We start from the raw sequence: 57,671 nt of genomic DNA, 5'->3' as shown, positions 1-57,671 counted from the left end.
AAATGAAGAATCCATTATATTATTTAGTCCGAAAGCCAACTATAATATCAATTGCAACTGTGCTGTTTTTTATTTACATCACTTTTTTAATGATATACAAACTTTTTAATCCACCAAAGATAGGCTCCGGATATAATATGATTCTTGAAATGCTATTAATTTTCAGCATCGTACCTGTTGTATTATTTATAATTGACAGATTACTGGTTATTAAAATTAATAATATCAAGTTAACAATCATTGAAACAATAGTGATTGGGAGTATTCTCTCATATTATTTTATGTTTGTCAATCCATTTTAAAAGATAGAAATAAAGTAAATTATAAAAAGTAAAAATGAAAACTAAGCTTATTGCTCCTTCCCTTTTATCTGCAGACTTCGGGAATCTGCAAAGAGACATTGAAATGCTGAATAATTCTCAAGCCGACTGGTTGCATATTGATGTGATGGACGGAAGATTTGTTCCAAACATTTCGTTCGGTTTTCCGGTAATGAAAACAATTCAGCAACATGCAAAGAAATTTGTAGATGTGCATTTAATGATTGTAGAACCCGAAAAATATGTTGAAGAATTTATCGATTATGGTGCCAATCTGGTCTCTGTACATTACGAAGCATGCACGCATCTTCACAGAACAATTAACCTTATTCAAAGTAAAGGAGCAAAGGCGGGTGTAGTTCTCAATCCTTCTACTCCGGTTTTGATGTTGGAAGATATTATTGCAGATGTCGATTTGGTATTATTAATGAGTGTAAACCCAGGTTTTGGCGGACAAAAATTCATTGAAAACACGTATAAGAAAATCGCTGAAACGAAAGATCTTATTTTGAGCAATAATTCCACAGCTCTTATTGAAGTTGACGGTGGAGTTAATTTAGACAACGCTTCAAAATTGTTTGAGGCCGGTGCAGATGTTTTGGTTGCCGGGAATGCGGTTTTCTCTACTGAAAATCCTGAGAGAACTATTGAGCTTTTGAAAATTTAAATAAAAAAAAGGCAGTCTTATCAACTGCCCTTTCTTCTCATTAATGAGAGATTATATGGTTATTAGTTTTCTTTTTCTTCTGATGACAGCTAATCTGATGAGCTGTTTTAATATGATATAAAGGTGGTAAAATAAATTACATCAACCTATCCGTAAAAACACGGAATTTTTAACTAATAATATTTATCTTAATATTTACTCTTAGAATAATTCAAAATTGATTATCATAAATTGAATAATCATATATTTATTTAAAATCAATCTAAATAGTTGTTTTTATAAAAATGTAATTTAAATTATGTTTTTTTAGGACTAAATGGCAGATAAAATGATTGTCAAAACATGAGCATAAAAAAAATCCGGAAATTATTCCGGATTTCTTATTTAGTAGATTTTACTTAGAAAATCTCTCTTCCTGAGAAATGAAATTGAGCTTCAATTAACGCATTTTCGTTAGAGTCTGAACCGTGCACAGCATTCTCTCCGATGCTTCTGGCAAACATTTTTCTGATAGTTCCTTCAGCTGCTTCAGCAGGATTTGTAGCCCCAATTAAAGTTCTGAAATCTTCAACTGCATTGTCTTTTTCTAAAACTGCAGCAACAATAGGACCTGAACTCATAAAGTCAACTAATTCTCCGTAAAAAGGTCTTTCTGCGTGTACTTCGTAGAATTTTTTAGCATCAGCAACAGTAAGTTGAGTTAATTTTAATGCTTTAATTTTGAATCCTCCTTCTGAAATTTTTCCTAAAATAGCACCGATATGACCGTCAGCAACTGCATCTGGCTTAATCATTGTAAATGTAATGTTTGACATAACTGAATATTTTTTTTAATGGCGCAAAATTACGAAAAATATCCAAAATATAATTTTAATTTAATTTTAACACTAAATAACTTTTATTAACAAATTTCAAAAACATTTTTGGCACAGTAATTGTTATTATTAATTCGATTCTCATGTTTAATTTGAGTTTTCATGGTTATTAGTTTTTACCCAGCTTCGGCTGGGTTTTTTTATTTATAACAATAGGTGTTTAAAATTGTAAAATTCGTAAGTTTATAATAAGAATAAACGTAATAAAATAATTAATTGCTTCAAAATCAATCAAAGAAATAAATTACAGTTGAAAAAAACGGTGAAAATTATTTATTGTGGGAGTTTTCTTCTGCCTCATCCATGAGCTTTACATAGGTAGAATATCGCGTAGGCTGAATTTCTCCGGTTTCCAGAGATTCTAAAACAGCACACTTTGGCTCATTCACATGCATGCAATTGTGATATTTACACTCCTCCCTTTTCTTGAATATTTCGGGGAAATAATGCTGAACTTCCTCTTTTTCAATATCAATCATCGCAAACTCACGTACACCAGGAGTGTCGATCACGTTTCCACCAAAGTCCCAAAAATGCATCTGAGCAAAAGTTGTGGTATGTTTTCCTTTGAGATGAGTGTCAGAAATTTCTGAAGTTCGCAAATTAAGGTTTGGCTGCATTGCATTTACCAATGTAGATTTACCGCAACCCGAGTGACCAAAAAATACAGAAGTTTTATCTTTGAGTATGTCAACAAGATCATCCAAATTAAGTTTAGAATAAGAAGATATTTCCAAAGTTTGATACCCAATTTCGTTATATAGAAATTCAATATCTTTTACAATTTCAGATTCTTCTTCTGATAAAACATCCATTTTGTTAAACAAAATGAGCGGTTTTATATTATAAGCCTCGCAGCAAGCGAGAAATCGGTCAAGAAAACCGAGAGATGTTTCGGGATGTTTTAATGTAAAAATAAAACAGGCCAAGTCTATATTTGAAGCAATAATATGTGCTTCTTTTGAAAGATTTACAGATTTTCGAATCAGATAGTTTTTTCGGGGCTCTATTTTTGTGATCCATGCAACATCATCCTGTTCAAGCTGAAATTCAACAAAATCACCAACGGCTAAGGGATTTGTAAGTCTGGTTTTTATCAGTTTAAATTTTCCACGAATTCTCGCTTCAAAAATTCTTCCGGTTTCTGTTTCCAAAACCTGATACCAACTTCCTGTAGATTTAATGATTTTTCCTTTCATACGATAACTGCAAATATAAGGAATTAGGTTTTAGATATAGGATTTAGTTTATATCACATTTGTTGAGTTATAAATTCTAAATCCTAATATCTTTTTTAAAACCAATCTTATTTATTAATCATAATATTGTTTTGAACCTCAATAGATTCTTCGTGAATTGCTTTGAATACTTTTTCAATAAAATCTTGTGACATTCCTGTTTCTGAAGCTTTTTGTGCAGCATATTCGGTAATTACTTTCCAACGATCCGGCTGGAAAATAGCAATATCATTCTCTTTTTTCAGTTTTCCGATTTTCTCAGAAATTCTCATTCTTTGGGAAAGCAACTCGATAACCTGAAAATCAAGATCAGAAATTAAGGTTCTGTGTCTGCCCATTTCATCATCGAAGCCAGCCAATCCTGTGCTTCTCACTTTAAGATTAGAAATCATCTCACCCAAAACTTCCGGAGTAATCTGTTGTGAAGCATCACTCCATGCTTCATCAGGATTACAATGTGATTCAATAATAGCGCCCTGGTAACCTACATTCAAAGCTTCCTGAGTGATTCCTGCCAATCCTGTACGGTTTCCACAAATGTGTGAAGGATCAATTAAAATAGGAATATTGGGAAACTGACTTTTAAAGTCTAATGCAATCTGCCAGTTTGGGTTGTTTCTGTATTTTGTTTTTTGGTATGTAGAAAAACCTCTGTGAATAGCTCCCAGATTTTTAATATTCTGCCCCAAAAGCCTTTCTAAAGCACCAATCCATAAAGCTAAATCAGGATTTACAGGATTTTTTACCAAAACTATTTTTTCAGTTCCTTTTAATGCTTCTGCAATTTCCTGAACGGTAAAAGGGTTCACTGTAGAACGTGCACCGATCCATAAAATATCAACATCTGCTTTCAATGCAGCATCTACGTGATGAGCATTGGCAACTTCAGTTGCGGTTTTAAAACCATATTCTTCCTTTACTTTTTTTAGCCAGTTTAGACCAATTACGCCAACACCTTCAAAGCCATTCGGTTTTGTTCTCGGTTTCCAGATTCCTGCACGGAAAATAGGAACTTGTGCATGGGTTGCTTTAATTCTTTTGGCTGTTTCCAGCATTTGCTGCTCGCTTTCTGCGCTACATGGCCCTGCGATGATGAGTGGCTGCTGAAACTGATTAATCCAGCTGTTTTCCAAATCTGTTAAATTCATATTGTTGTAAATTTATATTTTTAAATTAAAGTCAATAGTATATGTATTATAAAATTTATTTTTATAATTCTTTCAAAAAAATGTCGTTCAAAAATTGTTGTGAAATCAGGAATCTAAAATTGAGTCCTTATATTTTTTTTAAGAAAGAAATTAAATTAGCTATACCAATAAAATCGATAATAACTTCTAAAATTTCTATAATAAAAAGAGGCAAAAGAAAGATAACTGCTTAAGAAATAAGCAGGTGTAGTATTGATTTTTGTAGCAAAATCAGAGGTATATGGAATTTTGGAATGTTCCACTTTTATACTATAATTTATCTTTTGTTTTGTAAATATTTAGCAAATATATAAAAAATTATGACAAATCGAACTTCATCAGATCATCAAGATCTTTTAATAATGGATTCATCTCTACAAATTTCTCGAAGATTTTCTTTTTGGTAACAATTTCTATCTTAAGATTTTCGTGATCTTTTTTAAATTCAAAAACTATAGAATGGTTGTTAACTTTGTGTTTAAAATGATTAAAAAACTCTATACTTATCTTGTCAAACTCTCCTTTTGCAGAATCTGAAGGGTAAGAAATCTGGATTACTTTTTCGTCTATTTTATGGAGTTTAAAAGCTTTTATGGCATTAAAAACTACCGGATCTTTGGTACGAAGTTGCTTTAGAAGTTCTGCCCATTCATTTTGAAGATCAGTTTCCGTAAAGTGGTGTTCCGGCAGATTATCAGTGTTAACAATAACTGATTTCTCGGTTTCATCAGTTTTTTCTTCTTTGTTTATAAAAGAATTGATACTAAATCCTGAAGAGATGTTAGGCTTTGATAGTGGTTTTGAAGCTTTTTTAATAACTTCTAAAGGTGGCTGTTCAGGTGTAGGCTGAGGCTGAACTTTTATTTCAACTTCCTGTTTTTTCTCCAGAGTTTGGGTAGGCAACTTAACTTCCTGTTTCTCGCTGAGGAAAGGAGCTAATATTATAAACTTTTTTTTTTAGCTGTTTCGCCACCGGCTGAAAGAGACGATAATTGCATTAAGGCAATTTCTACGGTAAGTCTGGGGTTTTTTGAGTTTTTATAATTGATATCTGCGTGATTGCAAATTTCTATTCCGTCGATTAAATTTTGCGGACTCCATTTTTGCCCCTGCTCTACGAATTTTACTTTAGTCTGCTCACCGACTTCAATTAAATCTATTGTTGAAGAATTTTGAGCCATCATCAGATCTCGGAAATGGTTTCCAAGTCCGGCAATAAATAAATGTGGATCAAAACCTCTTTTTACAATTTCGTTAAAAGCAAAAAGTATTTCCGGAATTTTATTTTCTTTAGCAAGATCAACAATTTTCAAATATTGATCATAATCTAAAATATTGAGTACTTCAGCAGCTTTTGCGAGAGTAATATTTTTTTGAGAAAAAGTAGAAAGCCTGTCAAAAATTGAAAGAGCATCTCTCAATGCACCATCAGCCTTTTGTGCGATCAGATACAATGCATCATCTTCGTACTTTACGTTTTCTTTTTCTGCAATACCTCGTAAATGTTGCTGGATATCAAGAATCGTAATTCTCTTAAAATCATAAATCTGACAACGCGATAAAATAGTTGGAATAATTTTATGCTTTTCGGTTGTTGCCAAGATGAATATAGCATGAGCTGGAGGTTCTTCTAATGTCTTAAGGAATGCATTAAATGCAGCGGAAGACAACATGTGAACCTCATCAATGATATACACTTTGTATTGCCCAACTTGAGGCGCAAAACGTACCTGATCAATCAGTTCACGAATATCATCAACAGAGTTATTGGATGCCGCATCAAGCTCATAAATATTATAAGCAAAACCATCCTCGGAAACAGAACCATCTTTTTCGTTGATTTTTCTTGCCAGAATTCTGGCGCATGTAGTTTTACCAACGCCACGCGGCCCACAGAACAAAAGAGCCTGAGCCAACTGGTTTTCTTCAATAGCGTGTTCTAAAGTATCTGTGATATGAGATTGCCCAACAACGGTATCAAACTGTTGAGGGCGGTATTTTCTTGCAGATACGATAAAATTTTCCATTGCCCAAAAGTAAGAAATATAGTTTTAATTTAAAAGTTTTAGTTTTCAAAATTTAGTAAACTCATTTTTACTTTTGGGTAACAGAATGTTATTTACTGTAAGCGTAGTCTATAATATCTACCAGTGCTTTTTCGATCTTCTTTCTACCTTCCTCAGTTTTCATCTCAATTCCGCAGAAAGTATTTCCGTTGTAACCGGTGTAAAGATTCAAATGATAAATACCAGCTACCAGGATTGCTGTAATAGCTCTGTACTCTTCAGCTTTATCACCAAAATGAGGATCTGTAATGTTTTTGAAGAGCTCTTCTCCTACTTCTTCTCTCTGATCCAGAAGTTTTTTAAGAACAGGTCTGCTCTCAGACATTTCCCAAACTAAAATCTTCTGTAGTTCTTTGTTTTTCTTTAAGCTTTCAAACTGGTTTAGAATCGCCTGTTTAGACATTTCTTTTCCACCGTCAGATAAATCAATATCACTTGCTGGCTCAAATTTGCTCCAGTAATCTTGTGATTTAATGTATTCATCAATTAATTTGTCTGTGCTTCCGAAATATTCATAGATTAGTTTTTTATCAAAACCGGCAACAGCAGCAATTTTGCTCACCATTAATCCTGAATATCCTTTAGTTTTCAAAATCTTTCCTACTGCATTCAGTAGTTTTTGTTTTGTTTTTTCTTTGTCTCTAATCGGACCTTGTACAACTTTTCTGGGCATCGTTTCAATTTATTTGCTAAAAAGCAATTATTTAATATTTAAAAATCTTACACAACATCTAATCTTTTGTTTATAAAAGTTTTAGAAGGTTTCTTTAGTTATAAATATACATCTCTTGAGGGAGAATTGTATAAGACATATTTCTATTAACTACGATTTTTTTCATCATCCGGTTTTACTCTGTAAGAAACAAACAAATTATTTTTTTATATTTCAGTTTTTTGTCAAATAAAGATTGCAAAAATAATGCATCTAAATTAAATAATGATTATAAAATAATATCAATTATTCAATAAATTTAAAATATGGATATAATATAATCATAATTTATACTAATTAAAAATTACAATCATAATAAAAACATTTTACTGTAAATGATATAGTGAATTAAAATAATTCACAATTCTTAATTAAAATTACGTTTTTTTTCAATATCAAATTAAAATTTAAAGTAGATGTTTTATTGTTTTTTTAAAGCACCTCTGTACTGTTGCATGTTTAGTGCCATTCTCACTTTTTATTGTAACTTCTTTTAATTGTTTTACTGTTTCACGAATGTATCTTTGCGACCTGCAATTCAATTTAAATGAAAATTATTCCTATAAAAGAAGGTAATTTTATTGCCGATCAATCTAAAAATTTTAAAATTCTCGAAGGAAATCAGGATTCCAAAGGAATTAAAATGTCTATTCAGCCTTTTTTAATCATAACCGAAAATGATTATATCCTTTTGGATACAGGCGTAGGCTGGAAAAATAATGAAGGTGAATTGATAATAAATGAAGTTTTAGAAAAAGAAAATATTCAGAATACCCAAATCACGAAGGTTCTTCTTTCTCACTTACACAAAGATCATATTAACGGAACTTTAGTGAGAACAGATTCGGGTTTTGAATCTAATTTTCCTAATTCTCAAATTTATATTCAAAAAAGAGAACTAAGCTTTGCTTTTGAGAGCCGTGTAAATCCATCATTCGATTTTGAAATTTTAGAAGCACTCGTTCAACAACCGAATATTGTCTGGATGGATGATGATCAGGGAAAAATAAATAATGAGATTTATTATGAAGTAGTAGGCGGTCATACCCCTTTTTTGCAGGTTTTCAAAATTGTTGAGAATAATGAAATTGCTTTTTATGGTGCCGATAATCTGCCACAAGAATCTTATTTAAAATATCATGTTGCTTACAAAAGTGATTTTGGTGGTAAAAAAGCAATGCAGCTCCGCATAAAATGGCAAAAAGAAGCCATTGAAAATAACTGGAAAATTCTTCTCTATCATGATCTTGAAAAGAGCATTTTGCAATTATAATTCATAAAACTCCTGCAAAAAATATCTACAGGAGTTTTATTGTAAATTTTAATATTGACTCACTTTATTTAAAAGCTCAACATCTTCAGAACTTAATTTTAACTCAGGAGCAGCAAATAAAGTTTTCAGTTGAGATTCGCTGGTTGCGCTTACAATTGGAGCTGTTACTAAAGGATTTGCTAAAAGCCAAGCTAATGCAACAGAAGCCTTAGTAGTTTCTAATCTAGTACTGATTTCATCCAATGCTTTTAAAACATTCAAACCTTTGTCATCTAAATATTTTCTAACGCCCTCTCCTCTTGCGCTTTTATTCAGATCATCTTCACTACGATATTTTCCGGTAAGAAAACCTGCCGCCAAAGACCAGTAAGTAAACACACTCAAGTCATATTCTTTGACCAGATCAGCATATTGAGATTCAAATTTTTCTCTTTCAAGTAAATTATAATGTGGCTGTAATGCAACATATTTAGGAAGGTTATTTTTATCTGCAACTTCAAAAGATTCTTTCAGTCTTTCAGGTGAAAGGTTTGATGCAGCAATATATCTCACTTTTCCAGCTTTAATAATTTCATCATATGCCTCTAAAGTTTCTTCAATGGGAGTTTTCTGATCGTCAAAATGTGTATAATAAAGATCAATATGATCGGTCTGAAGTCGAGCAAGAGATTCATCAACCGACTTTAGAATATGTTTTTTACTGATATCAAAACCATGTTCTTTGGTTTCTGAACCTACTTTCGTTGCAATTACAAGATCATTTCGATTGTTTCTTTCTTTCATCCATTTTCCGATAATTTCTTCCGACTGACCGCCTTTTCCATTTACCCACCATGAATACGTATCGGCTGTATCAATAAAATTAAAACCTCCTGCTGTAAACTGATCCAGAATATCAAAAGACTCTTTTTCATTTAAAGTCCATCCAAAAACATTTCCGCCAAAATTGACAGGTGCTACCAAAAGATCAGTATTCTTTATTTGTCTTTTTTCCATAAACAGATTATTTTATTAAAGTAGGCTAATTTAAGAACAACGTTTTGAAAAGTCGCTTCACAATTCAGTTTTAATAAAAATGCAGTCAATAGAAAATTTCGATAAAACAATAAACTAAATCTTGAGGTAAAAAAAATATTTATGAATAAGAAAATTTGTTTTAAATTTGTTTTTTCGAACAAAGGAAATGGTGTCTTCCTTACCCAACCGCATTAAAAAAGCTGATGGCGCCTGATTAGTTGAATGTTTTACCATTTAATCAGGCTATTATGTTTAAAAAAGATAAAAAATCGGTTTTCAGAATTCTTCTTATTTTAATTCGTCTATTTTTCAGAAAGCATCCTTCTGTATTTTTTGTAGTGAAATGGCTTTTCATTACTGCACTTATCGGATTTTTAATAGGAGGTGCATCTGCTTTTTTCTTACAAACTTTAGAATGGGCAACGCAGTTCAGAGAGAATCATGTTTGGATAATTGTTTTTTTACCTTTGGGTGGATTTTTGGTCGGCTTACTCTATTATTATTTTGGAAAAGATGTTGAAGCGGGCAACAATTTATTATTAGAAACCATTCAGCAGCCTGCAAAAACAATTCCTTTTAAAATGGCACCAATGGTGTATTTGGGAACAATAATTACGCATTTTTTCGGTGGTTCTGCAGGACGCGAAGGAACAGCTTTGCAGATGGCAGCAGCAATTGCCGATCAGTTTTCAAAGCCATTAAGACTTTCAACAGACGATCGGAAAATTTTAATTATATCTGCGATTGCAGCAGGATTTGGATCAGTTTTCGGAACACCATTTGCCGGAGCGATTTTCGGACTGGAAGTTTCTCTTACAGGAAGAATAAAGTTCAAAGCTTTATTGCCGGCTATCTTTGCCTCAGTTATTGCTGATTGGGTTACCAAATCATTAAACACTCATCACACCGAATATTTCATCAGTTTCGTACCTGAAATTTCATTGTTAAATATTCTATATGCTGTTATTGCCGGTATATTTTTCGGTATTTGTGCTGCACTTTTTGGTAAGACAATTCATAAAACAGGAGATTTTTTTAAATCTAAAATTTCTTATCCGCCACTACGACCATTTATAGGAGGAATCATTATATTATTATCAGTCTGGTTAATCGGAACGACAAAATATCTTGGTTTAGGAATTCCAACGATTTTAGATTCTTTTTCACAACAACTTCCGGCTTATGATTTTGCATTAAAAATCATTTTTACAATTATTACACTCGCATCCGGTTTTAAAGGCGGTGAAGTGACTCCGTTATTTTTCATTGGTGCAACATTAGGAAATGCTCTGGGGTATTTTATCCCTTTGCCTTTAGCGCTTTTAGCAGGAATGGGGTTTGTAGCAGTCTTTGCGGGAGCAACCAATACGCCGATTGCATGCAGTATAATGGCTATTGAATTGTTTGGAATTGAATGCGGAGTTTATGTTGTTATCGCATGCGTTGTTTCGTATTTACTATCCGGGCAAAACAGTATTTACAAAAGCCAGATTATCGGTACACCTAAACACAAAAGATATTGGAAAAGAGATGAATATCTTTAAATAAACTAAGACCGAAGATTATGAGTTCGGTCTTAGATATAAGATTTATTTTTACAATTCCGGGATTATAATTTGTTGTAAGCCAGATTTAAAATTTTCTAACTGTTTTTTTATCTTTTCTTTTTGTGAGGAAAAGAAAGATGTCTTCTCAAAAAGGTCTTCGTAATAATGTATTCCTTCTAAAAGATTAGATTTAAAAGTTTTCCATTTTTTAATTTGAGAATTATTGAGTTCTGCCGAAAAATTTAAAATTTCATTCCTTAAATGATCAACATACATTTTCAATTCATTAATAAACATATTCGGTCGCTCGGTTTCAGGAAGAATATTTCCATTTCCATAAATATGCTGAATCATTTCCGAGAGAGAAACTTCTTTATCAAAATAAGCCAGATTCGGTCCCGGACAAACAACAACACCTTGTTTTTCACCTTTTATTTCAATTCCATTTTCTAAATATGCTGAATTTACTAAACCTACACAAAGACATGCTTTATCGGTGATTTCTCTTTTTTTAGACTCAAATTGTTTCGGAGTAATTTCACTTTTTAAGGTTTCAAGATCCTTAAGTTTAATATCCTGATATTTTTTTGAAGCTGTACAAATACCTTTTGGAGAATATTCTTTGCTTAATGCCAATAATTTTTTAGGACATGAGCTGCCAAATTTATTTTTGGCTTCTCTGTAGTGTTTTAATATTTCATTTGAAGTTCCTTTTACCGTATTAAAAGGAACTCCCAAAGGAGAAATATTACTCAGATAATAATCATCTTTCTTCGATTGTGCCAAAAGATCGCGCGTTTCACGATCTACTGAAGTCGCTTCGGGAACCAATAAAAAGGGTGAGCCCCAACCAATACTGTCAACCTTGTAATTTTCAATAAGAAAATCATGTTCCTCAGAAGTTCCTACTCCACCCTGAACGGTAATTTTCATTTCTAAAGGCTCAGCCGGAATATATTTTTCTTTCTGCTCCAGCGCTTTAATCATCAGAGAATGTGCTGAAGAAATCAATTCATTTTTCTTTAATCTAAATTCTTCCATGATTGGGCCAAGCAATAAACCTTCTGTTGCAAAAGCATGTCCGCCACAATTAAGTCCGGATTCAACTCTGTATTCTGAAACCCAAAGTCCTTTTTTAGCCAAAAAATTCCCCTGAATCATTGCAGAACGAAAGTCGCTTACTTTAAGAATAATTTTCTTTTTTATATAATTATCAGAATCAGGAAAAAAGTCATTAAATTCTTCAATATAACTGTACAATCGGGGATTCATTCCGGCAGAAAGCACCATTGACGAAGCTATTTTACTTCGGGCAAACCCTCTGAGAGAAGCATGTGCATCATTGTAAATCACAGGAAGCTGTTTGTTGTTGAGATAATTATCTTTATCAACTTTGGTCATAATATTGACATCAATACTTCCGGGAGTAAGATTTTTCTCAATAAAATTTTTAATATTTGAAGTAATAGAATCTTTTTGATTCAATATATTCTGTAAACCACTTTTAATCTCGGATGTATTTGGCAGCATGACCATGAAATTTTTCAGGGCATCGGTATTTTTAGAAATTTCATCTTTAAAAGATTCGAATTTTTCTGTAACAATATCATCCATCATATCCAGATAATCTGTAATTCTTTTGGCTCTGTAATCTTCGGTTTTTGAAGAAATTCCAAAATAATTAAGATTAAATTTTTTACTGTAGAAATTTTTCATCTTCTCTACAATTTCGTCATCGATGATTGATATAACTGAAGAAATTCCGTACTGTGCAACACGAATTGGGCTGTCAATCGTGTAAGATAATCCCATGACAGGGATATGAAAACTGTGTAAAGGCTTATTAATCATTATTTTAAACAATAATATTTTACTTTCATGTTGATGAAAGCGATAATGATCTGAAAACCTGTATTCTCTACAAAAGTATATAATTAAGATAAGCTATGCAAAAAATAGTGAAGATGATATGAAGATGCAAGTGCAGACTATTGATTGAATATAATTTTTTTTATAAAATCAATCAAAGATTAGGTACCACATAAGTAATGTGAGGCATAGTATTTGCAATTTGTAGTTTATACATAATTAATACCAGCACCCAATAATATGAAAGTTACAGACCTAAAAATTAAAAATCTTGTTGAATACAGAAATGAGATTTTTACAATAACAGAGATTTTTCAGAATGAAAGTGATTATTTTGTTAAGATTGAAAATGAAAATCACTCTCTTTCTGTACCTGCAGAGCAAATCAGCCCTATTCAGATTACAGAATATTGGCTAGAGAAATTTGGCTTCTTGAAAACATATGCTTCAGATGACCATATTATTCGTTACGAAAGACCAGAATCTTTCATTAAGTATGATATTGACTTAAACTCTAAGAAGATTTTTGAAGGTTTAAAAATTTATGGAAATTCGATAAGATGTAAATATATACACGAATTCCAAAATATCTTCTCTTGTCTTTTTGGTAAAGAAACTACAGTTTTTATGAAGAGCTCTTTTCACAAAGCTGCTGTTTAAGAACTGTTTGATTAAATTCAGATATTCAAAAATCCCCGGCTAATTGTCGGGGATTTTTTTATGTTATTCTTATTTTATTAGAAGCTTCTACCCAATTGATCTTGCTGCAATTTTTACAGATTCCTGCATTTCCTTCTTCTTTTTTTTCGGTAAAGCCACAAAATGTACAAGAAAAATAACCTTCTTTTTTGATATACCTTGTCGGATGATCCAAAGAATTCAACATAATCGGAAGTCCGTATTTCACATCTTTATCTTCATAAAAGAAAACGCTGATCTCCCCGGAAACTTCTTCAATAGCAAACTCAATTTGACCTAAATGTGAAATTCCTTTCACTCTCAATTCTGCAAAAAACTCATCGCTGCCCAGGTTTTCTTTTTTAAAGTTATCAATGGCAAAAACGCCGTGCTCAATAAGGCATAATGCTTTACCTTCAAATAAATTTTCTATTTTTTTGAATCTCCCTATTAATGCTGTAATTGTAGAATATAAAATGATGATTACCAAAAAAACAAGCATTGATGAAACAATTCCTACTTCTTTATAAAACATAGGATCTCCGGCTGCAGAACCTAAACCAATAATTACCACTAACTCGAAAATAGAAAGCTGTTTCACTCCTCTTTTTCCTAAAACACGGAGACTTACAATGATGGTAAGAAACATAATGATGGTTCTGAGAACTATTTCCAGGAGAAATCCCCAGTCTTCGGTACCTAAAAACAATTCTTTCCAGGTAAAGTTTAATAAAGTAGCTATAAGCATGATTTAATTTTAGATTCAGAGATTCAAAAAATACGCCACGGAAAAATTGAGATAAGCAAAACGCAAACAGGATTCTTTTAGATATTACCTTTTCGAAAAAAGCTCAACAATATAATTTTGTTGAGCATTATAATAAAGAATTATGCTTTAAAACGTAATTCTGAGAATCTTCAGGGTTTGTGGATTTCTCCGGACAGAAAAAACAGCTTAAAATCACTTAACAAGATAAAAACATCTAAAGCTGAAATCGAAATGGAAGGTACATTGAAAAAAGCCAATCCCAGTACTAACGATTGCTGATTTTAGTGATGTCTTGTTCCTTTTTGATGATATGAAACCTGTTGACTTGCATTGTAATTATTATTAAGATGTTGATCATTAAAACCAGGTTCCACATGATTCTGAACAGGTACATTATTTTCTGGAGTTTCTAAACGTAATTTTCTTCCGTTTTTATAAACATCCCCTTCAGCAGTGCGATACATTTGATTTTCTTTATATTTATTTCCATCAGGTGCAGTAAACATTTGATTTTTGTTTGCTCTGTTTTTTCTTTTGTGGTTTAAAAAAACTAAAACTCCACCCGCTACAACTCCTAAAGCAATTTTTACTGAATTTTTCATAAAATTAATATTTCTTCACATAAAACAAAAGCATTGCCAATAATAACTGATGTGGTATCTCTAAATTTTTATTTTACAAAAAAAGACTGTCAACTAAACATTGACAGTCTTAAAAAACTTGAGTTAAAAACATAGATACAAATATTGGATTGATACATCTATACTTCAAAAATATAAATATTGGTTTTATTTTTTTATGATCTAACGCATAAAAGCAATATGATGATATTAATCAACAATTAAAGGTCAAATTTTTACATAGATTTCTTTTCAACTCCGATAGGAAACACTAATTTTGCGTCTCATATTTAGAATAAATAAAAATAACAATGAAAAAGATACTTTATTCTGCTTTATTACTTTTTTCTGTAATAATCAGTGCTCAAAAAAACACATTATTACAAGCAGATTTCTGGAAATCTAAACCCAATGTTGAAAAAGTAAAGCAGGAAATTGCCAACGGAAACAATCCGTCTGAGTTCAACGGAAGTACTTTTGATGCAGTTTCTCTTTCACTTACCAATAAAGCTCCTCTGGAAACTGTAAAATTTCTTCTTGAACAAAAAGGAAATTCTGTAGATAAACTGACGCATGACGGTAGAATTTATCTTCACTGGGCTGCAATGGCTGGAAATCCGGAAATCATTGAATATTTTATTTCTAAAGGTTCTGATGTAAACAAATTAGATACGAAAGGTTTAACGCCGCTTGCATTTGCTGCTATGTTTGGTCTAAATGATCCTAAAGTTTATGAAACATTTTTCAAGGCTGGCGTAGATCCCAAACATCAATATAAAAACGGAGCCAATATTTTACTTTTGGCTATAGGAAATGACAAAGACGGATCGTTACAAAAACTATTCACCTCAAAAGGTCTTTCTATTAAAGATACAGATGAAACCGGAGCAACTGCTTTTGACTATGCCGCAAGTTTCGGGAATATAGAACTGTTAAAATCATTAAAGAATCAGGGAGTAAAGGCTTCAGATAAATCTTTGATTAATGCCGCTCAGGGAACAAGAGCCGTTACAAATCCGCTTTCTGTTTATCAATATTTAATTGATGAAATAAAATTGAATCCTTCTGCAACAAACGCAAACGGAGCAACCTCTTTACAGATTATTGCTAAAAAAAATAATCAAAAAGAAATCATCGATTATTTAATTAGCAAAGGAGTTGATGCCAATAAAGCCGACAGTGAAGGAAATAATGCATTAATCATCGCTTCAGGAGGGCGAGATCTTGAAAATGTAAAAGCAATTGCAGCAAAAACTAAAAACATTAATGCTATAAATTCTAATGGAGAATCTGCTTTAACACAGGCTGTCCAAAGTGGTTCTGCAGAAATCATTAACTTTTTAATTTCGAATAAAGCAGATGCAAAAATTGTTGATGCGAAAGGGAATAATTTAGCTTATTATTTAATTCAGTCTTACAGACCCGGACCACAAAAAGGAGCAGATGAATTTTCAGAAAAATTAAATATTCTTAAATCAAATAATGTAAATGTTACTGCTTCGCAAAAAGACGGTAATACACTACTCCATTTAGCGATTGCAAAAAACGATCTTGATCTTTTGAAAAAATTGAGCGATCTCAAAATAGATGTTAATTCTGCTAATAAAGAAAACATGACTTCACTTCACAAAGCGGCTTTGGTGGCAAAAGATGATCAGGTTTTGAAATATTTGGTTTCATTGGGTGCTAATAAGAGCATCAAAACAGAATTTGACGAAACTGCTTACGATCTTGCTTCAGAGAATGAAAGCTTAAAAAATAATAATGTATCAATCGACTTTTTAAAATAATATTATATGAAATATTTTAAAATTCAGGCTTTAGGAATTTTAATGGCACTATTTTGTTCAAGTTTTGCCAATGCTCAAGCTTCAAAATATAAATGTATGCTTCAGTTGACCAGTTATGGCGGTGAAGGAGCTTATGTTGTTGTGTCTCTCATCAATCCAAAAGGAGGTTACGAAAAGACACTTTACATGATGGGACCCGATGCAAAATGGCACGATACATTGAAGGAATGGCATAAGTTTCAGAGCAAAAAGCCTGTAAAATTAAATGCAATTACCGGAGCTTCTGTAGCAGATGGAGACAGAAGTATTACTACGTTTTCTATCGAAGATAAATATCTGAACAAAGGGTACAAAGTGCGTTTTGAAACCGCCGTAGAAGATAAAAAATACAATGTAGCCGATTTAGAAATTCCTTTCACAACAGATGCAATTATCAAAAAAACAGAAGGAAAAGGCGGATACATCAGATATGTAAAACTCAATAAGCTTTAAAAAAAACCTGCAAATGACCTTATCAATTTGGAGGTATGCCCACTTAACTTTAGCAATACTGACTTTTTTATTCTTAATAGTAGCTTCTACCACGGGAATAATTTTAGCATATGATGCAGCACAGGAAAAAACACAGCCTTATCGCGTTGATGATTTCAGTAATATAAACCTTGCACAGTCTTTACCGGAGCTGCGCAAGGTTTTTCCGGAAATTACAGAGATTATCGTTGATCATAATCAGTTTGTAACCCTTGAAGGAATAGATGATAATGGTGAAAATATCAAAGCATACATCGATCCTTTAACCGGAAAAATCCTGGGAAAACCGGTTGAGAAAAGTAAATTTATCAATTGGATAACCTCACTGCACCGATCTTTATTTCTAAAAGAAACGGGAAGATTTGCGGTGGGAGTTGTTTCTTTTTTATTAATGATCATCAGTATTTCAGGGCTTATTTTGATTATCAAGAGGCAAAATGGAATCAGGCATTTTTTTGACAATATCAAGAAAGACTTTTTCTCGCAATATCTGCATGTCGTTTCCGGAAGGGTTTTATTAATTCCAATTTTAATAGTTTCTCTTACAGGTACTTATCTTTTTATGCATCGTTTTGAATTGATACCAAAAGGAAAAAATGAAAAGATTGCTCATAAAATCACCAATTCTGAAACTCAGATAAAGTTAGCTGACTTCCCTATTTTTAAAGAAACAAAACTCAGTAAAGTCAAGAAAATTGAATTTCCTTTTATTGAAGATGATTCCGAAGAATTTTTTGTTTTAAAACTGAAAGACAGAGAAATTACCGTTAATCAAATTAATGGCGAAATTGTAAAAGAAGAAAAATATCCGCTGACTATTATTTATGAAAATCTAAGTCTTACGCTTCATACAGGTCGTGGAAGCGTTGTTTGGTCAATCGTTTTAGCGCTTTCTTCCGTTGGAATTTTACTGTTTATCTATTCAGGTTTTGTCATTACTTTTAAGCGAACCAAAAATAAAATCAAAAATAAATACAAATCTGAAAATGCGGAAATTGTCATTTTTGTAGGTTCAGAAAATGGTTCGACTTTAGGTTTTGCCAATAAAATTCATACTCAACTCTTATCAGACGGGAAAAAATCATTTATTACAGAGCTTAATCAATACAAATTTTATCCTAAAGCAGAGCAGTTTATCATTTTTACTTCAACTTATGGTTTGGGTGATGCTCCGACTAACGCTTCCAACTTTAAAAAACTTTTAAAAGAATTCCCTCAAAATCAAAGTGTAAAATATTCTGTAGTTGGTTTTGGATCAAAATCTTACGAAGGTTTTTGTGGTTTTGCGATTGAAGTTGACCAGTTATTATCCGAACAAAACTGGGCAGAACCTCAACTTGAAATTTTTACAGTCAACGATAAATCAGCAGCAGAATTTACAGAATGGGCAAAGCAATGGAGCTATAAAACAATGATTCCTTTGGCAACTGCACCTTCTTTATACAGCGAAAAAATTCCTTCTTTAAAGAAAATGAAAGTCATTGGAAAAAGTGAAATTGTTGATGAAGTAACTACTTTTAAAGTGATTTTAAAACCTAATTCTTTAGTGAAATTTAAGTCTGGAGATTTGCTGGCAATTTATCCTGAGAATGATCATAAAGAAAGATTTTATTCTATCGGAAAAGTGAATGGAGCCATTCAGTTGGTTGTAAAACTTCATGAAAATGGTATCGGTTCAGGATTTTTACATCGCTTACAAGAAAATCAGGAAATAAAAGCCAGGATTATTAAAAATTCAGAATTCCATTTTCCGAAAAAGGCTTCTGAAGTGATTATGATTGCCAACGGAACCGGAATTGCACCTTTTTTAGGAATGATCGATGAACAAACCGGGAAAATGAAAACTCATTTGTATTGTGGTTTCAGAAAATCAAGCGAGCTGACTGTTAATTACGAATATTTTGCTCATGAAAACATTAAAAAAGGAAAATTATCGTCTTTTAATTTAGCATTTTCCCGTGAAGAGAAATCTCAATATGTAATGGATTTGGTTGAAAGAGATGCTGAATTATTTACCAATTCATTGGAAAACGGAGGTTTTATCATGATTTGCGGAGCATTAAAAATGCAGCATGATGTAGAGGACACTTTAAGAAAGTTGTGCACCTTAAAAAATAAGGATTACGAGACTTACAAACTAAACGGACAGATTTTAACCGACTGTTATTAATTTTAAAGCACATGAAAAGTCTGAAAAGTTTTTCTCATTTATTTTTGGTCCTGGTTTCTTCATCAGTATTTTCTCAGGTTCAAAGAAGCAGATTGGTTACTTTAATGGGAAGTAAATTTGAAATTACTTTGGTAGATAAAGATTCTCTTTCAGCAGAAAAAAATATTGATAAATCTGTAAGCGAAATCCGAAGAATTGAAAATTTAATTTCAGAATGGAATCCGGAAACTCAAATTTCGGAGGTCAATGGAAATGCAGGAATAAAGCCTGTGAAAGTTGACGCAGAAGTTTTTGCTTTAACTGAAAAGGGAATTTATTTTTCTCAATTGACTGACGGAGCTTTTGACATCAGCATTGTCGCAATGGATAAAATCTGGAAATTTGATGATTCTATGAACGAATTACCCTCTGAAGAATCCATCAGAAATTCGGTAAAAAATGTGGGATATCAAAATATTATTTTAGATAAAAGCAATTCGACTATTTTTCTTAAAAATAAAGGAATGAAAATAGGTTTTGGGTCGATAGGAAAAGGCTATGCAGCTGATAAAACCAGAGAATTGATGAAAAGTTTTGGAGTAAAAGCAGGCATCATCAATGCTTCAGGAGATATTTCAACGTGGGGCATGCAGCCTGACGGAACACCTTGGGCAATTGGAATTAATAATCCGTTTAAAGATGATACAATTGCAGCAGTTCTTTATTTAAAAGAGAATGCTGTAACCACATCGGGAAGTTATGAAAAGTATGCCGAGATTAATGGAAAAAGATATTCTCACATCATGAATCCCAAAACGGGATATCCTTCAACCGGACTGACAAATGTTACCGTTGTAGGTCCGAATGCAACAATGGCAAACGGCTTCAGTACTTCAATAATGGTTTTAGGAAGAAAGAAAGGTTTAAAACTAATAAAAAAGTTCCCCGATTACCAATATTTACTGATCACTGACACAGGGAAAATTATAAAAAAGCTCAATGAATAGATATAAATTATGCCATTCTGAATTCCAGAATGGCATATTTATTTTTCTCAGTGTAAAGTGTCAATTTTTATTTTTGTAAATAAAATAACTAATTAATAGCGTAAGGTTAACGAGTACAGCAAAAGAATTCGACAAAATAATGGGTAGCTCGTTTTGCTCAAAACCATACCAAACCCACAGCGAGAGCCCTGTAATAAGAATAACAAGCATTAACCAGGAAATATCTTCTACGTTTTTTGTTTTGAGAACTTTAATCAGCTGCGGCATTGATGCGATGGCAGTTAAAGCGCCGGCAATTAGCCCTAAAATTTCTACATCCATTTTTTTAGTTTATCCGTTAACGATAATTCCACCATTAGGATGTAAGACTTGTCCGGTCATTTGCGCAGAAGCATTGGTTGCCAGAAAAAGGTACGACGGCGCAATTTCTTCAGTGCTCGCATTTCTCTGCAAAGGCGGTTTATTTTGATCTTCCTCTTCTTCGCCAAATGTCTCTTTGGTAAGCGGTGTTGCAACTGGTCCGGGAGCCACGGCATTTACTCTTATTCCTTTCGGTTTTGCCTGTAACGCCAAAGATCTTGTAAAAGAAACAATAGCTCCTTTTGTCGCTGAGTAATCTAATAATTCTTCATGCCCCTGATAAGCGACTGCAGAGGTTGTGTTAATAATAGAACTTCCCTCTTTCAGGTATGGGAAAACAGCTTTTGTAAGAAGAATCATCCCGATAATATTTGAGTTAAAAGTAGTGCGAATATCCTCTTCCTTTAGCTTTGTAATATCATCATTTGGAAATTGAATTCCTGCGTTATTGACTAAAATATCAATACCACCCCACTTTTCTACTACTTTTGATGTTGTCTCCTGACAAAAACTATTATCATTAACATCTCCTTTAAAAATCATGCATTGGCGACCCAAATACTCAATTTCACTCTTTGTTTTTTCAGCATCTTCAACATCTGAGTGAAAAATAATAGCAATATGAGCGCCTTCTTCAGCAAAAAGTAAAGCTACTGATTTTCCTATCCCGCTATCTGCTCCGGTAATTAAAACTGTTTTACCATTAAGTTGTAATCTGTTCATATTTTTGTGGTTATGGTTTAAAATAAAATTCAGCATAAAATTATACACTGAATTTTTTTATTTCTTAACCACAGTAAAGCAAATTGTATGCTTTTATGATAGAAAACGATGATAAAATGAAAGATGTGGTATTTTATCTTAAATTGACCATCCCGTCTGAGAGCTGCTTCCATTGTATTTTTGATGCGCCAACCATTCCACCAAAAGCTATAAACATATTTTTTATACTGCTGATGATATCTGTATTTTGATTAGGTTTCTCATTTCTCCCGTAAATCGCCATTTTTATATAATCGGTACCTTTTGAAATTACAAAAGTAGAAGTAGTGCACAGCGAATGGTAATGTACCGTTTTACCTGCAAATTCATTTCCGGGTAATTTTGAAGGACGGCATTGCATCATTAGGCGATTGGGATTACTTTTATCGATCATATCAATGCGTACCCATTGATAATCGTCTGATTCAGTTTTATTGCTTTCTGACAATAGAATTTTAATATAATCTCCTATTATAGGTGATCTTTGTACTGGGTTTCCCGAAGAATCACATAGCGTAAATGCTACATTAATTTCTTTACAATAAGATCCCCATTTGTTTATTTCAAAGAAACGTTCTTTAAGTGCGTTATATTTTACTTCGGCTTCCTGTGCGTTTTGAATTTTTTGGATACTTTCAGTATCATGGAAACTGCCTTTTATCTGCAAAGGAATTCCAGGAACCTTCTTTGCCTTCATTGATTTTACCTGCATTAATTTATTATAGTATAATTTGTTGAAATTTTTTTTCTCTTTATAGCTTTTAGTGATTATTAAATTCACTAAAAGCTATAGCATAATATTCTTCTGTAAGTTTGATACAAAAATAATATATATCACATTGAAATGAAAATATTTGTGTTTTTTAATTGTCTTTAAATAGATAATGATTACTAATTTCTGAGAATCAATATATTAAATTAATAATATGCAATATTTTAAACTGATGTTATTTATTATAAAATAATTTTAAAATAGTAGGTTTTATTGAGATTAAAAACATTTCTAAACTGCTTAATTGATTAATGTTTAATTATTTTGTGTTTTTTAAGTTTATTTAATAATTTGAAAACTATTGAAAATGAAGAATAAAAAATAATAAGTGAAAATTTTTACAATTAATTCATGCATATATTATTATTTTGAGTATATTTGAAATGAAAATTTTTTTTTCATCATTTGTGTTTTTATTAAACCCTCCAACTCGGAGGGTTTAATTTTTTCCTACACTCCGTTTCTATTCGTCAAACTTATTTTTTAAGCTTTATACATTTTATAGTGTATACAAATAGCTGTTTTTGAAATTCTCAAAAAAATATTTTCATAACTTACAGATTAAATTACCAACACTACAAATTTTTAATTATGAGAATAGGTTTAATAGGATTTGGAAAAGCCGGAAAAGCAGTGGCAAACGTAATATTGCAAAACCCTGAATTTAGTCTTAAATGGGTTTTAAGGAGCAGCAGGAATATGGAAAATACATCTGTAAAAGAATTACTTGATGTAAAATCCAATGATAAGGCTCTTGTATTTTCTGAACAAAGTATAGAGATCAATGAACATTTTAGTAAACATCCGGTAGATGCAATTATAGATTTTTCTTCTGCAGAAAGTATTTATAAATATGGAAAAGCTGCATCTGAACATAAAATAAAAATTATTTCTGCAATTTCTCATTATGGAGATGAGGAAATAAAACTTTTAAAGGAACTTTCCAAAATAAATACGGTTTTCTGGTCACCAAATATAACTTTAGGTGTCAATTATCTTTTATTTGCAGCAAGCCTTCTTAAAAATATCGCTCCAGATGTAGATATAGAAGTTGTTGAAGAGCATTTTAAAGCAAAAAGCGGTGTCTCAGGAACTGCAATTAAAATAGCAGAAACTTTAGATATAGAGAAAGATAGTATCAGCTCAGTCCGTGCGGGAGGAATTGTAGGAAAACATGAGGTAATTTTTGGATTTCCTTATCAAACAGTGCGTTTGGTTCATGAATCGATTTCCAGAGAAGCATTCGGAAGCGGGGCACTCTTTGTGGCAAAACAACTTAAAAACTACTCAAAAGGACTTTATAATTTTGAAGACATCCTCAGACCTTTCTTCTTTGGTGATGCCAAAAATAATCTGTCATAGAACTATTTTATTATGAAAATATAGTTAATTTTTCATTTTATATAGAGTTTTAATTGTTAGATTCCGTAATTATAAAATATAGACTTCAATTAAAAATATTCGCATTTTTATAAAAAGGCACACAATATGCTTATAACAACATATAAACCTTAAAAAAATATTATTATGAAAAGCTTATTATGGTTAGTAGCCGTTATCTGTATTATTGTTTGGCTTTTAGGAATGCTGAACGTTATACCCGGAATGAGTACCAATTATTTAATTCATGTACTATTAGTAATTGCAGTAATTGTAGTTCTTTACAATATTATCTCTGGTAGAAAACCTTTAGATTAGAAAAAATAATTAATAAAATTAGAAAAGCTGAATAGTAATATTCAGCTTTTTTTATGCTAATTATAGAATTTTATTATTAAAAATTTTCGAGCTTCTAGCAAAATATATTCAATTTAAGTTTTAATTCGCCATCGAAATCTTTACGAGACAAAATATAAACTTAATAATAAACCAAGTCATTCAAAACTTAAACTAATTAATATTCAATTAATTAAAATTATTGTTTTTGATATTCTATCCTAATTATTACGTCACGATTTATAAATAGCCCCCACAATAAGTTGTTGATGAAATTTTATGATGATATATTTGTTACAGATAAAACAAGACACTTAAATCATTCATATATAATAACTTTTCATCATTCAGTTTTCATGTAGAACATCAGGGTTCTGACAATCTAGGAAAAAGAACCCTGTTCTCTACAATTCTAAATTAGACACCAGTATCACATTCTATTAATAGAAAAACCGAATCTTCTTTGAAGGTTCGGTTTTCATTTGAATACGTTTAACGTTTACAGTTAAGAATTATTTTGATCTTCGAGTTCTTTAATTCTCTTTTTAATAAAATCAGCTGGTCTTATCCCATTTTGTTCAAGGAAAATATTTGAGAAACTTTGTCTGTTGCTAAAACCGGCAGCTGAAGCAATAGACTCAATAGAATACTTTCTCCACTCTTTATCATGATAAATCTTCTGGGTTGCGTAGTTGATTCTTAAAGCATTAATATAAGTGTTGAAATTGCTTCCTTTATATTCGTTGATAACTTGTGAAAGATAAGATGTATTTGTTTTAAACTGCTCTGCGAGCTTCTTCAGCGTTATTCCCTGTTCTAAGTATCCTTGTTTATTTTCGAATGTATGAATATCATTGAGAAGCTTTTCTACAATACTGCTATCAAACTTTATATTTTTGTCCCCCGAATCAATTACTTCAGATTTTACAACAGCATCAACTACTTCATTCTGATTGCTTTCTTCAAGCTTTATTAATAATTCATCATAGTTTTTCTGGATATTCCTTTGTTTTCGGATTCTGAAGTACATTACAATTCCTAATGCTATAATAATTGCTAAACAAATAAATATGAGTAATTTACTATAAGAATTAGTTTTCTCTAAATTTTCTTTTGTCTCTAAAAGCTTCTTTGTATCATATTCTTTATAAACGCGCGTAGAAAGATGTTTAAAATCTGACGAAATTACACTATCTACCTTAAGAAGCTGATTGGTATAATACAATTCTTCTTTATGATTATTACCTTTACGATAATATTCGATTAATTCTTCATAATTGCTTCGTAATTCTGGAAGAATAAATTTATTTTTATTGAATATAGAGTCTACTTTTCTGTAATTTTCCACTTCAAGATTTTGATCACCTAGAAGCTCATAACTTTTACCCTTGTAAAAATAAATATATGAAGCCCATGTAAAATCATTAACCTTTAATAGTTCAGGTAGAGCTTTATCAAAATAATAAATTGCTTTTTTGTAATTTTTATTTTTAAATTCCGAAACGCCTAAACTTTTTGTAAAATAACTTTTTTCTAAGTAAAATTCTTTTGTCTTTGGAGTTTTTTCTGCTGCTTTTTTTAATAGACTAGCGGCTTCTGCATTCTTACCGAGCATTTGATAACAGATAATTGCCTGATGTAAAGAATTTAAATAACCTTTTGTATTATTAAACACCAAATTAACATCTATATCTCCATCAATTTTAGTTTCAAAGAAATTGATGCATTGTTGAAATATCTCTAAAGCTTCTTCATAGTAGCCTAAATAGCTTTTAACAACACCAATATGATAAATATTTCTATATTTTAAGTATTCATCCTTTGAATCTTTTAAATATTCATAAGCTTTTAGATATTCTTCTAAAGCAAACTGGAATTTTCTTTGGTTGAAATAATAAACAGATCCTTTTGTTAAATAACCGTTACCGATCAGATCATTATCTTTAGAATTTTGTGCAACAGCCAATGCACTGTCTGCATAAATCATTTTTTGATTTTCAGAGTATAAAATTGCATCTTTATATGCCTGAAAAAGCTCTGGATAATTTTTTTCTGATTTCGCTTTTTTAATATATTGATTTACAAATACAAGTGCCTTAGGATCATTTTCCTCGTAAGCCCAGTACTTTTCTCTAAGCTTTGAGTAATAATCCTGCGAATACATTATACTTATAATGAAGAAGCAGCTAAACGTAAAAATTCTTTTAAGCATCAGATATTTCTAAGAAATTTCATTCAAAAATACATAAAAACTATTTATTATAAGCTATTACAAGGCTATCAGTTTGATTATTTAACATACCATTTATTTAAATTTTTGTATTTTTGTAGGGTAAAAATTTATAAATCGTACCTGGATATATTTGCAACTAAATATATATTTAACTATTTTCGAAGAGCTTATTAAGACCAAATATAATCATTAATCCTAGAATAAAATGAAAACAAAATTTATTGCACTCAGCCTTATAGTAGCTGGAATTTGCATAGCAAGTTGTAGGCAAGACGACGAAAACCCAGCAGAAGAAACTATTCAGTCTTCATTAAAACAAGATTCTACTGAAGAGCTTCAAAAAAATGGAAATGACTCTATGGTAGTAGAAAATTCGGAAACTGATCCTCCAAGAGATGGAGCGCATTGGAAAGTGGATGAAATTAAAACTGAAAATGTAAAAGTAGATTCTACATTATTACCAAAGTTTAATCTCGACAACTCAACAGATCCTCCAAGAGATGGAGCACATTGGAAAGGAAAAGAAAACTAAAATTTTTGACAATACAAAAAAGCCGGCTGAATACTTCAGTCGGCTTTTTTTTATCAGATATCAAGGACATATTAAATTCATAATTCGTCACTAAAACATATCAGTTTTAAAGCATTTTAAGATTATTCACTTCCAATTCTGTAAGAATCCTCCAGTGACCTCTTTTGATGTTTTTCTTTGTAAGTCCTGCAAACATTACTCTGTCCAGAGCTTCTACTTCGTATCCTAATCTTTGGAAAATTCTTCTGATGACACGATTCCAACCGATATGAATTTCGATTCCGATTTCATTTTTAGGCTTTCCTTCAATAAACGAAATTTGATCAACTTCTGCAATACCTTCATCCAAACGAATTCCTTCTGCAATAAGTTTCATGTCTTCATTCGTTAATTTTTTGTCTAAGGTAACGTGATAAATTTTCTTAGAATCAAAAGATGGATGCGTCAGTTTTTTAGTCATGTGTCCGTCATTGGTCAAAAGAATAACTCCGGTTGTAGAACGGTCTAATCTTCCTACCGGGAAAACTCTGTATGGAGAAGCGTTTGCAACCAAATCCATTACCGTTTTTCTTGCTTTGTCATCTTTAGTGGTAGAAATATAACCTTTTGGCTTGTTTAAAAGCACATAAACAGGTTTTTCAGGCGTAATATTTTGTCCGTCAAATACAACTTTGTCGGTTTTTTCAACCTGGTAACCCATTTCTGTTACTACTTTTCCGTTGACTTCCACCAAACCTTGAGTAATCAACTCATCAGCTTCTCTCCTACTGCAAATTCCGGAATTGGCAATGTATTTATTAAGACGAATAGTATCTTTATGAACGTCTTTTTCAACTTTCTTGAATCTTCTTTGCTGTACAAAAGATTTTGCTTTATCCTGATCTTTATCGCTTCCTTCAGTTCCCGGTCTTCTTCCGTATTTCAGGCTGCCTCTTTCGTATTTATCTCTAACGTCAAAACTATTGGGTCTGCTACCTCCTCTTTTGGGAGCAGATTTACCGAAAGTCTTTTTCTCTTCACCTGAACTTGTAATAAATGGTTCTTGTTCAGTTTTTGAATATTTCTTATTCATTCGAGCTTGATAACTTGTATCATCACTTCTTTTAGAATCAGAATTTCTTTCTCCCGCTTTAGGGAATGACTTCTTGAAAGGTTTTGATCCGGAATCTCCAGATTTAAGAGAACGAGGGCTGTCTGAGTTTCTTGTTGAAGATCTAGGTTTTTTAGGTCTCCCTGAATTATTATTGTCTCTGCTCATTCTAAATATTTTTGCAAAGATAGTGATTTAGTTACGAGTTAGAAATTAAGAATCATAACTTTGTAGCTTAGAATAGCTTTAATTATAAAAAAATCATACGATGATTACTTTATTAGACGAAAATTTTTCGCAGCTCAATCAATTTCTGACCGAAAAATCATTCAGCAAAATTTTTATTTTGGTGGATGAAAACACACATGAATATTGCCTTCCTATATTATTAGGAAATTTGGAAACCGATATTTATTTTGAAATTCTGGAGATTGAAGCAGGTGAAGAGATGAAAAACATACAAACTGCCAATCAACTTTGGGAAATTCTTACAGAAATGCAGGCCGACCGAAAAGCTTTAATAATCAATCTTGGTGGCGGCGTGATTACCGATATGGGAGGTTTTGTAGCTTCTACTTATAAAAGAGGAATTCAGTTTATCAATATACCGACGACGCTACTTTCAATGTGTGATGCGTCTATCGGTGGTAAAACAGGAATCGATCTGATGCATTATAAAAATATGGTGGGAACATTTTCGTTTCCTGAGCAGATATACGCTTATACGCGATTTTTAGATACTCTTCCCGCAAAAGAACTGAAAAGTGGATTTGCCGAAATGTTAAAACATGGCTTAATTGCAGATAAAAAACATTGGGAAGATTTAATAAAGCTCCAGCATTTAGATCCTGTTGGGGTTGAGCCTCTTATTCCGCAGTCAATGGAAATTAAGCAAGAAGTTGTGAATGCTGATTTTCATGAGAAAAATGTAAGAAAGACTTTAAACTTTGGTCATACCATCGGTCATGCTATCGAAAGTTTATGTCTTCAAAGCGAAAATCCTATTCTTCATGGCGAAGCAGTTGCGTTGGGAATGATTTGCGAAAGCCATCTTTCTTATCTTGAAGGTTTAATTTCGAAAGAAGATTCAGAATTAATCATAGAAAATATCCAGCGCTATTTCTGTTTTATTGATTTGAGCGGTTTTAAGGATGAAGATATTTTCAATTTATTATTAAATGATAAGAAGAATACTGATGCAAAAATCAATTTTTCTTTGCTTTCAGCAATCGGTTCTTGTATTTATGATCACGAATGCAGTACCGAAAACATTCAAAAATCAATTAATTATTACAAAACATTGAGTGAATTTTAAGTTTTAAACTAAATTTTTAGATTTAAATTTAAATAATTGTTATTTATAGCATATTAATTAATTTGAATTTAATTAGTTCATATTCATTATGTTACGCTTTAAGCCATTCATTATTGTGAATGGTTTTTTAATGTTTTAAACATTCTTCAAATTTTGGCAAACAATTTGAAAGATACGACTCGTCAAACTCAAAAGTTTGGTAGTAAAATTTAAAATTAGAATTAGTAAAATATTAAAAAATTTAAGTTATGAAAAAGTTAATTTTAGGAATCGCAGTTTTGTCAACATCTTTGGCATTTGCTCAGACTACAACGACAACCACAACTAGACCAATGTCTTCTTCAGATGTAAGATTTGGTATTAAAGCTGGTATGAACGTTTCTTCATTATCAAAAAATGAAACTTTAGAAGATCAAGGATCAAAAATCGGTTTTAATGCAGGTGTATTTGCTAATATCCCGGTTGCAGAATCATTTAGTATTCAGCCAGAGGTTTTATACTCTCAATATGGTGACAAATATGATTATGTAGTAGCAGGAAACAGATATTCTTATGCAAACCACCTAGATTATGTTACAGTTCCAGTAATGTTTCAATACAATTTTATTCCAAATTTATATGTAGAAGCAGGTCCGGAATTTGGTTTCATGGTTAGTGCAAAAAACAAAGCTAAAAACGAAACTAATAATGATGTATTAGCTGAATCAGGAAACTACAAAGATAATTTTAATACATTCAACGTAGGTATTGGTTTAGGTGCTGGATATTATTTCACAGATAATATAGGTATTACAGCAAGATATGTTGCAGGTGTAACAGATATTGCTAAAGACAGACCAGCTAATTCGGATGCTGTAAGAAACAATGCTTTCCAAGTAGGTTTAGCTTACAAATTCTAAGAAAAGAACAATCTTATTTCAATAGAAAAGGTCAGACTTAATTGTAAGTCTGACCTTTTAATATTTAGATATTTAAATCTTAATTAAATAATTCTATTTCTTCTCCTTTTGCTACAGGATATTCTTCTGTAAAACATCCGAAACAATGGTTTGAAGAACCTAAAATTTCTTTTAAATTATCAGTACTTAAAAACTCCAAAGAGTCTACTCCCAAATAATCTCTCAACTGTTCTGTTGTCATATTGGCAGAAATCAAATCGTCTTTCGATGGTGTATCTATCCCCAAATAGCAAGGTGCAATGATTGGTGGAGAAACACTTCTAAAGTGAATTTCTTTAACGCCTGCTTCTTTTAAAATTTTAACCAATCTCTTAGAAGTTGTTCCTCGAACGATTGAATCGTCGATGATTACTACTCTTTTGTCTTTGATCTCAGAAATAATAGGATTCAGTTTCAGATTAACGATTCTTTCTCTCATTTCCTGAGTAGGAACGATGAAACTTCTTCCGATATATCTGTTTTTAATCAAAACCGGGCGGAAAGGTATTCCTGAAGCTTTAGAAAAACCAATTGCAGCCGGAACTCCAGAATCTGGAACTCCAATTACGATATCAGCCTCTACCGGAGCCTGTTCCCAGATTTTTTCACCAGATTTTTCTCTGATCTCGTAAACATTGATATTTTCTAAAGTAGAATCGGGTCTTGCAAAATAAATATATTCAAAAGAACAAATTCTCTGCTTCCCTCTTTCCTCATTTACCATGTAAGAATTTAATTTTCCAGGTTCGTTTTCATTGGTATAAATGATTTCTCCCGGTAAAATATCTCTTACATATTGAGCTCCCACTGCATCTAAAGCTACAGATTCTGAAGCAACAACATATGTTTTCTCATCAACAGCTCCTAAAACCAAAGGTCTGATTCCGTTGAAGTCTCTGAATGCAAAGAATTTGTTTCTTGTCATCCCAACAACAGAATATGCACCTTCAATTTTCTCCATCGTTGCTTTAATGGCACCACGAAGTCCAAGGTCAAGATTTTTTTGAATTAATCTTAAAATAACCTCAGAATCTGAAGTCGCTCTGAAAACTACACCTTCAGCTTCCAGTTCATTCTTTAATTCTTTCGCATTGGTTAAGTTACCATTGTGAGCAATAGAAAGTATAATCTGGTCATATTCGTTTTTGGCAAAAAATGGCTGGAAATTATACTTCTTTTTATCTCCTGCAGTCGTGTAACGAGTGTGTCCGATTGCAGAATTTCCCATAAAAGTTTCAGGTTCCTGAATCTCCTTATAAACATCCAAAACCAGACCTTCATCTTTCATGTTGGTAATCTTTCCGTCTTTAAGAACAGAAATACCACAAGCTTCCTGACCTCTGTGCTGAAGCGCAAAAAGCCCAAACTGAGAAAGAGAAAACGTATCCAGATCGTTATCAGAATACATCCCAAAGATCCCGCACTCCTCGTTTGGAGCATCCAGTCTTTCTTCTTCCTGCGTTCTGAAAAGATTTCTTCCGTAGGTTTGAGTTTCAAACTGTTTTAAATATTCACTTTTATGAATGTCTAAACTTTTCATTTCTATTTTTTCTAAATTAGAAGTTAGATATTAGATGTTAGAAATTAGTCTAAGTTAACTTCAATTATAATTTTAAACTTGTCTTCAATGAATAAATCATTTTCTGTATCTCAGCTAAAAGTTCTTTTAAAGGAACTATTTTAGTTTCGGAAATAAAATTTAAATCTATTAATAATTGTAACTGTGTTTGTAATTCGTACGTAGAACCAAACGCAATTCCAAGAAATTGATAAAATTCGTTCTTATTATTTCTTCCTGCTCCTTCTGCAATATTGGAAGGTATCGAAACTGCACATCTTCTGATTTGAGAAAGTAAGCCAAACCTTTCTTCATTTGGCAATTCAGCAGTAACCAGATAAACTTCTTTTACTAAAGTCATTGATTTACTCCAAACTTTCAAATCTTCAATTCGGTGCGATTTCATACTAAATTCTAATATCTAACTTCTAACTTCTCAAACTTTACTTGTTAAGTAAAGTTTTCAATCTATTGTAGATCTCAACATAAGCTTCAGTAACTTCTCCAAGATCTCTTCTGAATCTGTCTTTGTCTAATTTCTTCATCGTATCTTTATCCCAAAGTCTGCAAGTATCAGGAGAAATTTCGTCAGCAAGAATGATCTCTCCGTCTGAAGTTTTTCCTAATTCTATTTTGAAATCAACCAATATAATATTCATTTTGTCGAAAAGATCGATCAAAATTTCGTTGATTTTTCCTGTCAATGCATACATTTCGTTTAGTTCTTCATAAGTAGCTGCACCCAAGAAAACTGCATGGTGATCGTTGATTAGCGGATCTCCCAATTCGTCTTTTTTGTAGCAGATATCGAAGATGGTAACCGGAGATTTAATTCCTTCCTCAACTCCTAATCTCTGAGCCATGCTTCCTGCAGAATAGTTTCTTACGACCATTTCCAAAGGAATAATTGATACTTTCTTTACCAATTGCTCTCTTTCGTCTAGTTGTTTGATGAAATGAGTTCTAATTCCTTTTTCATTTAAATATTCAAAAATAAGAGTGGTGATGGCATTGTTCATTTCACCTTTTAAATCTACAGATCCTCTTTTTTGAGCATTAAACGCTGTTGCATCGTCTTTGAAACGTACTACAACTTCTTCAGGATTTTCGGTTGCAAATACTTGTTTTGCTTTACCTTCATACAGCATTTCTAGCTTTTGACTCATAATTTTTACTTTTTTTTACTTTAGAAAACCTTGAATCAAAGGTTTTCAGTTATAATTAGATTTATATACTTTTACTTAATTAAAATTCCTGCTAAAACAGCGATTCCAAAACTTAATAATGTACCGATCAATACATATTCTGTCAGTTTTCTTTGTTTTGCCTGTGCCAGATCACTGAATCTGAAAACAGATTTTGCAGCGACCATAAAACCGACTCCTTCCCAATGATTGACTACAATAAATGCGAAAACCAATAACCGTTCTAAAATCCCGATGTATTTTCCGGCACTCGATAAAGATTCGCTTTGCAAATTATTTTCTCCTTCGCTCACGGGAGTCCAAGATGATAACAATAGTTTAATAAAAATTGAAGCTGGCGATGTTAAAAACAAAGCAGCCATTAAAATTTTCAAAAATTCCTGATCTTTTAGAAATTCAAAATTAAATTCACTGAAATAAAGAGAAATTCCTCCGATAACAGCGACATGAAGAGCCTGATCTATAAAGAACCACGCCTTTTTTGTCTGAATATTCTGAAAAATAAGTTTACAGGCATCAATAATGAAATGAGAAATTCCCACTAAAACAGCTACCCACCAAAGTTTAAGATCCCAAAGGAAAATAAAACTTAAAACAGTGTGAATAAGCACATGAAAATATAAATATGAACTTTTCAGTTTACGGTTCTCTTTATCTGCAACCCAAGAATTTGGCTGAAGAATAAAATCTCCGAGTAAATGTGCCAATATGAGTTGAATAAAAATCATGCTTACAGTTCTGAAATTTTCTTTTTAAAATAATGATTGGTTTCTACGATCAGTTCGTAGTTTGCACGCTTCAGCCTTTGGCTGATTGAGGACTGTGAAATGGTAAATTTTTTGGCAAGATCTTCTTGTGTATAATCTTGATTCATTATCATTTCGTGGATGATTTCGGCAGTTGCCATCGTCCAGTTATCAAAATCTTTGGATGCCCATTTTAATAAAATATTGAGATCACGGTCTATAGCATCATTGGAAGTTTTGATGGAAACAGTGTCGCCATCACTCTTCAGATCATTCAATAATCTTCCGGAATTCACATAGGCGGAACCGTTGGATTCTGTAATTTTTTCGGATGAGAAACTTTCTTCTCCAATTCCAATCGCAATTCTTACGTCTAAATTTTCCTGACTTTTTATAAGAGATTTGATAGCTAAGAAATGCCAAAAAACATCATCGATATTACATTTAAATTGAAATTCGTCGCCTCTGTAGATTTCCCATGTTTCAGGAGCACTTCCCCACTTATCGAGAAGATTTTTAAGCTTGGTAATCCAAACTTCAGTATCTGCATGCTGTGAATTTATAACATCACCGGTAATGACCGCTATCATTTTGCAAATATAATCATTATTACTTATAAATAAAAAATATAAGCAGATTTGATTATAAGTAATAAATATTAGCTTTTTTGCTTATAAATTTTATAAACAAAAAACTTCGCTCAAAGTTGAACGAAGTTGTACAGTTTGTATTTAAATTTAATCCTACTTCTTAACAAACTGATAAGCTTTATCATCAAGTTTCAACAAGTAAGAACCTCTTTTTAAATTCTGCACAGAAATATTTTTCTTGTTTTTAAATGGCGTTTTCTCGCTATAAATTAATTGCCCTGAATAATCTAAAATCTGTGCATTCTGAACATTTTCAGTTTTTCCACTTACAAAAATGTTTTCATGAACCGGATTCGGATAGATTTTAAACTCTTGTCCAGTAAATAATTCGGTTTCAGAAGTAGCTAATATTCCTAAATTTTGGCAGTAATTGCTTGCATAAGAATCCCATTCATTACTATTGAAAGTTGAAGTTGGCTGAGTAACAGTATTTTTTCTATACAGAGAGATGTTTGCATTGGTGTTGCTTGCAAATTTAATTCCTATAGCATCAATTGTCGTTGAATTATAGGCTAACTCTACATATTGAGTTCCGGTAAAAGTTAAAGCTTCACCCGCAGTTAGAAATAAAGCATCATTGTTTGTAACGCATGAAAGTGCCGATTTTGGATTGAGGATGATAAAACTTTCGTTATTCTGAATTTTGCCTTCAAGTTCAAAACTCCCTGCGAAATAATAGGAATCCGTTATGCTATTATAATACTGTGTTCTGATACTGTAATTGTTTAAATTAACTTCATGACCGGTTTTATTTAAGATCTCCAAAGCTTTGTTGTTGTCTGTTCCTTCAATATATTTTGTAATTAAAAGATCTTTAGAATTTGAATCTGTTGCAAGTGTAGATACAGTTGCAGTATTGCTGTCTGCAGATTGTAGATAACCCTGATCATACGCTCGTACAGTAAATGCATAAGATGTTGCAGGATTTAAATGATCAATAACAAGAGATGTTGATTTTGTAGTTGCTAAAAAAACTCCATTCTGATAAACATGATATCCTATGACGTCTGTACTAGCGCTTGGCGACCATGCTATGTTTGTATAATAAGCTCCGGATTGGGTAATAGTTAAATTGGCAGGAGGTTGTGGCGCGACTGCGTCTGGAGTCTGTACCCAAATTGCATTAACCCATTGCGGGTTGTCAATAAAGGGGTTTCTGTTATTCTGAATAGCATATACCGCATTGTTTCTACTGATTTCTCTCTGAGAAACCGGGTCTTGTGTATGCCATTGAATAAGCATTGAAATATAAGCAGGATCAAATGCACGCTCTGCTGTTCCGTCAAAAGGTGAACGATCTATTGCAGGATTAATATTAGTGGAATAATTAAATACCGGCAATTTGCTTTCGTATCTCACTGCAAAATAGAGCAGCATTCTTGCAATATCTCCTTTAAATTCATTTATTGGCTCATAAACCCTATTGGTATATACATAATTTGGAATAGCGCTGTTGGCAATTTTTGATGTATTGCTAAAAGTATAGTGAATGGTGGAGTTCCCTATTCCGTAAGGATAATTGTTTCTCAATTGATTGATCCTTGCATCTGTAGGAATTACAAAATGCAAGTCTGAATACATCGGATAATTACTGTTAAAAGTGCTTTGAGGTACGGCATGCTCTCTATTATAGCCTAGCCCCTCGGCACCGGAAGTGCTGATCAGGTTTGCAGAAGTATATTCGTAGGCGTCCGGACCTGTCGGGATTTCGGAATACATGTCCAGTAAAACTGTTGTATTACCAGATCCGTGATCATAATATTGATCTAAATCGGTTTGATTGTATAAATTAGGCAAGTCACTGTAACCCCAGTTGACATTTTTTGTTGCAGTAATTTCATGAAGCTTAGATTTTAAAGCATAACCTGTCAATCCTGTTGTTCCATCATAATATCCCGCCGGAATTTGTGCTGAAACGTAAACAGATATAAAAAATATAGGTAGTAAAAGTTTTTTCATGTGTAAAAAATTGGATAGCTAAAGTAAGAAATAAACATGCGGAATACCAATTAATAAGATTAATATATTATTAACAATTTAAATTTAATTTACTGACAATTAATTACTTATTTGCTGCAACTTATCTTCAAAACAAAATATTTTCGTATTTCGGCAATTTAAGTATCTTTGGGACATAACTATACATGTAATATGAACACAGAAACGATTAACAACATCAAAATGATCGCGGAAACAGCAAAGGAATTTGCTGAAAAGAATATCAGACCCAATATTATGGAGTGGGACGAAAGTCAGACTTTTCCTAAAGAGCTATTTCACCAGTTAGGAGATATGGGTTTTATGGGAATTGTGATTCCTGAAGAATATGGTGGTTCTGGTCTTGGCTATCATGAGTATGTTGCTATTCTGGATGAAATTTCTCAGGTAGATCCTTCAATTGGATTATCAGTTGCGGCACACAATTCATTGTGTACCAATCATATCTATGAATTTGGAAATGAAGAACAAAGAAACAAATGGCTTCCACAGTTAGCTACCGGTAAAGTAATAGGAGCTTGGGGGCTTACAGAGCACAATACAGGATCAGATTCTGGAGGAATGTCTACTACAGCTGTAAAAGATGGTGACGAGTGGATAATCAACGGAGCTAAAAACTTTATCACTCATGCAATTTCTGGTGATATCGCTGTGGTAATGACGAGAACTGGAGAAATTGGAGCTAAAAATAATTCTACTGCTTTCGTTTTAGAAAAAGGAATGGCTGGTTTTACTTCAGGTAAAAAAGAAAACAAACTTGGGATGAGAGCTTCAGAAACGGCAGAACTTATTTTTGACAACGTTCGTGTTTCAGATGCTAACCGTTTAGGTGAAGTAGGTGAAGGTTTCAAGCAGGCGATGAAAATTCTTGACGGTGGTAGAATTTCTATTGCTGCGTTAAGTTTAGGAACGGCAAGAGGAGCTTATAAAGCAGCTTTAAAATATGCTAAAGAAAGAAAACAGTTCGGAAAATCTATTTCAGAATTCCAGGCGATCAACTTTATGTTGGCTGATATGGCAACAGAAATTGATGCAGCAGAATTATTGATCCAGAGAGCTTCTACGCTGAAAAATGCAAAACAGAAAATGACCAAAGAAGGGGCAATGGCAAAATTGTATGCTTCTGAGGCATGTGTTAGAATTTCTAACAATGCAGTTCAGATTTTTGGAGGTTACGGGTATACAAAAGATTTCCCGGCTGAGAAATACTACAGAGATTCTAAGCTTTGTACGATTGGTGAAGGTACTTCAGAAATTCAGAGAATGGTTATTGGTAGAGATATCACAAAATAATTTTTTGGGTTAATTTACCTTAAAATTAATATAAAGGAATAGCATACGTAATTTACGTGTGCTATTTTTATTTTATGTAAGTATTTTTATAATGCTGTATTGTTTGTTCAATGCATTGCATAATTTATTAAATTAAATATCTAAAATTTTCTTAAATAATTTTGTTTTCCATAATATAATTTTTATTAGCTTTGATATTCCAAAATCAAAATAGATATTATATGAAAAAACAACTATTGGTGATTGGAATGCTGGTTTCAGGCATTTCATTCGCTCAGACAGACCGTCTTTGGTCTGAAAGTTCTAGAAAAACAAATTCAGAAATTTTTGAAAACAAATCAACAATCAACAATCCGAAGATCTATAGTTTAGATATTGACGGATTGAAAAATGCTTTGGCAAAAGCTCCAAAAAGATTGGCTGTTGGCGAAAAATCAGACATTATCATTTCTTTTCCAAATTCTGATGGGAAATTGGAACATTTCAAAGTAAGGGAAAATTCCAATTTCGACCCTCAATTGGCTGCGAAGTATCCGGATATCAAATCTTATGTTGGTGAAGGTCTGGGAGATTCAAATTCTACCGTGTATTTCAGTATTTCTCCATTGGGTTTGTCTTCTATGGAAATTTACGGTGATAAGTCTGCGGTTTTTATTGAGCCTTATACAAAAGATCTTTCAACGTATGTCGTTTACAGAAAATCAGACAAAAAAGATGATCTTAATAAGTTTGAATGTACGGTAATTGATGTTGCTCAAAAAGGGATTTCGAGCACAGATAATCTTGCAGCAAGACCCAATGCCGATGATGCAAAACTACGAACATTCAGATTAGCTTTGTCTTCCACAGGAGAATACACGACCTATTTTGGAGGGACAAAAGCTCTTGCTTTAGCGGCAATGAATAATACAATGACCCGTGTAAACGGAGTTTTTGAAAAAGATTTTTCAGCGAGAATGGTCTTAATTGCTAATAATGATGCTGTGATTTATACCAATGCTTCTACAGATCCTTATTCTGCAGCTTCAGGAATGAGCAGTTGGAATTCTCAGCTTCAATCGACCTTAACTTCAGTAATTGGTGAAGCTAATTACGATGTAGGACATTTATTCGGAGCTTCCGGAGGTGGCGGAAATGCAGGTTGCATCGGTTGTGTTTGTGTGAACGGATCAAAAGGAAGTGGTTATACTTCTCCGGCAGATGCAATCCCTTCGGGAGATAATTTTGATATCGATTATGTAGCTCACGAATTGGGTCATCAGTTTGGTGGAAATCATACATTCTCAATGAGTAATGAAGGAACCGGAGTTAATATGGAACCTGGTTCAGGATCGACTATTATGGGATATGCAGGAATTACAGGTCAGGATATTCAGGCGCATTCAGATTCTTTCTTCCATGCAGTAAGTATTCAGCAGATTACAGATAATATTAAGGCTAAAACCTGTCCTACAAGTACGAGTACAGGGAATTCTATTCCTACTGCAAATGCAGGTGCAGATTATACTATTCCAAAAGGAACTCCATTTATGCTAACCGGTGCGGGAACTGATGCAAACGGAGATACTCTTACTTATATCTGGGAACAGATGAATAATGCGTCTTCTTCTCAAACCGGAGCGAGTTCAGCGGCAAGTGCTACAAAAGCAACAGGACCAACCTTTAGATCGTGGACTCCACAAACAACTCCTACAAGATATTTTCCGAGAATGGCTTCTGTTTTAACGGGTGCGACAACAACGGCTGGCTCAGAAATTACTGTTGAAGCATTATCAAACGTTGCAAGAACTTATAATTTTAGATTCACAGTTCGTGATAACAGAGCTGGAGGTTCTGGAAATAATTCTGATGATGCGGTAATTACGGTTAACGGAACTGCAGGCCCATTCAGTGTAAGTTCTCAAAATACAGCAACAACTTATCCGGGAGGCACTTCTCAAACCATAACCTGGAATGTTGCCGGAACTACAGCAAACGGCGTAAATGCTGCAAACGTAGATATTCTTTGGTCTACAGACAGCGGAAATACATGGACTACTCTACTTTCAGGAACTCCAAACGACGGTTCTCAGGCTGTGGTTATTCCGAATTCGTCTACGACTACAGGAAGAATTATGGTAAAAGGTTCAAATCATATTTTCTTTGATGTAAACAATGCAAATATTACGGTAAATGCAGGTTCAGGAACTTCTGATACTACTCCACCGACGACCCCAACTTTAGCAGCTTCAGGAACTACTTCTTCAAGCACGAATCTTTCTTGGTCGGGCGCTACAGATAATGTTGCTGTGACGGGTTATGATGTTTATCAAGGGGCTTCATTGGTGGGCTCTACAACTTCTACTTCTTATACCGTAACAAGTTTAACGCCTTCTACAACATATAGTTTTACCGTTAAAGCTAAAGATGCAGCAGGAAATAATTCTGTTTCAAGCAATACGGTTTCTGTGACGACGCTTGCTGGAAGTACAGTTACTTATTGTTCTGCAACATCAACCAATACATCGGATGAAAGAATCGGGAATGTAAAATTCGGAACGATTAATAATACTTCAACAGGAACTTCTGGTTACGAAAACTTTACTTCAGTTTCCACCAATGTTACACGAGGTTCAGCTTATACGATTTCTGTAACTCCGGTTTGGACTTCAACTAAATATAACGAAGCTTATGCAGTTTACATTGATTACAATAAAGATGGAGACTTTACCGATAGTGGAGAATTAACTTGGACGAAAACAGGTTCACAGACAAGTCCGGTAACAGGATCTATTACAATACCTTCAACTGCAACTCTTGGTAATACGAGAATGAGGGTAATGATGCAGTATAGTTCTGTACCGTCATCTTCTTGTGGTTCTTATACTTACGGGCAGGTTGAAGATTACACTTTAAATATTGTATCATCCGGAAGAGGTGATGATTTTGCTACAAAAGATTTAATAACAGATATCAAATTATATCCAAATCCTGCAAGAGACATTTTAAATGTTTCAAATACAAATAGTGAAGATTATAAAATCTTCGATATGGGTGGAAAACTAATCAATTCAGGAAAACTCAAAGGAGGCTCAGTGAATGTTAGCGGTCTTGTAAAAGGAGCTTACGTAATTCAGGTGGGCGAAGTTTCTAAACGATTTATTAAAAACTAACTTCCTCTCAATTAAACTTTAGATCTTTTTAGGCTGCTCGGAAACGGGCGGCCTTTTTTTTATTTAGGATTTCGAGTTTCGGGTTTCGAGATTTAAAACTCGTATTAATCGTATCTCGTATCTCGCAACTTTATTGAGTACGATAATTTAAACCTCAATCAATCATATTTTCTCATTCCTAATTTTTATATTTGCCCTAAATAAAAAATTTCATGGATAAAATTGACAGCCTGAACCAAGTAGCAGAATTCCACACCACTTTTAAAGCCCCTATTTTAGATACTCCACAAATTCCTTCTCAGGAAAGATGTAATTTGAGAGTTGAACTTTTGCAGGAAGAATTAAACGAACTAAAACAGGCTATTGCCGATAACGATATTGTAGAAATTGCTGATGCTTTGTGCGATTTGCAGTATGTTTTGAGCGGTGCGGTTTTAGAATTCGGATTGGGTAATAAGTTTGTAGAATTATTCAACGAAGTTCAGCGTTCTAATATGTCTAAAGCTTGCGATAATGAAGAGCAGGCAAATGAAACAGTAGAATTTTATGCAGCAAAAGAAGTTGAATCTTTCTATGAAAAATCCGGAGAAAAATTCAATGTCTACAGAAAAGCAGACCATAAAGTATTGAAAAATAAATACTACTCGCCTGCTGACTTAAAAACAATTATCGAAAATTAATATGAAATCAAAAATTCACAAATACAATGAAAAATAATAGAAATATGATTTGTAAGAAAATCATCGCCAATATTTTTACCTTTTCAGTTCTTACTTTGGCTATGCAGCAGTATAATGCTCAGAAAGTCGTAGTAAACAGAGAAGTAGAAACAACCAATGACGGAAAAATGCTTTTGGGACACCAGCTCAAAGAGCAGTTTGTGAAAGAGCCGTATTCAGAATGGTATACCAAAGAATTTAATGAATACGCTTTAGATCAAAAAGCTGTTGGAGAACTGAAAAAAAATAATATCAATTCTTATAATCTGATTGTTTTTATCGGAACCTGGTGTGAAGACAGTCATAGAGATTTTCCGAGATTGATGAAAATTTTGGATGAGGTAAAATATCCCGACAACAGATTGACGATCATTGCGGTTAACCGTAAAAAAGAATCTCCTACAGGTGATGAAGTAAAATATAATGTTTCTAAAGTTCCTACAATTATTGTCGAAAAATATGGCAAGGAAATTGGAAGAATGATAGAAATGCCGACGACAGGTTACGTAGAAAGAGACCTTTTGGAAATCTTAAAAAAAGATGACAAGTCGGTAATCAGAGAAATATTTAAAAAAGAAAATTGAGAAATCTAAAATTAATTATTCCATTTGTTGCGGGCATTCTTTTGATGCTGATTCTGTTTTTCAGTTTCAGGTCTTGTTTTAAGGTAAGCGAAAAAACTGAAAAATCCGATTATTATATTCTAACCAATCAGATCTCCAAAATGAATAAAATGGTTGTTTTGGAACAGGATTTTTCCGCCATGCAGAAAACCAAATTCGGCTATGAGTTTTTAGGGAAAGAAATGACGAGTAACAGCGTTATTACTTATACAAAGACCAATGCACAGGTTTCTTATGATCTTAATAAGATGAAAATAGAAGTAGATTCTATTAATAAAAAATTAATTATTAGAGAACTTCCTAATGCTGATATCAGGATTACGCCAAGTGTAGAAATACAGTCGTTAGACGATTCTTTTATCAACAGGATTTCTGAAAAAGATATCAAAAATGTACAGCAAAAAGCCAAGCAAACAGCTGTGAAATCTGTTGATCAGAACAAATTGAGAAGCGAAGGTCATCAACAATTAATGGAAAATCTTAATAGTATTTTCGTTTTGGCAAAGGCTTTGAATTATAAGATAGAAGATCAAACCGGCAAAATCGGTGTTCTTGGACTCTAAAAATTCAAAATTATGGACTCAAAAGACGATAACAAAGAGAAAGAATCTGCTAACTCAGCAGAAACCAAAAAACAAAATGAAGACTTCCGTGATATTCCGGCCTCTTCAGAAAAACAAAATCCATCCGATGTTGATAAGGAAGATGTTCAAAAATCTTCTAAAAACAACCAGTCAGGAAAAACAGATAACATCAAGTGAAAGCTTGGTGTTTTTTTTATGGCAGCAATTTCCGCCCACCACTCTCGCTATTTTTTGCATACATTGTAGTCTTAATATAACTTTTCAGCACACAAAAAATGAGCTTCGTTCAGGTCGGGCTGCAACTTTCAGCAGACTTTCACTATTTCGTACCATCTGGATATGACTCCACTGTTTGATTATTGAAAGGAATCATTAACGTGAAAATTTAAAATAAATTGTATTTTTTGTGAATTATCGTTGTATGATTTCTTAAAGACGTAAAAAAAGCGTATTTTTGCAACTTAAAATTTCTTAGTAAACAATGATAAAAATTACACTTCCAGACAATAGCGTCAGAGAATTTGAAGGAGCAACGACTCCTTTGGATGTGGCAAAATCTATAAGCGAGGGATTGGCTAGAAATACCATTTCCGCAGTTGTAAACGGCACACAAGTCGAAATTACCACGCCTATAACCACAGATTCTACGGTACAGCTTTTGACATGGAATGACGATCTTGGTAAGAAAGCCTTCTGGCACTCTTCTGCCCACCTTTTGGCGCAGGCTATCCTTGAGTTTTATCCTAATGCTAAGTTGACGATTGGTCCTGCAATTGAAAGTGGTTTTTACTATGATGTAGATTTTGGTGACGAAACTTTATCTGAAAAAGATTTTGAAAAAATCGAAAAAAAGGTTTTAGAAAATGCTAAAAAAGGATCAACGTTCTCATTGTATCCTGTTTCTAAAGAAGAAGCTTTAAAAACGTATGCAGACAATCCTTACAAAGTAGAATTGATTTCTAATCTTAATGATGGAGAAATCACTTTTGTAACACACGATAACTTCACAGATCTTTGTCGTGGCGGTCACATTCCAAATACAGGAATTGTGAAAGCGATGAAAATCTTAAATGCTGCAGGAGCATATTGGAGAGGAAATGAGAAAAATCCTCAGTTAACAAGAGTGTACGGTATTTCTTTCCCAAAACAGAAAGAACTGACTGAGTATCTTGAGTTATTAGAAGAGGCTAAAAGAAGAGATCACAGAAAATTAGGTAAAGAATTAGGGATTTTTGCTTTCTCAGAAAAAGTAGGTGCAGGTTTACCACTTTGGTTACCAAAAGGTACAGCTTTGAGAAAAAAATTAGAAAATTTCCTTTCTGATGCTCAGAAAAAAGGAGGGTACGAATTTGTAATGTCTCCTCACATCGGAGCTAAAGAATTATATGTAACTTCAGGACACTGGGATAAATATGGAGCAGACAGCTTTCAGCCGATTAAAACTCCGAATGAAGGGGAAGAATTTATGCTGAAGCCAATGAACTGTCCGCATCACTGTGAGATTTACAAAACTTCACAATGGAGCTACAGAGATTTGCCAAAAAGATATGCAGAATTCGGTACGGTCTACAGATATGAGCAAAGTGGTGAGCTTCACGGCTTAACAAGAGTTCGTGGGTTTACTCAGGATGATGCACACCTTTTCTGTACTCCGGATCAGTTGATGGATGAGTTTAAGAAAACAATTGATTTGGTTCTTTATGTTTTTGGCTCACTTGGATTTGCAGACTTTACAGCTCAGATTTCATTAAGAGATCCTGATAATAAAGAAAAGTATATCGGAACTGATGAAAACTGGGAAAAAGCAGAAAATGCAATCGTAACTGCAGCCAGAGAAAAAGGACTGAATACCGTTACAGAATATGGCGAAGCTGCATTCTACGGTCCTAAGTTAGATTTCATGGTGAAAGATGCTTTAGGAAGAAAATGGCAGTTAGGAACTATTCAGGTTGATTATAATTTGCCTGAAAGATTTGACCTTACTTACATAGGAAGTGATAACGAAAAGCACAGACCAGTGATGATTCACAGAGCACCGTTTGGTTCTATGGAACGTTTCATTGCAATCTTATTAGAAAATACTGCCGGAGATTTCCCATTATGGTTGGCTCCGGATCAGTTTACGATATTACCAATCAGTGAAAAATATGTAGATTATGCTAAAAAAGTTTCACAACTTTTAGAAAATCACGATATTAGCGGTCTGATTGATGACAGAAATGAAAAGACGGGCAAAAAAATCCGTGATGCCGAATTGAAGAAGATTCCATTCATGATTGTAGTGGGAGAAAACGAAGAAAAGGATGGCACAATTTCTGTAAGAAGACGTGGAGAAGGAGATCTTGGAGTAATGAGTGTTGAAGATTTTGTAGCTTATTTCAAAGAAGCTTCAAAAACAGCAGTTGAGTACCAAGCATAAGATCCACTTGTTATTCTGAACAAATTTATTTTGTTTCGAATGATTTTTTAGAATAGAATTAACCAATAAAATTTAATACAATAGCACAGAGATTTAACAACAGAGGCCCACAGAGACGTCCCGTACAAGAGGACTTACACATGATAAACGATAAGATTCGCGTAAGAGAACTTCGTTTAGTGGGCGATAACGTAGAGCCGGGAATATTCCCGATTGACAAAGCGAGACAAATTGCCAAGGAACAGGAACTAGATTTGGTCGTGATTTCAGATAAAGCTGAACCTTTCATTGCAAGAATATTAGACTATAAAAAGTTTTTATACGAGCAAAAGAAAAAAACAAAAGAACTTAAAGCAAAACAAATCAAAGTGGTTGTAAAGGAGATCCGTTTCGGACCTCAGACTGACGAGCACGATTATGATTTTAAGAAAAAACATGCTGAAAAGTTTTTGGAAGAAGGTTCAAAATTGAAAACCTACGTATTTTTCAAAGGCCGTTCTATTATCTTTAAAGACCAAGGAGAAATTTTACTTTTAAAACTGGCTCAGGAATTGGAGCACGTTGGAAAAGTAGACCAGTTACCAAAACTTGAAGGTAAGAGAATGATTATGATGATGAGTCCTAAGAAACCAGCTAAATAATACATAATTACACCAAAATATTTGGAGTTTTCAGACTTTGATATTTTTGGTTTATGATATATAAAAGAGATTTTCTTTGAAAGTCTCTTTTCGTATTATTATTTTTCGTAATTTTGCACACCAATTATCTGCGTGAGGGACACGCCCCAATCAATGTAACAATCTAATAATTTACCAATGTAACAATTATTGGTAAATTGATAAACTGTTACATTGGTACATTTGAAACGATATTGATAACAAAAACATAAAAAAGCAAACAATGCCAAAATTAAAAACGAAATCAGGTGCTAAGAAACGTTTTGCTCTTACCGGTTCTGGAAAGATCAAAAGAAAAAACGCTTACAAAAGCCACATCTTAACTAAGAAAGAAACTAAGCAGAAGAGAAATCTTACTACTACTTCTTACGTAGCTAAAGTGGACGAAAAAAGCGTTAAACGTCAATTAGCAATTAAGTAGTTTTTATAAATCCTATTCGGTTTATAAGAATTCAAACAAATTCAACATTTTAACCCTGAAACGGTGCCACTAAGAGTAACATATGTTGCCGCCCTTTTCAAAAAAACAATTTAAATTATGCCAAGATCAGTAAATGCAGTAGCTTCTAGAGCTCGCAGAAAAAAATTAATGAAACAAGCTAAAGGTTTTTTCGGTAGAAGAAAGAACGTTTGGACTGTTGCTAAAAACGCGGTACAAAAAGCAATGCAATATGCTTACCGTGGAAGAAAAGAGAAAAAGAGAAACTTCAGATCACTTTGGATCATGCGTATCAACGCAGGAGCTAGAGAGCACGGAATGTCTTACTCTCAGTTTATGGGAGCTCTTAAAAAGAACAACATTGAATTAAACAGAAAAGTTTTAGCTGATTTAGCGATGAACTATCCTGAAGCTTTCAAAGCAGTTGTAGATCAAGTAAAATAATGTAAAATTTTTTGTTATCAATATTAAATCCCGGGTTTTTTGCTCGGGATTTTTTTATTATCTACATTTGCTAGATTATTAAAGTATCTTATTAAAAGTGAAAAAATTAACTACTCTTCTATTATTTTCATTAGCATCTTTTAGTGTTCAGGCTCAAAATTTCATTCAGGCTTATCAAGCAAGAGCCAATCAGGTAACGCAAGCTAATATCACATCATTGCTGCAGGAATTTGCATCATTTGGTGTAAAAACTTCCGGTTCAACAGCAAATAATAATACTTTGGACTGGCTTAAAGGTAAATATCAAGCCTATGGTTATGCGCAAAGTCAAATTACTGAAGACAGCTTTACGGTAAACGGAAATACTACAAAAAATTTAGTTATTACAAAAACAGGAACTGTTTATCCAAATACGTATGTCATTATTTGCGGTCACTACGATACGATAGTTGGCCCTGGAGTTAGTGACAATGGCAGCGGAACATCTATTTTATTGGAAGCTGCTAGAATTTTAAAAGATATTCCGACCGAATATTCTATAAAGTTTATTCATTTCTCAGGCGAAGAACAGGGACTTTTGGGTAGTTATCACTATGTAAATAATGTGGTTTTTCAGAATGGTGTACGTCAGCTAGATCTGAGATTGGTTTTCAATATTGATCAGGTTGGAGGTAAATTTTCTGCCCCGAGTAATTCGATAAAATGTGAAAGTGATCAGTCGGGTTTACCGGGAAATAACGCTGCATCTTTATCTTTTACGCAACAATTGGCAACGTGTACGACGCTCTATTCTCCTTTACAGACTGTAATGTCTAATGCATATTCATCAGATTATGTTCCATTTGAAGGGAAAGGAGATATTATTACCGGTTTCTACGAAACTCCACAGAGCCAAAATGAACATACCGCTAATGATACTTTTGCCAATGTAGACCCAACGTATGTTTTCAATGTGGGAAAGGCTGCGGTAGGAGCTTTACAGCACTTTGCAGTGGCGACCTCAGTTTTAGGAACTAATGAAACTTCTCAAAGTAAACTGGAATCTATTAAAATCTATCCTAACCCGGCAAAAGATATTTTGAATATTGAAATTCCGAAGGAAGTTAAAAATTTCAATTTTGAAATAAAGGATATGAGTGGCAGGCTAATTTCAACCCACGAAAATGAGACGACTATTAACGTTTCAAAGCTATCAAGCGGGGTTTATCTATGTACTGTAAAATCTGAAGGTGAAACGGTTACCAAGAAAGTAATTATCGAAAAATAAAAGGATGAAATTTATAAGCCACGAATACACGAATATTTATATTTTCTTTGATAATATTCGTGTATTCGTGGCAAAAGATACATAGGTTGCAATCTAAACAATAAGTTTGTAGCTTGATAATAATTATTTATTTCTGTCCAAAAGTATTTCTTCAATATCTGCTAAATGTATATTTTTAGCTTTCAGTAAAATTAAAAAGTGATATAGTAAATCTGCAGCTTCATTTTTAAACAGATTTTCATTATCATCTTTTGCTTCTATCACTAATTCTACAGCTTCCTCTCCTACTTTTTGAGCAACTTTATTAATCCCTTTCTGGTACAAAGAATAAGTATAAGAGTCATGAATCTTATCATCAATTCGCTGGCTTATTTTTTCTTCCAGCTCATACAAAAATCCTTTACTATCTTTTTCTCCAAAACAGCTGAAACTTCCGGTATGACAAACGGTATTTGTGGGAATTGCTTTGATTAATATTGTATCCTGATCACAATCTACTTCAATATTTTTTACGCTTAAAAAGTTTCCTGACTCCTCACCTTTTGTCCATAATCTGTTTTTTGAACGGCTGAAAAAAGTGACAAATCCTTCTTCTTTTGTTTTGCTAAAAGCCTCTTCATTCATATAGCCCAACATTAAAACCTGTAAAGTTCTTTCATCCTGAATAATTACCGGAACAAGACCATTTGTTTTACTAAAATCTATTTTCATCTTACATTAATATTTTTATTTTTCAATTCGTTTTTTAAATCATCAATTCTAATTTCACCAAAGTGGAAAACACTTGCCGCCAAAGCTCCCGTTGCTTTGGTCTGATTAAATACGTTTTCAAAATCTCCAGTTTTTCCGGCGCCGCCAGAGGCAATCACCGGAATATTTACAGCATCTGAAATCAGTTTTGTAAGTCTTAAATCAAAGCCGTTTTTAGTTCCGTCTCCATTCATTGAGGTCAAAAGGATTTCACCTGCACCCAATTCTTCGGTTCTTTTTGCCCAATCTAAAGTTTTTAAAGAGGTCTGTTCCCTTCCTCCTTTTACAAAAACCCAATCGGTATCATTTATCAACTTTGTATCAATAGCAACGACAATGCACTGACTGCCAAATTCTTTGGCTAAGTCAGAAATTAAACACGGATTTTTCACTGCAGACGAATTTATGCTGATTTTATCTGCTCCGGCTTCCAGTAATTTTCTTACATCTTCAATAGAAGAAATTCCGCCCCCAACCGTAAATGGAATACTGAGTTCTTTGGCAATATTTTTAACGAGTTCAGCAAATGTTTTCCGTTCTTCAATTGTGGCAGTAATGTCGAGAAAAACCAATTCGTCAGCTCCTTCATTTTCATATTTTTTGGCTAAATCTATTGGGTTTCCTGCATTTCTCAAACCTTCAAAGTTGATTCCTTTTACGGTAGTTCCGTCTTTTATATCCAGACATGGGATTATTCTTTTTTTAAGCATTTTATTTTATTGATATGATGCAAATACAATTTTTTTTAATTCTATTTTTTGATAGGACTTCATCCTATCCTTTACTAAATCGTCCCTTTGGGACTTTCGTGAAAATCAATTTGTCTAAAATATTTAGGATTAAATGAAACTTTCCAATTGTTTTAGTGAAATATTTCCTTCATAAATTGCTTTTCCGATAATTGTTCCGCTGCAGCCTATTTCTTTCATTTTACAAACATCTTCAATGCAGGAAATACCACCGCTTGCAATAAGTTTAGTATTTGTTTTATCTAAAATTTCTGCGTACAAATCTTCTGAGGCTCCTTGCAACATTCCATCTTTTGAAATATCCGTGCAAATCACATTTTTAATTCCATTTTTCTGGTAATTAAGAATAAAATCGATAACATCCTGATTGCTTTCTTCCAGCCAACCTGAAGTTTTTATTTTTTTATTTTCACAATCAGCTCCAAGAATTATCTTTTCTGCACCATATTTTTTAATGAGTTGAAAACAGAACTCAGGATTTTGAACGGCAATACTTCCGATTGTAATTTGTTTTGCGCCACAATTAAAAGCTGTTTCGATATCTTTTTCGCTTTTTAGCCCTCCACCGAAATCAATTTGCAAAGATGTCTTACTGGCTAAAGTTTCCAGCACTTTTTGGTTAACAATATGTTTTGATTTTGCACCGTCCAAATCTACCAAATGCAAAAATCTGATTCCAAAATCTTCAAATTCTTTGGCAACTTCCAACGGATTTTCATTATAGATTTTCTGTGTGTTATAATCTCCTTTAGACAGTCGTACACACTTTCCATCTATAATATCTATGGCGGGAATTATTTTCATTTTTAATAGTTTTATTTAGATTTTTAAGAAATTTTCTAGCATTTTGTTTCCTACTTTTCCTGATTTTTCAGGATGAAATTGAGTAGCAAAAAAATTATCTTTCTGCAACGATGCACTGAAAGGTAAAATGTAATCACAAACTGAAGTTGTGTTTTCTGATAACTCGCAATAAAAACTGTGAACAAAATACAGATCATTTTCCTCCGAAATCTCCGAAAATAATGGCGATTTTAAATCTGAAACCGTGTTCCAACCCATGTGCGGAACAAGGTCAAGCGACGGAAACTTTTTTACATTACAATTAAAAATTCCCATTCCGACTGTATTTCCTTCTTCATTATTTTTACACATTAACTGCATTCCAAGACAGATTCCCAAAACAGGCTGCTTTAAAGTTGGAATTAACTGATCTAATCCTTTTTCCTTTAAAATTTTCATTGTTGAAGATGCCTCTCCAACTCCCGGAAAAATTACTTTATCGGCTTTTTTTATCAATTCAAAATCATCCGTAATGATAGATTCTGCTCCTAATCTGTTCAATGCATTTTGTACAGAACTTACGTTTCCGCCGTTGTATTTTAAAATTGCTATCATTATAAACTTCCTTTTGTGGATGGTAAATTATAGTTTTGATCCGTTTGTTTTACCGCCATTTTTATAGTTTTTGCAAATGCTTTGAAAATTGATTCTATTTTGTGGTGCTCATTTTCTCCTTCAGACTTGATATTCAAATTGCATTTTGCGGTATCTGAAAAAGATTTGAAAAAGTGCTCAAACATTTCTGTCGGTACATCACCTATTTTTTCTCTTTTAAAATCAACATTCCAAACCAACCAAGGCCGACCGCCAAAATCAATGGCGATCTGAGAAAGACAATCATCCATCGGAAGCAAAAAACCATATCTTTCAATTCCCTTTTTCTTACCTAAAGCCATAACGAAAGCTTCGCCTAAAACAAGTCCTGTATCTTCGATAGTGTGATGCTCATCAACCTGCAAATCTCCTTTTACTTTAATTTTCAGGTCTAAATTTCCGTGTTTTGATATTTGCTCAAGCATGTGATCGAAAAAATTCAAACCTGTTGAGATCTCAGAATTTCCGCTTCCATCGAGATTGACTTCAATTTCAATTTCGGTTTCATTTGTTTTTCTGAAAACATTAGCTTTTCTTGGTATTTGTTTTAAATATTGGTAGATCTCATTCCAATTTTTTGTCGTTAGTTGTGAATTTTCATTTTCTGATTCACTGATGAAAATCGCTTTTGAACCTAAGTTTTTTGCCAACTGAATATCAGTCAATCTATCTCCGATCACAAAAGAATTTTTTAAATCATAATCTCCGTAGATATATTTTCCAAGCATTCCAATTTCGGGTTTTCGATTAGGCGAATTTTCATTTTCAAAACTTTTATCGATCAAAATATCGCTGAAGATAATGCCTTCATTTTCAAAGGCTTTCAACATCTTTTCTTGTGGTTTTTTGAAATTTTCAAAAGGAAAGCTTTCAGTTCCCAAACCGTCTTGATTGGTAACCATTACCAATTCATAATCTAATTCTTTTACGATTTTTGATAAATTTTGAAAAACACCAGGATAGAATTCTAATTTTTCCAAAGAATCAACCTGAAAATCGGTTGGTGGCTCAATAATTAAAGTCCCGTCTCGATCTATAAATAATACTTTTTTCATTTTTAAATAATTGTAAATCTATTATTTTGAAACTCTACTAAACCTTATAGGTTTTTAAAACTTATAAGGTTTCGCATTGATTTAAAACGTTAATCAAGTGAATGTTTTCTTCTATATTCCCTACATTAATTCTGATACAATTTGGGATTTGCGGACTTCGTTTACTTGTCAGAATTTCACTTTCCAACAGTTTGTCGTAAACGTTCTCTACATCTTTAAACTCAATTAAAAAGAAATTCGCATCAGTCGGATAGACTTTTGTAATACATTCAATATGGGTAAGCTGATCGTTTAGCCAGTCTCGTTCTTCTAAGATTTTATTTAAATTATTCTGAAAATCTTCTATCTGATCTAATATTTCCAAAACCAAGTTCTGGCTCAGGTTATTTACGTTAAATGGTGATTTCACAGTGTAAAATAGAGAAGTAATTTCTTCTGAAGAATAAGCAACTCCAACTCTTGCTCCAGCCAAACCCCACGCTTTTGAAAAGGTTTGCAAAACAATCAGATTAGGATAATTGTTAATAAGTTCAAGGCATGATTTCTGGTTAGAAAACTCAATATATGCTTCGTCAACAACCACAATTCCATTGAAATTTTCAATGTAAAACTCAAGATCACGGATTGAATTTCCTGTGGGATTGTTTGGCGAACAGAGAAATAAGACCTTTGGCTGATTATCTTTAACGGTTTTTAGAAAATCTTCTTTTTTAATCTCAAAATTTTCATCTAGGTTGAGCGAGATAACTTCATTTTCGTTAATCGCTGCATAAAATCCGTACATCGCGAATGAAGGATTCATCACTAAAACAGAATCTTTTTTTGGTTCACAAAATATTTTGATGATTAAATCAATCAGTTCATCACTGCCATTTCCTATCGCAATTTGATTTGAAGATATATTTTTAAAATCTGCTATTTTTTCTCTAATTTTTTTGTGTGTAGAATCAGGATAACGATGATATTCGCCAAAGGGACTTTCGTTTGCGTCCAGCAATAGAGGATTTTTAAATTGATTATTATCCCTGAAACTAATGTACGGTTTGAGTTCTAATATATTTTTTCTAACGAGTTTTTTAATATTTAATGTTGTCATATTTTTATTTTAATCTTATTGATACTGCATTTTTGTGTGCTAGAAGACCTTCAGCTTCGGCCATGATCTCTATTGTTTTACCTAAATTTTGTAACCCTTCCTGTGACAAATTCTGAAATGTAATTTTTTTGACAAAACTATCTGAAGAAACTCCGCTGTAATTTTTTGCAAATCCATTAGTTGGAAGCGTATGATTGGTTCCGCTCGCATAATCTCCGGCACTTTCACACGAGTAATTTCCGAGAAAAACAGAACCTGCATTTTGTATTTTATCGAAATAGTTTTCGAAACTTTCTATGGCTAAAATCAAATGTTCAGGAGCATACAAATTGCTGAATTCTAAAGCTTCATCAACAGAATTCAATAAAATAAAATGGCTGTTATTCAATGATTGTTGAGCAAACTCATTTCTTGGAAGCTGTTTAATTTGTTTTTTCAATTCCTCAATCGTTTCATTTAAAATCCTTAAATCTGTCGAAATAAAAATCACCTGACTGTCACTTCCATGCTCTGCCTGAGAAAGCAAATCAGCAGCGCAATATTCTGGTATCGCCTTTTCATCAGCAATTATCAAAACTTCACTTGGTCCTGCAGGCATATCAATCGCTACGTTGTATTTTTGAGCAAAATCTTTTGCTGCGACAACAAATTGGTTTCCGGGGCCAAAAATTTTATAGACTTTGGGAACCGATTCTGTACCAAAAGTCATTGCCGCAATAGCTTGTGCACCGCCGGTTTTAAATATTTTTTTTACTCCACAAAGTTGAGCAGTATAAAGAATCGCTGGATTGATATTTCCATTTTTGTCGGGCGGAGTGCATAAAACAATTTCTTTACAACCAGCCAATTGAGCGGGAATTGCCAGCATTAAAACCGTAGAAAATAAAGGCGCTGTTCCTCCCGGAATATAGATTCCAACTTTTTCGATAGCTCTGTTTTCTCGCCAGCAAATGACTCCTTTTGTAGTTTCAATTTTTTTGATTTTGATAATTTGCGAAGCGTGAAATGTTGTAATATTTTCTTTTGCCTGGTGAATTGCATTTTTTAATTCACTGCTTATTACACCTTTTGCATTATCTATTTCTTCTTCAGAAACATTGATATTTTTAATTTCAGCCTTATCAAATTTTTTATTAAGATCAATTAATGCCTGATCACCATTTTCTTTGACTTTTGAAAAAATTTCAACAATAATTTTTGTGATTTCTTCTGTTTTTATAATTGGTCTTTTTACCAATTCTGGCCAGATTTCTTTTTGAGGATATTTATTAATTTTCATATTATATGACCATTTTATCGATTGGAATTATTAAAATATCTTGGGCTCCCTTTTCTTTCAGCTCATCTATAACTTCCCAAAACCGTTCTGCATCAATTACTGAATGAATGCTGCTCCAATTCTTTTCTGCCAAAGGAATTACGGTAGGGCTTTTTAAAACCGGAAGAATATTTGAGATTTCCGCAATCTTATCATTCGGAACATTCATCAAAATATATTTAGAATTTTTTGCCCTTAAAACAGACTGAATTCTGAACAGAAATTTTTCTAAGATTTTTTGTTTATCATTACTTAATAATGATGTTTTAGCCAGAACAGCTTCAGATTTTAAAATAGTAACAGTTTCTCTTAAACCATTTTTAAATAAGGTACTTCCGGAGCTTACAATATCACAGATTCCATCGGCAAGACCGATATTTGGAGCAATTTCTACTGAACCGGAAATGACGTGTATGTCTGCTGAGATATTATTTTTTAAAAGAAAACTGTTAAGAGTATTGGGATAAGAAGTTGCAATTCTTTTACCCTGAAAATAACCAATATCATCGGTTTCAATTTCCTTAGGAATGGCTAATGAAACCCGGCATTTTGAGAATCCTAAATTTTGGATGATTTCAATTTTTTTCTGTTTTTCTACCAAAAGGTTTCCGCCGACAATAGCAATATCAACTACGCCATCTTCCAGATATTGGGGAATGTCAGAATTTCGCAGATACATGATTTCCATTGGGAAATTATCTACAGAAACTTTCAGTTGATCTTTTCCGTTGTTGACGAGAATTCCGCAATCTTTGAGAAGCTGAAGAGATTCTTCATAAAGCCGTCCGCTTTTTTGTATGGCAATTTTTAATGTACTCATTTCAATTTTATTGAGTCTGAGTAAATAAAAACTGATTGTCTGAAATAAATTACCGTGAAAGAATTTAGAAACAAAAAACCGTCTGTTTACTCAGACGGTTTAATTATTTTTTGATTTTTAACTGTGTTGCATATCAATCAATTCCGTCTTAGCAGAGATGATGATAATGATGTACTGTTAAAAAATTCGGTTTCATATTTCTTTGAATATTGTGGTACAAATGTAGAACTAATTTTTAATTCCACAAGAATTTTAAGAAATATTTTTTTGATAGAGACTCATCAGTTGATGCGCAATAGGCTCATCATTGAACTTCTGAACGAACTCAAATCCTTTATCAGAACGGCGTTTTCTTTCAGATTCGCTATCCCATAAAAATTTTATTTTTGATTGAATATCCAGATAATTTTTTGGATCGATGTAAACAGAATCCGGGCCTCCAGCTTCAGGAAGACAGCTTGTATTGCTCGTAATCGTAACCGTTTTTGAAAAAAGAGCTTCGATTACGGGAATTCCAAATCCCTCAAAAAAGCTTGGGTAAACAAAAATATCCGCCAGCTTGTAAATGGCTGCTAATTCATCCATTGAAACTCCTTCCAAAAAATGAATTTGTTTTTCCATTTTATTTTTCTGAATAAAATTTGCTATTTTCTGAAAATACTTTGTCTTTTTTCCGACTACAACTAAAGGGATTTCAGTGTCTTTTATTGCTTTAACAATGCTAAAAAGATTTTTACGTTCTTCAATCGTTCCTACATTTAAAATAAACCGTTCCGGAAGATTAAATTTTTCTTTGGTTTTCTGAATAAATTCATCGGATTGTTGTTCTTTAAAAGCTTGATGACAACCTTGATAAATCACTTCGATTTTGCTTTCCGGAACTTTCAGATATTGAATAATATCCCTTTTGGTCTGCTCTGAAATGGCAATGATCTTATCTGCAGTATTAGCTGCTTTTTTGAATTTCCAAAGATGGATTTTTCTGTCAAAAAAAGAATAATATTGAGGATATCTTACGAATATCAAATCGTGAATGGTAACGATTTTTTTGATGGGTTTCTTATCCCATTGTAAAGGTAATTCGCCCGATAATCCATGGAAAATATCTGCACCTTCTTTTTGCGCATCTTTTCCCATTTTAAACTGTCGAGACATTGTTCCTTTAGATGTTTCTACAAAGGTAACATCGGATTTTTCTAAAATATTGGAACCTCTTTCCGATTTGTTCTTATTAAGTAATAAATACTGATTTTCAGGATAATATTTAGATAAAATTCTAACTAAATCTCTCGAATAATTCCCTAATCCTGAAGTATTATGAAAAAAACGTTTGGCATCAAATGCTATCTTCATTCTCAGGTTTTATGATGTTTTGGGTGAGCTGTTTTCTCTTCCAGTGTTCAGATTTATCACTGTAAAGGAAGAATTTCCCGAGCTTATATTTAAACTGCATATTATTGTCATAATGTGGTCCCATGAAACGATGCGGAATTGTGGGATCTTCCTCTAAACATGCTCTCACGGCGTCTGTATAAACGGTTGGGCCAGTCGTTTTATGTACATTATGTGGATATGGATTGTTTTTAATATTATCCATAATCATTTCTAATGTTCTCTGTAAAAATGGGTGTCCTGCAGCATATGCAAGACCCCATTGTACATAATATGTTTGTGGAATTTCATCCGTCACCAGAGCTACATCGTCTTCACGAATAAACTTTTTGATCGGCTTATTGATTCCGCTGTCTACATCTAAATAAACACCACCTTTTTTGTAAAGAATGGCATATCTGAAGAAATCTGCTTTGGCAGCTCCTATCGTCAGTCTGTTATAAGCTTTCAAATATTCAGGTGGAAACTCATCTTTAAAAAAAGTCTGAATTCGATTATCATCATAAAAATGGTATTCGTATTCAGGATTTTTTTTGAGCATTCTTTTGATATGAAACTTCGTAAGCCAAGGAAGCTTATCGGTTTTAAAAGTCTGAAAAATTTGTTTAGGAATTGCCATTTGCAAAAATTTAAACAGCTACATTATTTTCTCTTAAAGCATCATTAAGAGATGTTTTTTTGTCTGTAGATTCTTTTCTCTGACCGATGATCAAAGCACAAGGAACCTGATATTCTCCGGCAGGATATTGTTTGGTATAACTTCCAGGAATTACAACTGAACGGGCAGGAACTCTACCTTTTATTTCAATAGGAGTGTCTCCTGTAACATCGATAATTTTTGTAGAAGCGGTTAACACTACATTTGCACCTAAAACAGCTTCTTTTTCAACGTGAACTCCTTCTACAACGATACATCTGGAACCGATAAAACAGTCATCTTCAATGATTACCGGAGCAGCCTGAAGCGGTTCTAAAACACCACCAATACCAACACCACCACTTAAGTGAACATTTTTACCGATCTGTGCACAGCTTCCAACCGTTGCCCAAGTATCAACCATTGTTCCTGAATCTACATAAGCACCAATATTTACATAAGAAGGCATCAAAATAACGCCTGATGCGATGTAAGCACCTTCTCTTGCAATGGCATGCGGTACAACTCTAACCCCTTTTTCTGCATAGTTTCTTTTCAAAGGCATTTTATCATGAAATTCAAACGGACCTACTTCAATAGTTTCCAT

Annotated in this window: 58 protein-coding genes and 1 riboswitch (2 of these 59 only partly in view); of the genes, 26 read left to right on the top strand and 32 right to left on the bottom strand. The window is 33.0% G+C overall.

Annotated elements, in window-relative coordinates:
• Position 1: a 1-nt sliver of a M28 family peptidase gene (locus OH814_RS01665; RefSeq protein ID WP_308826853.1), read on the top strand. It extends 1,076 nt beyond the left edge of the window; a 1-nt sliver of its 1,077-nt coding sequence is all that appears in the window; its start codon lies off the left edge, out of view; the stop codon is cut by the window's left edge — 1 of its three bases falls inside, at position 1.
• A gap of 335 nt (positions 2 to 336) precedes the next feature.
• Entirely contained in the window at positions 337 to 987 is a 651-nt protein-coding gene (gene rpe / locus OH814_RS01660; RefSeq protein WP_115618919.1) for a ribulose-phosphate 3-epimerase, read from the top strand.
• A gap of 398 nt (positions 988 to 1,385) precedes the next feature.
• On the opposite strand, the gene OH814_RS01655 is transcribed toward rpe, so the two are convergent.
• The 6 genes from OH814_RS01655 to OH814_RS01630 all read right to left on the bottom strand — a co-directional run bounded on the left by OH814_RS01655 (position 1,386) and on the right by OH814_RS01630 (position 7,026).
• Complete coding sequence (locus tag OH814_RS01655) at positions 1,386 to 1,802, bottom strand: nucleoside-diphosphate kinase (RefSeq protein ID WP_074228878.1); 417 nt, start codon at positions 1,800 to 1,802, stop codon at positions 1,386 to 1,388.
• 329 nt (positions 1,803 to 2,131) lie between these two features.
• Complete coding sequence (rsgA, locus tag OH814_RS01650; RefSeq protein WP_076558655.1) at positions 2,132 to 3,061, bottom strand: ribosome small subunit-dependent GTPase A; 930 nt, start codon at positions 3,059 to 3,061, stop codon at positions 2,132 to 2,134.
• A gap of 107 nt (positions 3,062 to 3,168) precedes the next feature.
• Positions 3,169 to 4,248 carry a chorismate mutase gene (locus OH814_RS01645; RefSeq protein ID WP_308826852.1) on the bottom strand — a complete coding sequence of 360 codons (1,080 nt, stop codon included), beginning with the start codon at positions 4,246 to 4,248 and terminating at the stop codon, positions 3,169 to 3,171.
• 357 nt (positions 4,249 to 4,605) lie between these two features.
• On the bottom strand, positions 4,606 to 5,190 hold the full coding sequence (locus OH814_RS01640) for a hypothetical protein (RefSeq protein ID WP_308826851.1): 585 nt from the start codon (positions 5,188 to 5,190) through the stop codon (positions 4,606 to 4,608).
• Positions 5,191 to 5,228: 38 nt separating this feature from the next.
• Positions 5,229 to 6,314, bottom strand: a complete 1,086-nt coding sequence (dnaX, locus tag OH814_RS01635) for a DNA polymerase III subunit gamma/tau (protein WP_076558658.1) — start codon at positions 6,312 to 6,314, stop codon at positions 5,229 to 5,231.
• An 88-nt stretch (positions 6,315 to 6,402) separates the two neighbouring features.
• Positions 6,403 to 7,026: a TetR/AcrR family transcriptional regulator gene (locus OH814_RS01630; protein ID WP_076558660.1), complete on the bottom strand. Its 624-nt coding sequence runs from the start codon at positions 7,024 to 7,026 to the stop codon at positions 6,403 to 6,405.
• 586 nt (positions 7,027 to 7,612) lie between these two features.
• Here OH814_RS01630 and OH814_RS01625 point away from each other — a divergent pair.
• Positions 7,613 to 8,338 carry an MBL fold metallo-hydrolase gene (locus OH814_RS01625; protein ID WP_279196069.1) on the top strand — a complete coding sequence of 242 codons (726 nt, stop codon included), beginning with the start codon at positions 7,613 to 7,615 and terminating at the stop codon, positions 8,336 to 8,338.
• 48 nt (positions 8,339 to 8,386) lie between these two features.
• Here the strand turns inward: OH814_RS01625 and OH814_RS01620 are convergent, their stop codons facing one another.
• On the bottom strand, positions 8,387 to 9,334 hold the full coding sequence (locus OH814_RS01620) for an aldo/keto reductase (RefSeq protein ID WP_308826850.1): 948 nt from the start codon (positions 9,332 to 9,334) through the stop codon (positions 8,387 to 8,389).
• A 174-nt stretch (positions 9,335 to 9,508) separates the two neighbouring features.
• Positions 9,509 to 9,575: riboswitch (Fluoride riboswitch) on the top strand.
• A gap of 28 nt (positions 9,576 to 9,603) precedes the next feature.
• Here OH814_RS01620 and OH814_RS01615 point away from each other — a divergent pair.
• Entirely contained in the window at positions 9,604 to 10,899 is a 1,296-nt protein-coding gene (locus OH814_RS01615; protein ID WP_308826849.1) for a voltage-gated chloride channel family protein, read from the top strand.
• A gap of 51 nt (positions 10,900 to 10,950) precedes the next feature.
• Here OH814_RS01615 and OH814_RS01610 read toward each other — a convergent pair whose 3' ends face one another.
• Entirely contained in the window at positions 10,951 to 12,753 is a 1,803-nt protein-coding gene (locus OH814_RS01610; protein WP_308826848.1) for a hypothetical protein, read from the bottom strand.
• Positions 12,754 to 13,011: 258 nt separating this feature from the next.
• Between OH814_RS01610 and OH814_RS01605 the strand changes: the two genes are divergently transcribed.
• Entirely contained in the window at positions 13,012 to 13,431 is a 420-nt protein-coding gene (locus OH814_RS01605) for a hypothetical protein (RefSeq protein ID WP_076558668.1), read from the top strand.
• Positions 13,432 to 13,489: 58 nt separating this feature from the next.
• On the opposite strand, the gene OH814_RS01600 is transcribed toward OH814_RS01605, so the two are convergent.
• The gene (locus OH814_RS01600; protein ID WP_123884907.1) at positions 13,490 to 14,197 is read right to left on the bottom strand and encodes a DUF421 domain-containing protein; all 708 of its coding nucleotides are present in this window, start codon (positions 14,195 to 14,197) and stop codon (positions 13,490 to 13,492) included.
• A 120-nt stretch (positions 14,198 to 14,317) separates the two neighbouring features.
• On the opposite strand from OH814_RS01600, the gene OH814_RS01595 reads away from it, so the two are divergent.
• Positions 14,318 to 14,497, top strand: coding sequence for a hypothetical protein (locus OH814_RS01595; RefSeq protein ID WP_308826847.1), 180 nt, complete (start codon positions 14,318 to 14,320; stop codon positions 14,495 to 14,497).
• Positions 14,498 to 14,499: 2 nt separating this feature from the next.
• Here OH814_RS01595 and OH814_RS01590 read toward each other — a convergent pair whose 3' ends face one another.
• Positions 14,500 to 14,820, bottom strand: coding sequence for a hypothetical protein (locus tag OH814_RS01590; RefSeq protein WP_308826846.1), 321 nt, complete (start codon positions 14,818 to 14,820; stop codon positions 14,500 to 14,502).
• Positions 14,821 to 15,149: 329 nt separating this feature from the next.
• On the opposite strand from OH814_RS01590, the gene OH814_RS01585 reads away from it, so the two are divergent.
• Genes OH814_RS01585 through OH814_RS01570 form a run of 4 tightly spaced genes read left to right on the top strand, consistent with a single transcriptional unit; the run spans position 15,150 to position 20,315 of the window.
• Entirely contained in the window at positions 15,150 to 16,628 is a 1,479-nt protein-coding gene (locus OH814_RS01585) for an ankyrin repeat domain-containing protein (protein ID WP_308826845.1), read from the top strand.
• A 6-nt stretch (positions 16,629 to 16,634) separates the two neighbouring features.
• Positions 16,635 to 17,120 (top strand): DUF2271 domain-containing protein, encoded by a 486-nt coding sequence (locus tag OH814_RS01580; protein WP_308826844.1) that lies wholly within the window; start codon positions 16,635 to 16,637, stop codon positions 17,118 to 17,120.
• A 13-nt stretch (positions 17,121 to 17,133) separates the two neighbouring features.
• Complete coding sequence (locus OH814_RS01575) at positions 17,134 to 19,329, top strand: PepSY domain-containing protein (protein WP_308826843.1); 2,196 nt, start codon at positions 17,134 to 17,136, stop codon at positions 19,327 to 19,329.
• An 11-nt stretch (positions 19,330 to 19,340) separates the two neighbouring features.
• The gene (locus tag OH814_RS01570) at positions 19,341 to 20,315 is read left to right on the top strand and encodes an FAD:protein FMN transferase (protein ID WP_308826842.1); all 975 of its coding nucleotides are present in this window, start codon (positions 19,341 to 19,343) and stop codon (positions 20,313 to 20,315) included.
• Between the two features lie 60 nt (positions 20,316 to 20,375).
• Here OH814_RS01570 and OH814_RS01565 read toward each other — a convergent pair whose 3' ends face one another.
• The 3 genes from OH814_RS01565 to OH814_RS01555 form a co-directional block, all read right to left on the bottom strand.
• Positions 20,376 to 20,636 carry a SemiSWEET transporter gene (locus OH814_RS01565; protein WP_115618906.1) on the bottom strand — a complete coding sequence of 87 codons (261 nt, stop codon included), beginning with the start codon at positions 20,634 to 20,636 and terminating at the stop codon, positions 20,376 to 20,378.
• Between the two features lie 9 nt (positions 20,637 to 20,645).
• The gene (locus OH814_RS01560) at positions 20,646 to 21,398 is read right to left on the bottom strand and encodes an SDR family oxidoreductase (RefSeq protein ID WP_201134026.1); all 753 of its coding nucleotides are present in this window, start codon (positions 21,396 to 21,398) and stop codon (positions 20,646 to 20,648) included.
• A gap of 133 nt (positions 21,399 to 21,531) precedes the next feature.
• Positions 21,532 to 22,149, bottom strand: a complete 618-nt coding sequence (locus OH814_RS01555; protein ID WP_308826841.1) for a hypothetical protein — start codon at positions 22,147 to 22,149, stop codon at positions 21,532 to 21,534.
• 651 nt (positions 22,150 to 22,800) lie between these two features.
• Here OH814_RS01555 and OH814_RS01550 point away from each other — a divergent pair.
• Together OH814_RS01550 and OH814_RS01545 are read left to right on the top strand one after the other, a co-directional pair.
• Entirely contained in the window at positions 22,801 to 23,571 is a 771-nt protein-coding gene (locus OH814_RS01550; RefSeq protein ID WP_308826840.1) for a dihydrodipicolinate reductase C-terminal domain-containing protein, read from the top strand.
• Positions 23,572 to 23,736: 165 nt separating this feature from the next.
• Positions 23,737 to 23,907 carry a lmo0937 family membrane protein gene (locus tag OH814_RS01545; protein WP_115596431.1) on the top strand — a complete coding sequence of 57 codons (171 nt, stop codon included), beginning with the start codon at positions 23,737 to 23,739 and terminating at the stop codon, positions 23,905 to 23,907.
• A gap of 523 nt (positions 23,908 to 24,430) precedes the next feature.
• On the opposite strand, the gene OH814_RS01540 is transcribed toward OH814_RS01545, so the two are convergent.
• Complete coding sequence (locus OH814_RS01540; RefSeq protein WP_308826839.1) at positions 24,431 to 26,089, bottom strand: helix-turn-helix domain-containing protein; 1,659 nt, start codon at positions 26,087 to 26,089, stop codon at positions 24,431 to 24,433.
• A 274-nt stretch (positions 26,090 to 26,363) separates the two neighbouring features.
• Here OH814_RS01540 and OH814_RS01535 point away from each other — a divergent pair, with 274 nt between their 5' ends.
• Entirely contained in the window at positions 26,364 to 26,690 is a 327-nt protein-coding gene (locus tag OH814_RS01535) for a hypothetical protein (RefSeq protein WP_279196053.1), read from the top strand.
• Positions 26,691 to 26,796: 106 nt separating this feature from the next.
• Here the strand turns inward: OH814_RS01535 and OH814_RS01530 are convergent, their stop codons facing one another.
• Positions 26,797 to 27,948: a pseudouridine synthase gene (locus tag OH814_RS01530; protein WP_228421271.1), complete on the bottom strand. Its 1,152-nt coding sequence runs from the start codon at positions 27,946 to 27,948 to the stop codon at positions 26,797 to 26,799.
• Positions 27,949 to 28,048: 100 nt separating this feature from the next.
• Between OH814_RS01530 and aroB the strand changes: the two genes are divergently transcribed.
• Both aroB and OH814_RS01520 read left to right on the top strand, forming a co-directional pair.
• Complete coding sequence (aroB, locus tag OH814_RS01525; protein WP_308826838.1) at positions 28,049 to 29,095, top strand: 3-dehydroquinate synthase; 1,047 nt, start codon at positions 28,049 to 28,051, stop codon at positions 29,093 to 29,095.
• A 248-nt stretch (positions 29,096 to 29,343) separates the two neighbouring features.
• Complete coding sequence (locus OH814_RS01520; RefSeq protein ID WP_115619022.1) at positions 29,344 to 29,994, top strand: porin family protein; 651 nt, start codon at positions 29,344 to 29,346, stop codon at positions 29,992 to 29,994.
• 79 nt (positions 29,995 to 30,073) lie between these two features.
• On the opposite strand, the gene purF is transcribed toward OH814_RS01520, so the two are convergent.
• The 6 genes from purF to OH814_RS01490 all read right to left on the bottom strand — a co-directional run bounded on the left by purF (position 30,074) and on the right by OH814_RS01490 (position 36,151).
• Positions 30,074 to 31,573 carry an amidophosphoribosyltransferase gene (gene purF, locus OH814_RS01515; protein ID WP_076558420.1) on the bottom strand — a complete coding sequence of 500 codons (1,500 nt, stop codon included), beginning with the start codon at positions 31,571 to 31,573 and terminating at the stop codon, positions 30,074 to 30,076.
• A gap of 64 nt (positions 31,574 to 31,637) precedes the next feature.
• Entirely contained in the window at positions 31,638 to 31,997 is a 360-nt protein-coding gene (locus tag OH814_RS01510; RefSeq protein ID WP_115619023.1) for a four helix bundle protein, read from the bottom strand.
• Positions 31,998 to 32,034: 37 nt separating this feature from the next.
• Positions 32,035 to 32,757: a phosphoribosylaminoimidazolesuccinocarboxamide synthase gene (gene purC, locus OH814_RS01505; RefSeq protein ID WP_076558416.1), complete on the bottom strand. Its 723-nt coding sequence runs from the start codon at positions 32,755 to 32,757 to the stop codon at positions 32,035 to 32,037.
• Between the two features lie 71 nt (positions 32,758 to 32,828).
• On the bottom strand, positions 32,829 to 33,524 hold the full coding sequence (locus OH814_RS01500) for a DUF3307 domain-containing protein (protein ID WP_308826837.1): 696 nt from the start codon (positions 33,522 to 33,524) through the stop codon (positions 32,829 to 32,831).
• Between the two features lie 2 nt (positions 33,525 to 33,526).
• Positions 33,527 to 34,132, bottom strand: coding sequence for a SatD family protein (locus tag OH814_RS01495; RefSeq protein WP_308826836.1), 606 nt, complete (start codon positions 34,130 to 34,132; stop codon positions 33,527 to 33,529).
• Positions 34,133 to 34,285: 153 nt separating this feature from the next.
• Positions 34,286 to 36,151 carry an endonuclease gene (locus tag OH814_RS01490; protein ID WP_308826835.1) on the bottom strand — a complete coding sequence of 622 codons (1,866 nt, stop codon included), beginning with the start codon at positions 36,149 to 36,151 and terminating at the stop codon, positions 34,286 to 34,288.
• A gap of 192 nt (positions 36,152 to 36,343) precedes the next feature.
• Between OH814_RS01490 and OH814_RS01485 the strand changes: the two genes are divergently transcribed.
• The 11 genes from OH814_RS01485 (at position 36,344) to OH814_RS01435 (ending at position 47,810) form a co-directional block, all read left to right on the top strand.
• On the top strand, positions 36,344 to 37,483 hold the full coding sequence (locus tag OH814_RS01485) for an acyl-CoA dehydrogenase family protein (RefSeq protein ID WP_076558408.1): 1,140 nt from the start codon (positions 36,344 to 36,346) through the stop codon (positions 37,481 to 37,483).
• A 221-nt stretch (positions 37,484 to 37,704) separates the two neighbouring features.
• The gene (locus OH814_RS01480; RefSeq protein ID WP_308826834.1) at positions 37,705 to 40,635 is read left to right on the top strand and encodes a reprolysin-like metallopeptidase; all 2,931 of its coding nucleotides are present in this window, start codon (positions 37,705 to 37,707) and stop codon (positions 40,633 to 40,635) included.
• Positions 40,636 to 40,847: 212 nt separating this feature from the next.
• Entirely contained in the window at positions 40,848 to 41,315 is a 468-nt protein-coding gene (locus OH814_RS01475; RefSeq protein WP_308826833.1) for a nucleoside triphosphate pyrophosphohydrolase family protein, read from the top strand.
• Positions 41,316 to 41,341: 26 nt separating this feature from the next.
• Complete coding sequence (locus tag OH814_RS01470) at positions 41,342 to 41,938, top strand: thioredoxin family protein (RefSeq protein WP_308826832.1); 597 nt, start codon at positions 41,342 to 41,344, stop codon at positions 41,936 to 41,938.
• Positions 41,935 to 42,540: a DUF4230 domain-containing protein gene (locus tag OH814_RS01465; RefSeq protein ID WP_076558401.1), complete on the top strand. Its 606-nt coding sequence runs from the start codon at positions 41,935 to 41,937 to the stop codon at positions 42,538 to 42,540. The genes OH814_RS01470 and OH814_RS01465 overlap by 4 nt, the downstream gene beginning before the upstream one ends.
• A 12-nt stretch (positions 42,541 to 42,552) precedes the next feature.
• Positions 42,553 to 42,738, top strand: coding sequence for a hypothetical protein (locus tag OH814_RS01460; protein WP_308826831.1), 186 nt, complete (start codon positions 42,553 to 42,555; stop codon positions 42,736 to 42,738).
• A 304-nt stretch (positions 42,739 to 43,042) separates the two neighbouring features.
• The gene (gene thrS / locus OH814_RS01455; protein ID WP_123885017.1) at positions 43,043 to 44,980 is read left to right on the top strand and encodes a threonine--tRNA ligase; all 1,938 of its coding nucleotides are present in this window, start codon (positions 43,043 to 43,045) and stop codon (positions 44,978 to 44,980) included.
• Between the two features lie 140 nt (positions 44,981 to 45,120).
• Positions 45,121 to 45,621, top strand: a complete 501-nt coding sequence (gene infC, locus OH814_RS01450) for a translation initiation factor IF-3 (RefSeq protein WP_115596428.1) — start codon at positions 45,121 to 45,123, stop codon at positions 45,619 to 45,621.
• A 262-nt stretch (positions 45,622 to 45,883) separates the two neighbouring features.
• Positions 45,884 to 46,081, top strand: coding sequence for a 50S ribosomal protein L35 (rpmI, locus tag OH814_RS01445; protein WP_027385360.1), 198 nt, complete (start codon positions 45,884 to 45,886; stop codon positions 46,079 to 46,081).
• 117 nt (positions 46,082 to 46,198) lie between these two features.
• Positions 46,199 to 46,543 carry a 50S ribosomal protein L20 gene (gene rplT / locus OH814_RS01440; protein ID WP_047444038.1) on the top strand — a complete coding sequence of 115 codons (345 nt, stop codon included), beginning with the start codon at positions 46,199 to 46,201 and terminating at the stop codon, positions 46,541 to 46,543.
• Between the two features lie 97 nt (positions 46,544 to 46,640).
• The gene (locus tag OH814_RS01435; RefSeq protein WP_308826830.1) at positions 46,641 to 47,810 is read left to right on the top strand and encodes a M28 family peptidase; all 1,170 of its coding nucleotides are present in this window, start codon (positions 46,641 to 46,643) and stop codon (positions 47,808 to 47,810) included.
• Between the two features lie 123 nt (positions 47,811 to 47,933).
• Here the strand turns inward: OH814_RS01435 and hisIE are convergent, their stop codons facing one another.
• The 11 genes from hisIE to OH814_RS01380 form a co-directional block, all read right to left on the bottom strand.
• Positions 47,934 to 48,521, bottom strand: a complete 588-nt coding sequence (gene hisIE / locus OH814_RS01430) for a bifunctional phosphoribosyl-AMP cyclohydrolase/phosphoribosyl-ATP diphosphatase HisIE (protein ID WP_308826829.1) — start codon at positions 48,519 to 48,521, stop codon at positions 47,934 to 47,936.
• Positions 48,518 to 49,270 carry an imidazole glycerol phosphate synthase subunit HisF gene (gene hisF / locus OH814_RS01425; RefSeq protein ID WP_308826828.1) on the bottom strand — a complete coding sequence of 251 codons (753 nt, stop codon included), beginning with the start codon at positions 49,268 to 49,270 and terminating at the stop codon, positions 48,518 to 48,520. The genes hisIE and hisF overlap by 4 nt, the downstream gene beginning before the upstream one ends.
• Positions 49,271 to 49,399: 129 nt before the next feature.
• Positions 49,400 to 50,113, bottom strand: a complete 714-nt coding sequence (gene hisA / locus OH814_RS01420) for a 1-(5-phosphoribosyl)-5-[(5-phosphoribosylamino)methylideneamino]imidazole-4-carboxamide isomerase (RefSeq protein WP_308826827.1) — start codon at positions 50,111 to 50,113, stop codon at positions 49,400 to 49,402.
• Between the two features lie 15 nt (positions 50,114 to 50,128).
• The gene (gene hisH / locus OH814_RS01415; protein ID WP_308826826.1) at positions 50,129 to 50,707 is read right to left on the bottom strand and encodes an imidazole glycerol phosphate synthase subunit HisH; all 579 of its coding nucleotides are present in this window, start codon (positions 50,705 to 50,707) and stop codon (positions 50,129 to 50,131) included.
• A complete protein-coding gene (gene hisB / locus OH814_RS01410) occupies positions 50,707 to 51,801 on the bottom strand; it encodes a bifunctional histidinol-phosphatase/imidazoleglycerol-phosphate dehydratase HisB (RefSeq protein WP_308826825.1) in 1,095 nt (364 codons plus the stop codon). The genes hisH and hisB overlap by 1 nt, the downstream gene beginning before the upstream one ends.
• 61 nt (positions 51,802 to 51,862) lie before the next feature.
• Positions 51,863 to 52,897 (bottom strand): histidinol-phosphate transaminase, encoded by a 1,035-nt coding sequence (gene hisC, locus OH814_RS01405; protein ID WP_308826824.1) that lies wholly within the window; start codon positions 52,895 to 52,897, stop codon positions 51,863 to 51,865.
• A gap of 4 nt (positions 52,898 to 52,901) precedes the next feature.
• Positions 52,902 to 54,176, bottom strand: coding sequence for a histidinol dehydrogenase (gene hisD, locus OH814_RS01400; RefSeq protein WP_308826823.1), 1,275 nt, complete (start codon positions 54,174 to 54,176; stop codon positions 52,902 to 52,904).
• Position 54,177: 1 nt separating this feature from the next.
• Entirely contained in the window at positions 54,178 to 55,035 is an 858-nt protein-coding gene (gene hisG, locus OH814_RS01395; protein WP_308826822.1) for an ATP phosphoribosyltransferase, read from the bottom strand.
• Positions 55,036 to 55,287: 252 nt separating this feature from the next.
• The gene (locus tag OH814_RS01390) at positions 55,288 to 56,388 is read right to left on the bottom strand and encodes a glycosyltransferase family 1 protein (RefSeq protein ID WP_308826821.1); all 1,101 of its coding nucleotides are present in this window, start codon (positions 56,386 to 56,388) and stop codon (positions 55,288 to 55,290) included.
• Entirely contained in the window at positions 56,372 to 57,046 is a 675-nt protein-coding gene (locus OH814_RS01385) for a glycosyltransferase family 32 protein (protein WP_076558367.1), read from the bottom strand. Before OH814_RS01385 ends, OH814_RS01390 begins: the two co-directional genes overlap by 17 nt.
• A 10-nt stretch (positions 57,047 to 57,056) precedes the next feature.
• Positions 57,057 to 57,671: the 3' portion of a 2,3,4,5-tetrahydropyridine-2,6-dicarboxylate N-succinyltransferase gene (locus tag OH814_RS01380; protein ID WP_115619041.1), read on the bottom strand. Its footprint extends 198 nt past the window's final position; 615 of the gene's 813 nt are visible here — the last part of the coding sequence; its start codon lies off the right edge, out of view — the gene reads right to left on this strand; the stop codon is at positions 57,057 to 57,059.

The organism is Chryseobacterium sp. CFS15 (assembly GCF_031118795.1).
Taxonomy (GTDB): domain Bacteria; phylum Bacteroidota; class Bacteroidia; order Flavobacteriales; family Weeksellaceae; genus Chryseobacterium; species Chryseobacterium indoltheticum.
Note: the sequence above shows the minus strand (reverse complement) of the source record. Positions and strands in the feature narration are given on the sequence as shown.

Bases quoted from the DNA above. Each gene is read 5' to 3' on its own strand.
- OH814_RS01555 (WP_308826841.1), bottom strand. From the start codon at position 22,149: ATGCAGGTAAAATCAATGAAGGCAAAGAAGGTTCCTGGAATTCCTTTG.
- OH814_RS01500 (WP_308826837.1), bottom strand. From the start codon at position 33,524: ATGATTTTTATTCAACTCATATTGGCACATTTACTCGGAGATTTTATT.
- OH814_RS01590 (WP_308826846.1), bottom strand. From the start codon at position 14,820: ATGAAAAATTCAGTAAAAATTGCTTTAGGAGTTGTAGCGGGTGGAGTT.
- hisC (WP_308826824.1), bottom strand. From the start codon at position 52,897: ATGACAACATTAAATATTAAAAAACTCGTTAGAAAAAATATATTAGAA.
- infC (WP_115596428.1), top strand. From the start codon at position 45,121: ATGATAAACGATAAGATTCGCGTAAGAGAACTTCGTTTAGTGGGCGAT.
- hisH (WP_308826826.1), bottom strand. From the start codon at position 50,707: ATGATAGCAATTTTAAAATACAACGGCGGAAACGTAAGTTCTGTACAA.
- OH814_RS01625 (WP_279196069.1), top strand. From the start codon at position 7,613: ATGAAAATTATTCCTATAAAAGAAGGTAATTTTATTGCCGATCAATCT.
- OH814_RS01585 (WP_308826845.1), top strand. From the start codon at position 15,150: ATGAAAAAGATACTTTATTCTGCTTTATTACTTTTTTCTGTAATAATC.
- rsgA (WP_076558655.1), bottom strand. From the start codon at position 3,061: ATGAAAGGAAAAATCATTAAATCTACAGGAAGTTGGTATCAGGTTTTG.
- OH814_RS01630 (WP_076558660.1), bottom strand. From the start codon at position 7,026: ATGCCCAGAAAAGTTGTACAAGGTCCGATTAGAGACAAAGAAAAAACA.
- rpmI (WP_027385360.1), top strand. From the start codon at position 45,884: ATGCCAAAATTAAAAACGAAATCAGGTGCTAAGAAACGTTTTGCTCTT.
- OH814_RS01530 (WP_228421271.1), bottom strand. From the start codon at position 27,948: ATGAGCAGAGACAATAATAATTCAGGGAGACCTAAAAAACCTAGATCT.
- OH814_RS01490 (WP_308826835.1), bottom strand. From the start codon at position 36,151: ATGAAAAAACTTTTACTACCTATATTTTTTATATCTGTTTACGTTTCA.
- OH814_RS01580 (WP_308826844.1), top strand. From the start codon at position 16,635: ATGAAATATTTTAAAATTCAGGCTTTAGGAATTTTAATGGCACTATTT.
- hisA (WP_308826827.1), bottom strand. From the start codon at position 50,113: ATGAAAATAATTCCCGCCATAGATATTATAGATGGAAAGTGTGTACGA.
- OH814_RS01385 (WP_076558367.1), bottom strand. From the start codon at position 57,046: ATGGCAATTCCTAAACAAATTTTTCAGACTTTTAAAACCGATAAGCTT.
- rpe (WP_115618919.1), top strand. From the start codon at position 337: ATGAAAACTAAGCTTATTGCTCCTTCCCTTTTATCTGCAGACTTCGGG.
- OH814_RS01615 (WP_308826849.1), top strand. From the start codon at position 9,604: ATGTTTAAAAAAGATAAAAAATCGGTTTTCAGAATTCTTCTTATTTTA.
- OH814_RS01565 (WP_115618906.1), bottom strand. From the start codon at position 20,636: ATGGATGTAGAAATTTTAGGGCTAATTGCCGGCGCTTTAACTGCCATC.
- OH814_RS01610 (WP_308826848.1), bottom strand. From the start codon at position 12,753: ATGATTAATAAGCCTTTACACAGTTTTCATATCCCTGTCATGGGATTA.
- hisIE (WP_308826829.1), bottom strand. From the start codon at position 48,521: ATGAAAATAGATTTTAGTAAAACAAATGGTCTTGTTCCGGTAATTATT.
- OH814_RS01605 (WP_076558668.1), top strand. From the start codon at position 13,012: ATGAAAGTTACAGACCTAAAAATTAAAAATCTTGTTGAATACAGAAAT.
- OH814_RS01645 (WP_308826852.1), bottom strand. From the start codon at position 4,248: ATGAATTTAACAGATTTGGAAAACAGCTGGATTAATCAGTTTCAGCAG.
- aroB (WP_308826838.1), top strand. From the start codon at position 28,049: ATGATTACTTTATTAGACGAAAATTTTTCGCAGCTCAATCAATTTCTG.
- OH814_RS01560 (WP_201134026.1), bottom strand. From the start codon at position 21,398: ATGAACAGATTACAACTTAATGGTAAAACAGTTTTAATTACCGGAGCA.
- OH814_RS01520 (WP_115619022.1), top strand. From the start codon at position 29,344: ATGAAAAAGTTAATTTTAGGAATCGCAGTTTTGTCAACATCTTTGGCA.
- OH814_RS01460 (WP_308826831.1), top strand. From the start codon at position 42,553: ATGGACTCAAAAGACGATAACAAAGAGAAAGAATCTGCTAACTCAGCA.
- OH814_RS01550 (WP_308826840.1), top strand. From the start codon at position 22,801: ATGAGAATAGGTTTAATAGGATTTGGAAAAGCCGGAAAAGCAGTGGCA.
- OH814_RS01475 (WP_308826833.1), top strand. From the start codon at position 40,848: ATGGATAAAATTGACAGCCTGAACCAAGTAGCAGAATTCCACACCACT.
- OH814_RS01480 (WP_308826834.1), top strand. From the start codon at position 37,705: ATGAAAAAACAACTATTGGTGATTGGAATGCTGGTTTCAGGCATTTCA.
- OH814_RS01545 (WP_115596431.1), top strand. From the start codon at position 23,737: ATGAAAAGCTTATTATGGTTAGTAGCCGTTATCTGTATTATTGTTTGG.
- OH814_RS01510 (WP_115619023.1), bottom strand. From the start codon at position 31,997: ATGAAATCGCACCGAATTGAAGATTTGAAAGTTTGGAGTAAATCAATG.
- OH814_RS01485 (WP_076558408.1), top strand. From the start codon at position 36,344: ATGAACACAGAAACGATTAACAACATCAAAATGATCGCGGAAACAGCA.
- hisF (WP_308826828.1), bottom strand. From the start codon at position 49,270: ATGCTTAAAAAAAGAATAATCCCATGTCTGGATATAAAAGACGGAACT.
- purC (WP_076558416.1), bottom strand. From the start codon at position 32,757: ATGAGTCAAAAGCTAGAAATGCTGTATGAAGGTAAAGCAAAACAAGTA.
- OH814_RS01600 (WP_123884907.1), bottom strand. From the start codon at position 14,197: ATGCTTATAGCTACTTTATTAAACTTTACCTGGAAAGAATTGTTTTTA.
- OH814_RS01570 (WP_308826842.1), top strand. From the start codon at position 19,341: ATGAAAAGTCTGAAAAGTTTTTCTCATTTATTTTTGGTCCTGGTTTCT.
- hisG (WP_308826822.1), bottom strand. From the start codon at position 55,035: ATGAGTACATTAAAAATTGCCATACAAAAAAGCGGACGGCTTTATGAA.
- hisD (WP_308826823.1), bottom strand. From the start codon at position 54,176: ATGAAAATTAATAAATATCCTCAAAAAGAAATCTGGCCAGAATTGGTA.
- OH814_RS01620 (WP_308826850.1), bottom strand. From the start codon at position 9,334: ATGGAAAAAAGACAAATAAAGAATACTGATCTTTTGGTAGCACCTGTC.
- purF (WP_076558420.1), bottom strand. From the start codon at position 31,573: ATGAAAAGTTTAGACATTCATAAAAGTGAATATTTAAAACAGTTTGAA.
- OH814_RS01655 (WP_074228878.1), bottom strand. From the start codon at position 1,802: ATGTCAAACATTACATTTACAATGATTAAGCCAGATGCAGTTGCTGAC.
- hisB (WP_308826825.1), bottom strand. From the start codon at position 51,801: ATGAAAAAAGTATTATTTATAGATCGAGACGGGACTTTAATTATTGAG.
- thrS (WP_123885017.1), top strand. From the start codon at position 43,043: ATGATAAAAATTACACTTCCAGACAATAGCGTCAGAGAATTTGAAGGA.
- OH814_RS01540 (WP_308826839.1), bottom strand. From the start codon at position 26,089: ATGTATTCGCAGGATTATTACTCAAAGCTTAGAGAAAAGTACTGGGCT.
- OH814_RS01390 (WP_308826821.1), bottom strand. From the start codon at position 56,388: ATGAAGATAGCATTTGATGCCAAACGTTTTTTTCATAATACTTCAGGA.
- rplT (WP_047444038.1), top strand. From the start codon at position 46,199: ATGCCAAGATCAGTAAATGCAGTAGCTTCTAGAGCTCGCAGAAAAAAA.
- OH814_RS01470 (WP_308826832.1), top strand. From the start codon at position 41,342: ATGAAAAATAATAGAAATATGATTTGTAAGAAAATCATCGCCAATATT.
- dnaX (WP_076558658.1), bottom strand. From the start codon at position 6,314: ATGGAAAATTTTATCGTATCTGCAAGAAAATACCGCCCTCAACAGTTT.
- OH814_RS01575 (WP_308826843.1), top strand. From the start codon at position 17,134: ATGACCTTATCAATTTGGAGGTATGCCCACTTAACTTTAGCAATACTG.
- OH814_RS01535 (WP_279196053.1), top strand. From the start codon at position 26,364: ATGAAAACAAAATTTATTGCACTCAGCCTTATAGTAGCTGGAATTTGC.
- OH814_RS01495 (WP_308826836.1), bottom strand. From the start codon at position 34,132: ATGATAGCGGTCATTACCGGTGATGTTATAAATTCACAGCATGCAGAT.